This is a genomic window from Klebsiella sp. M041, assembly GCF_059759695.1.
The window spans coordinates 1-54,660 of the sequence record NZ_JCAXWU010000011.1; the positions used below are offsets into that span (position 1 = coordinate 1).

Consider the following 54,660-nt stretch of genomic DNA (forward strand, 5'->3'; position numbering starts at 1 on the left):
CTGAACAAAATGACGAAAGCAGGTATGCCTGAAAGCGTGCGTATTGCCTGAAAACACAACCCGCTACGGGGGAGACTTACCCGAAATCTGATTTATTCAACAAAGCCCATTAACATATGATCTTTTTGAGATTCTAAAAAATAAAGATAGTCTACATAATGAAGTAGAAGGACGTGCTGAATGATATCTTTACGAGATGCACTTGGGGAAGACGATTGGCTTAGTAGCATGATGTTATTATTTAGAAACGAAATGCATAAGCATAATATACTTATTATCGTAGAAGGCATTACTGATATTAAGTTTTTCAATGCCTATCGACTCGATAATCGATTTATCTATGAATCACCTGAAAATGGCAAGCGTGAAGTAATTTTCGCTGTAAACCAACTACGAGAAGCTGGGAATGATGCCGTGTATGGCATCTGTGATGCAGATTTTGATGGCTTATCTGGCATTAGCCATAATGGTGTTTTTTTTACTGATGCTCATGATTTAGAAATGATGTTAGTGAAAGGAGGTGTGGTCGATAAATTTATAATGACACACACGGATCGGAAATTGATCCAAGGTAATTTAGCCGAGGTTTTTTGTCGCGATGTTAAAATAAATATCCTTTGCGCTTGTTATCGACTTGGGCTTCTTAAATGGTTTAATTATCTTAATCACAGTAAACTTAATTTCAAGGGTATGAATTACAGGGAGTTTATTAATATAAATAAAACAGAAGTTATTGTTGATGATATGGAATATATTAGATATGTCCTTTCTAGAAGTAGAGCTGTTGCAGAGCAATTAAATGCAGGTGTGTTACTTGAGGGAATGCGTAAGCTTGAGTTGATGTCGCCTGAGCATTTTTCCATTTGTAATGGACATGACTTCACCTGTATTCTTAAGATGATGTATGAAACTGATATTTCAGTTAATATAAACATGCGGCTGGATGAAATTGATAATTATTTGCGACTTTGTTATGATCAACCAACATTTAAAACAACAAGGTTGCATACATCTCTAAATCAATTATTGGCCTTACACTAATTTTGTATTTTATCTATACTGGAAATATTCCAGTATAGATGCCTGATTTTTTATTTTTTCTCAAATGATTTTGTCGTGTTTAATCAATGTTATTTTTTATGTCTGCTTATGTCTGTAATAAGTCGAAATATCTGACGTTAGCTAAATTAGCACTGAACAGTAAAAAATTAACTAATGCCTTAGAATAGTACAGCGTGATTATGCAGCGACGTTAACACGATATTTAATCTTGCGAGTTACCCGGAGATTGTCACCACAACGGCAATATTCAGGAGCTGCGCATTACTGGCCGGTAAAGGCCTGGTATTTATGGACAAGGTGCCGAACGTCACCGCGCACTATTACGCGTTTTATGCCTGCGTGGGCTTGGACGATTACGACGATTTACCCGGCAATTGGATAACGAATAAATCATGAAAACATTCAATCAATTAAAATTCCTGATCGACTTTTGCCAGACCGATGCGTTTTTCCTTGAGCACCTGAACCGGCTTCAGATCGCCGGCGTGATTTATCTTGATGAAGGCGATATCGATGCTGACCGCAAGACCGTAAGTGATGATTTTGATGATCGCCTTGCCAGTGTGTACGGCATTGAGCCAGCAACAAAAAATGAGGAGGCATAATGGCCACGGGACTGACACTAACCACGGCGGGCGCCGCCGAAATCGAGGCCGCGTATCAGGCGGGGGAGGTTGGGGATATTACCGCTGTACTGATCGGCGATGGTGGCGGCGTGACATTGCCGACCGATCCCGATGACCTGGCGGCGGTGACGGCGCTTTTTGGACAGTTTGGCCGTGAAACCTTTGACTCTGATTCAAGCTATGAGGGGTTTATCAGCGGTCAGATCGTTATCAACTGTCAGGATTATCCGGGTAAAATGCTCAGAGAAGCGGGGCTGGTTAGCGCTAAAGGTACGCTCATTGCTTACGGCGCATACCCGGCGACATACCTCCCGGCGCAATCAGATTCCATCATCAAAGAGATCATTTTGACGCTGGTGTTGACGCTGACGCACAGCTCAAATGTACAGCTCATTATCGATCCGACGCTTGCCACACTCACGCAGGAAACAGGTGATAAACGCTATCTGCGGCGAGCGCAAAATCTTTCTGATTTAAACGATACCAAAGAGGCCCGGGAGAATCTAGGGCTGGGGAACTCAGCCACGCGGGACGTGGGCACCGAGGCGGGAACGGTAGCTGCGGGGGATGACTCGCGCATCGACGGCGCACTTCAGAAAGAAAATAATCTTTCCGATCTGAGCGATACATCCTAAGCCCTGAAGGCGCTGGGACTCAACAGCGACGGAGCTGCCTATAGGGCAATTGTTGACGCCATTTTTTATGTCGGAGTTGTTGTCTCTGGCGAGCAAAGTCCAGCGGAGCGGTTCCCTTGGCAGACATGGGCTGACTTAAGTGAAACCTTTGCTGACAGGGTGGTGCGGATTGGTTCTCAGTATGGCGTGACCGGCGGCAGTAACAAAGTAAAACTTGAGGCGGATAACTTGCCTCCCCACTGGCACCGTTCAGGTGATAGATCTCCCGGTGCGACATGGGATCCAAACACCACTCACGGCACTGATAACCAGAAGAGCGGTCCATTGGCACTTACTGAGGGAACTTACATTGATTCTTCAGGCCTGCTGGGAACCTCAAACAAAGCGGTTGATGTTACTAACGAATATCTATCCGTATGTATGTGGAAACGCACAAAATAAAAAATCAAACTTCTTTTTTGCTAGGAAACATAGAACTTTTTTCTTCAGTAAAAGAATATTAGGTGGTTATAAGGCCTGGTGGTAATATTTTTTCATTATTTTTATGTGTTTTTTAGATGATCTTAAGGTGGGTATTGGAAATCAAATGCTTAGTGATCTTCTCTCTTGGTTGTCAAATTTAGATAACGAAAAAAGCTATGATAATATTTTTTACATTTTGTAATGATAAGGATTCATCGTGGCCGCAAAAGACGAAGGTGCAGCAATCAGTGATAAAGTGATAAATGCTGGGGAAAGAGTATTTAATTTATTATGGAGTTCTAACGGTGAACATGATTTATGGCATTGGATTTTATTGATTTTTATAGTTTTAAGTGTGTTTGGAGTAGGGCTTTTTTTTATTTTGAAGACAATTTGCGCTTTAATTGAGCAACTTGCAAAATTTCTTGAGTCATATAAGTCTAGCGGATTTCCAATTTGGTTAAATAAAGATAATAAAATCCGCGTTAGAAAAAGAAAACAATTTTGCGCAGTGCTGGATGCCGATTTGTCATATTTGGCAAAGGCAGAGAACTGGAATGATCAATACTTTACTGATCTTGAGGCAGAAGTCGAAACTGAAGGTGGGTACTATGCTTCTGCATTAGATAAGTTACGAAGGAAAAAATCTTTTGGATTACGCAAAGAACGTTCTCTCATACGTGCTATTTCATCTAGTACAGAGCGTGCTATGCAACTCGTTGGCGAGCCTGGGTCAGGTAAAAGTGTTGCTTTACGGCATTTGGCTAAGCAATTTGCAATACAGGGAAAGAAGTCCAATGATAAAAAAGCAACGGTGCCACTTTATATCAATCTCCGAGAGATGGAGGTCAGTAATATAGATGAAATAAATGCAGATAGCGTACGTAATTTTGTATTAGAGAACATAAGACGAGGAGATGCAGATACTGCTGCATTTGTAAGAGAGAATTGGGAGGATTATTGCAATAGAGGTGTGTGGTTGTTCTTGTTTGATTCTTTTGATGAAATACCTTCAGTTCTACATTCAGCCACAGGCAGTAATATTATTCAAACATACTCACAAGCTCTTAGACAGTTTCTGGAGGGAATGGGAGAGTGTCGAGGTATTTTAGCGTCGCGAGAATTTAAAGGGCCTGAGGCATTGCCGTGGAAAAAAATACGTATTTTACCTTTAAGTGGTGAAAAACAAGATGAGTTAATTCGTAATTCATTCCTTAATGAAAGTAATCTAAACTTGGTACGGCAACACCTGGCAAGCCCTCATACAACCATAGGTACTACGCCTCTTTTCTTAACGCTTCTATGTCGTTATGTCAGGGACGAACAACGCGCTCCTAGTAATGACCATGATATTCTTTTTCAGCATATTGAAAGATTAGCGAAAAGAGAACCTGAATACTTGGAGCGAAAATATAAATTGAGCCCTGAAAATTTAATGATAGGAGCCGAGCGTTTAGCTAGACTATTTGCAGAAAATGATACTTTAAGTCTTGCTCCTACTTTGGATCAGATAATGAATCAATTGCCTGAGGAAGACATTCCTGGTGGTTCAATTGAGCGTTTAATCTCTGCGTTAGTAGATTGTAAGATTGGAAGAGCAGATGTACCTAATGCAGCGCCAGGAGATAGACGTTTCGCATTTGCCCATCGCCGGTATCAAGAAGCTTTATTTGTTCGCTATTTAACTGTCAATCCTGGGATAGTTTCCGAAAAGGAACTTTTAACCGAAGCTCGTTGGCGGGAATATACAGTTACTCTGTTGCAAACTAGTGAATTAGTAGATATCAGTAAGCTGTTAGACTATGCATGTACAATCCTCAAAGAACGTGCTTTAAAACAAAAGTTTATAACTTGTAAAAACTCATGCAGTCTCACTGGCTTAGCATATTATGAATGGTCTTCCGAAATAGCTATACAGCTAATTAGTTTGTTACAGGATGGTTTAAGTCATAGAATAAATGATGTCCCGAGCAGTCTTTCATCCGCTGTATTTGATTTTTTGAAGCCCCGCTGGGAAAAAGGCGACTCTTTAGATCGTAGAGAGGTGTTACGATTAGGAGGGTTGTTACCAGAAAATATACTTATTGAATACGTTGTTGAATCTTTTAAACATGGAACTAAATCTGAGAGAATGAACGCATTCAGACAGGCTACCTATACATCCCATCTCCCAAAGGAAGCACAATCTGTTGTTTTGAAAATGCTTTTTAATAAAGTTATTTCAGCTAAAAATCGTGCTGAACAGCTAACAGTCGAGGCTATGGCAGCAAGACTACCTCCGAATATTGGTGCCAATATTGTAGTTTCTCGGGCGAAAAAATTTAGACGTAATTTGGCGTTGGTAAAAAAATTTGTTCCCCAGTTTTTAGTGCTTGGCCATTTTATGTTGTTTAATGTTGTTGTTAATCGTTCAAACTCTATTATAAGACGGTTCACTTCTATTCCGTTAGACTTTCATAATACAGATGAAGATGGAGTTAAAGAAGAGATATATTTGATTTCATTGTTTATGAGTTTAACTGTTATGTGCGGTGTGTTTTTTTCATTAATTTCAAAAATAACGTCGAGTCTAGTTGTTCTTGGGTGTGTGACATCCTCTCTTCTCTTTTTATATTCAGCAATTATGCTTGCTCCATTTTTAGTACGCTATCAAGCTCAGGAATTTAATATATTCAAATTTTTATGCTGGGCTTCAAAGTTTTTTATAAATCAGGCTTTTATAAAAAAAGTGTTATTGGCGATTATTGTTTTTATTTCTTTTGTGTTGGTGAGTTCTGCTTTAGGATATTGCATGTCGTGGTTTATAACTAAATTTATACCTGTTAATATTATTAATCTCGGGGATGTGAATTTTATTGTTAATGTTTTTTTAGGTTTTGTTCTTATAACAATATTATTTTATATTGTCGTTTGTATTAAGTTCTTGGTTAGATGGAAAAACATGGGGCTACAAATAAAACATCATATGATGAAATTGGATTGGGTTAAAAATATGGGTTATTCTGATGTTGAAGTGTTATGTTCCGCTGAGGACTATAGACAACTAGTGTTCTGGTTGGAGCGAGATGACCAATTGTTAACAGAAACTCATACCATCCGTTCTTTTTCTAGTTTTGTATTAAGTGTTTTACGCATTAAAATAAAAAAGGATGAGCTTGGCATTGAAAAGATCCCTTCGTGCTTGAAGCATAGTAAAGAAGTTGTAGTAGATGGGAATAAAGAAGGTTTTTATTTTGAAATGTTGCGTCAAATTTTAGAAGACCGCTTAGAATTTTGTAAATAATTCGACATAGTGATCCTATCTATGTATGGGATCACTTAAGTATTTGCTACGTTTGATAGTAAATGTTGCTATTTTTTAGATGCACAATTGGTCACCGCCCTTTAGAATGGTGATCAAGTATAGATAAGTGTAATTCTTCTTTATCTCATAGAGTTGGCATCATTTTACTCACCGATAAATTTTGCAGCCGCTCCCTGATATCCTCATCAACCCGCTGCAACGAGAGTGTGAGCTCAATTTTTTTCGCCTTACCATAGCGATCGAACTCCTGATACGTCTCCTGCAAACCCGTGATTACATACATCCCGTAAATAGAGCCAATCCCATCAATTATCGGCCATGCCAGCCCGGTATATGCCATCGTCGAGACGGCACCCAGCGACAGGTTGCCGCCGGTAATTTCAGGGTTCAGCAACCCACCCAGCGTCAGCTGGTTCTCACCTACGCCAACGTACTGCCATTTTGCGCTCTGGCCCACACGGTCATTTTTAAAGTGCCGCCAGTGACGGGACAGCTGCAATTGCTGATAGGGCAGTGTCCTGAGTTCAAATACAAAAAGTCCGAACATCATCATCATAGCTATAACTCCTGTTAATCATGGTCCCGGAACGAACCCCGGGCAGCGCGTTGCTGTTTGTTAATTGCTGCGCGGACCGCTTCGCCAACAAGACGTGCCAGTTCGCGCGGATTGCTGCTCTGAGTGCCATGCAGATGAACATGAATATCACCGGAAAAACTACCACCTGAAGTCGCAGCCGCCATGTGGGTGCTTTGATTTCGGCGAACTGGTTGCCATGCCTACGTCTGTTTTATCAATGGTTCGCCAGCGGCAATAACCGGGCGAGCGCTGACAGACTGGCGGACAAGCTTCGACTCCTGCCATTCACCACGTACTGCAAGGGCTGGAGGGAGATTTTTAAATACAATGTCACCCGGCCCGATACGTTTGCGCTTTTCCTCATCTAAAAGGCCTTTGGTGTTATCCGCGATTTGGCCCAGCCGCCGCTCTGTTCCAGTGTTGCCCCGAGCACATTGGGCGGCGGGGCGCTGCCTTTACTTGCAGGTTTTTTAGATGACCATTGCCACTCCCTTTTAACCATGCGCCCGGATTTTTCATCCCATTCCCACATAACCGGAATAGCCCTGAGTCTGGCCGCTTCCAGCCAGGCTCTTTCAATGCCATTGGGAATGAGATCGAGCTTCTCCAGTAACCAGCCGACGCCTTCCATTAACTTCTGAAGCGGCCAAAGCAGTACGCTAAGTGCGGTCCCCAGGACCTCGCCAAAGGTCTGCCCGGCGCTGGCGCATTTGTTTAGCGCCTCGTGACTCTCCTCTGTGGGCCTTTATACTTTTTTAAACCAGTTCCAGACGTTTTTGACTCTATCCTGCATCTGACCGTGTCTGGCTTTAAGCCTGAAATTGATATTCAGGATTGGATCATTGCAAGAGCGGAATATGTGATCGGTGATAACGGATTTATCACGAAAATGGAGCTTGAGGCTAAAATAGGCGACTGGATTGAAGAGGGGGCTATCCTTGTCAATGTGGTCGATATGTGGACACTTTTGAAATAAATCCTTTTATTTCAATTTATCAAATCCCAAAAAAAAGCCCCGTCGGGGGCGACGGGGAAAAACTCATTGATTATGGAATGATCTGTTCTCTGGTCAGTTCGAGAACAAGGGTTAATCTACGGGGGAAAAGTGCAGGCAAGATGGAGAAAACGTGGAGATTCAGGCTAAAATCCCCGGGAATTGAAGAAAGGGAGAAAAGATGAAAAAGTTACTGGCTATTTTGCCCCTGGCGCTGGCCGGCTGCGCCCAGCCGCAGCCCACCGCGCCGACGAAAACCATCGGCATGGCCAATCCCGCGTCGGTCTACTGCCAGCAATCCGGCGGCACCCGGGTGCCGGTGCAAACGCCGCAGGGCGTCAGCACCCAGTGCAAGCTGCCCAGCGGCGAAACCCTCGATGAGTGGGCGCTATGGCGCCGGGACCATCCGGCTAAATCGTAACCGGCAGGGCCGCCAGCCAGGCGGCCAGCACCCGGGCATGATTCTGCTCGGTGTTCTTCGCGGCGTACAGCAGCGTCAGCGGCTGGCGCTGCGCCAGCGCCGCCAGCCGCAGGCCCGTTTCGCGATGTGCGTCGAGCTCCTGACGATAGCGCTGGCTGAAGTGGTCGAAATCGATCGCCTCGCCGTGAAAGGCTTTCCGCAGCTCAGCGGACGGCGTTAACTCTTTACACCACTCATCGCAGGCCAGCGCCTCTTTTTTAATCCCCCGCGGCCAGAGACGGTCGACCAGCACCCGATAGCCGTCGCTGCTTTCCTGTGGATCGTACACCCGTTTACATTGAATCATCATCCTGCTCCCTCTGTGCCATCCAGGCGAGCAACTGCGGGATCTGCCCGTCGGAAAATACCGTGATGCCGTGAGCGCGCAGCAGGTCGGCGGCCACGCCGGCGCCCGCTTTGCGCCGCCCGCGAAAGGAACCGTCATAGATAAACTGACTGCCGCAGGTGGGGCTGCCGTCGGTGAGTAATGCCGCCTGACATCCCGCTTCCCGGGCGGCGCTGAGCGCCAGCCAGGCGGCCAGCTGATAATGTCCCGTGACGTCGCGGCCGTCGCTTTCCACGATCCGCGCCCGTCCGGCAAGCACATCGCCGCCGGCGCCGCCGAGGATCTCCGCCGGCAGGCGGGGCGTCGGCAGACCGGCCGCCAGCTCCGGGCAGTGGATCACCAGACGATCCGCCTGCTGCCAGCGGGACAGGGTCGCCGCCAGCTGCGCTTTCTCGCTACCGTTATATCGCACCTGGAATCCCATCAGGCAGGCGCTGACCAAAAGCTTACTTTTCATCCTCTCTCCCTTTTGCGCTTGATCCAGTATACCTCACCCGCCGGCCACGGCGGGGGGGTGAAAATAAGGATTGTGTTCCGCGGAGGGGATCGCTATCCTGACGTGCCTTGTGCTGCTCGTCTCGTCCAGACATAAGGAACCTGCTATGAAAACCCCTTTACGCCTCGCCCTCGTCGGCGATTATCACCCCGATATTGTTGCCCATCAGGCCATTCCCCTGGCGATAGACGATGCTGCCGCCGTGCTGGAGCAGCCGGTGAAATATGACTGGCTCGCCACCCCGTCGATCGCCTCCGGCGACGCGCTGGCGGAGTACGATGCCGTCTGGGTCGTTCCCGGCAGCCCGTATCGTCACCCGGAAGGCGCGTTTGCCGCTATCCGCTATGCCCGTGAAAACAGCATTCCTTTCCTCGGCACCTGCGGCGGCTTTCAGCATGCGGTGATTGAATACGCCCGTAACGTGCTCGGCTGGCAGGACGCCGGTCATGCGGAAACCGACAGCGAAGGGCGGATGGTGATCGCTCCCCTCAACTGCTCGCTGGTGGAGACTACTGCCGTCGTCGAGCTGCGGGCGAATACGCTGATTGCCCGCGCCTATGGTCGGGAGAGCATTGAAGAGGGCTACCACTGCCGCTACGGGGTGGACAGCGCGTTTGCCGCGGAGCTGGAGCAGGGCGATCTGCGCGTCACCGGCTGGGATGAAGAGGGCGAGATCCGCGCCGTCGAGCTGGTGACGCACCCGTTTTTTGTCGCCACCTTGTTTCAACATGAACGTCATGCGCTGGACGGGCGTCCTGCGCCGCTGGTGCAGGCGTTGCTGCGCGCCGCGGCACAATAACCCTACCGGCAGCGGGCGCTGCCGGTCATTTTCAGGGATGAATCTCCCGGTTGCGCCCGGCGAGGGCGCCGCAGACCGCCATCACCAGCGAAATCAGCGCCACCGCCAGCAGCGGAATATGCCAGTCGCCATTGGCATCGTGGATCCTACCCATCAGCGGCGGTCCGCAGGCGGCCAGCAGATAGCCGACGCTCTGCGCCATCCCCGACAGCGCCGCGGCCTGGTGCGCCGAGCTGGCGCGCAGGCCGATAAACGTCAGGCCGAGGATCATCGTGGCCCCGGAGCCAAAGCCGAACAGCAGCGTCCAGCCGATGGCCAGCCCTGGCAGCAGCCACAGCCCGGCGGCGCTGATGGCGCACATCAGGGCGACCAGCACCGCGATCCCACGCTGGTCGCGCAGCCGATGCAGGATCAACGGTATCGCCAAACCGGGCGCGGCGGTCGCCAGCTGCAGCAGGCCATGCAGCGAGCCGGCCTGCGCTTCGCTATAGCCCATACTCTGCAGAATCGACGGCAGCCAGCCGATAATCACGTAATAGACCAGCGAGTTGATGCCGAGGAACAGCGTCACCTGCCAGGCCAGCGCCGACCGCCAGATCCCCCGGTTATGCATGGCGCCTGAGCCGGTCAGCGGCGCCTCCGCTTGACGCCGGGACTGCGGCAGCCAGCTGACGAGCGCCAGCAGCGGGAAGATCATCAGCAGCAGCAGCGCCCCGCGCCAGCCGAATCCGGCCATCGCCACGGGGACCACCAGCGCCGAGCCAAGCGCCGCCGCGCCGCCCATCGTCAGGGAATAGGCGCCGGTCATCCGGGCGACATGCTGCGAGAAATCCCGTTTAATCAGCCCGGGCAGCAGCACGTTACCCAGCGCAATGCCGCAGCCGATCACCGCCGTGCCGATAAACAGCCATGCAGCGGAGGGCAGGGAGCGCAGGGCAATGCCGGCGCAGATCAGCAGCATCGCCAGCAGCAGGCTGCGCTCCATGCCGAATCGGCGGGCAACCCCAGCCGCCAGCGGCGAGACAAGGCCAAAGGCCAGCAGCGGCAGGGTGGTGAGCAGCCCGGTCTGCGCGGTGGTCAGGCCATAGTCGCTACGAATCGCGTCCAGCAGCGGCGCCGCGCCGGTAAAGACCACGCGCAGGGTGGTGGCGATGAGCAGGATACCGGCAATCAGCAGCGCGGGGCGGCGGCCGGTGGAGGAGATCACAGAAGACATATCATTCTCAAGGTAACTAACGAGGGGGGTTACGATAGCGACTTTGCCCCCTGTTTAAATCAAGCTAAAATGACAGATTATCGCTAATATCGGACAACATGATGATCGGACTGGGTCTGGATGGTTATGAACCGGACAGTGGCCACGAATCGGCTATTGCCTTTCGTATTCGGGTGGTGGAGGCGGAGCAGTATATTCCGGCGCATTCCCACCGTAAGGGGCAGCTGATCCTCGCCCTGCACGGCGCCTTGACCTGCGAGGTGGAGAACGCGATGTGGATGGTGCCGCCGCAGTATGCGGTGTGGGTCCCGGGGCAGCTTTCCCACAGTAACCGCGCCACCCCCGGCGCCCAGGTGTGCTTCCTGTTCATCGAGCCGGGCGCCGCGCCGATGCCGGACCGCTGCTGTACGTTAAAGATTTCCCCACTGGTGCGTGAGCTGATCCTCACCCTGGCGGAACGCGGCGGCGAGTCGCTGGCCGCCCCCGCCACGGCCCGGCTGGTGCAGGTGCTGTTTGATGAGCTGCCCCGGCAGCCGCAGGAGCACCTGCAGCTGCCGGTATCGAACCACCCGAAAATTCGCCAGATGGTGACGATGATGGCCGAGGATCCGGCGCGCTGGCAGACCCTGAGCCAGTGGGCGGCGGAGTTCGCGATGAGCGAGCGCAATCTGGCGCGGCTGGTGGTGCGTGAAACGGGGCTGAGCTTTCGCCGCTGGCGCCATCAGCTGCAGCTGATCCTTGCGCTGCAGCAGCTGATCCGCGGGCAGACGGTGCAGCAGACGGCCCAGGCGCTGGGCTACGATTCCACCACCGCCTTCATCACCATGTTTAAGAAAGGGCTCGGACAGACGCCGGGCCGCTATCACGGCAGCCTGGCTACGACTTCCCAATAAACAACGAGATGATCCCGGCGGCAATCAGCGGCCCGACCGGGACGCCGCGAAACAGGGCGACGCCGAGCACCGTACCGACCAGCAGTCCGGCCACCAGATGCGGCTGGGAGCCCATCAGCGAGACGCCGCGCCCGCCGAGCCACGAAACAAACACCCCGACCGCAATCGCCAGCAGTGATTTCCAGTTCATAAAGGAGTGGATCAGGGTCGACGGCGGCAGCGTGCCGCTGGCGATGGGCGCCATCACGCCGATAGTCAGAATGATGATCCCGACGGTCAGTCCCTGTTTCTCAATCCAGGGAAAGAAGGCGTTCAGCGGCGTGACGCGCACGATAATCAGCACGAGGATAGAGATCGCTACGGTGGTGTTATGACTGATAAAGCCGAGCGCCGCCAGACCCAGCAGGATCAACAGGGTGGTATCAAACATGTACAGAGGTCCTTGCCAAAAAAAGAAAGCCAAAAAATATCCCGCTTACTCTACGCATCGTGGCGTGAATAAACAGGATTTTTGCGCCATGCGGCGGAAATCAGGGCCGATGCCCGGTTAGCTAAGACGGCGAAAGGTCGCGATCTCCGGTCGGGCGATATGTAAATAGTCTTCGGTATCGAGAATGATCGACCGGTCCAGGCGCCCGGCGTTAAAGGCGATTTGTGGAAAGCGCTCAAACAGCAGCGGGTCGGCCACCAGGCGCAGCGCCGGATGGAAGCTGAAGGGGGGAATGGCGCCGAACACGCAGGCGGTGAGCGCCTCCACTTCCGCCGGGCTGGCCAGCGAGGCTTTGCTGCCGCCGATATGCCGGGCCAGGCTGGCGAGGTCGGCCTGCTGATCGGCGGCGAGGATCGCCAGCACATGCTGGTTGACGCCGTTTCCTTTTACTTTACAGACTAACGCTTTCGCGCCCTGGCCAAGCGCGGTGCCGCGGATCGCCGAGACGGCTTCGCACTGGCCGACCGCGTCGTGCGCCATCACCCGGTAGCGCGCCTGGTGTTCGTCGAGCAGCGCGCACAGTCGCTGGTGGATATTACCTTCTACTGCTTCAAGCATAGCGTCCTCCTGACAGCATAAAGCAGCCAGCTTAGCGCTGTTGCGCCAGCCTGCCAACGGTGGGCCGGGAAATTCACCATTCGCTCATTATTGCTTCACAGTGCTGTGTTGCAATCCCGCAGGGCTGGATGAGTTTTGTAAATAAAAAAAAGAATGATTTTCATTTTCAATCGAACTTTTTTTATTTCGCTCAGTCTTTATCGGACGACACAGAATATTAATGATTGCCGTAATGAGGTTAGGATGATGCACGATGCAACCATGCAGGGTTCCCCACGCAAGAAGTTTAATAAAATAAGGGAACTCAACAGACGGCGAAATTACTTCACTAAGAAAGTACGTAATGCTCTGCGGGTGGGAGTGGCGAAAGCGCTCTGGGATCGCCGACGCCGTCAGCCGGTGGATTTGTCGTCCGCGAAAACTGTCTTACTGATGCGCAACGAGGGGGCGGTCGGCGATGTGGTGGTGGATTCCGCGCTGGTGAAATGCCTGCATCAGTCAGGCTATATCGTTGATTTCCTGCTGACGACCTCTAATAGCCAGGTGATGCGTTATAACCCGCGGATCCGCCATATTTATGAAGCTGACCCGGTCACGTCCGCCGATTTTTTGCGAAAATTTAATCATAACGTTCCCCGCGACGTTATTAATGAACTGGCTAATAATAAGTACGATATTATTATTGACCCTTCGCTGTTCGATATTCCCGTGCATCGTCTACGGCTTTTCCGACAAATAAAAGCGAAATCGGTGCTCGGGTTTAATAAATGGCCGTCGATTAAGCACTACTCCCACTCTTTTGATTTTGACTGCCAGCGCTGGCACGTGACGAAAACGTTCGAGTTGATCGCCGATTATCTCAAACTGGACACCTGCGGGCTGGATGCTTACGACCTGGCGATCCCCGGGCCGATTATGCAGGAGGTGGCGCAGTATCTGGCGTCGCTGAGCGGAAAAGCGGTAGTGATTAATATTTTTGCCGGCCATGCCGACCGCAGTCTCTCGCAGACGCAGCTGGCCGAACTCCTCGACAAGCTGCTGGCTCGCCATCCGGGGATCGCGGTGATTCTGCTCGATCACCGGCGCGAGATCCGCATCCCGCTGCCGCCGGAGGTGGTGGTTAATCCATTTAACACGTTGCACCATGCGATGGCGCTGATTGCCCAGGCGGAGCTGATTATCTCCCCGGACACCTCGGTGGTGCACATGGCGGCGGCGTGGAACAAACCGCTGATCGCGGTCTACAAGGACGTTCTGCTCAACAACCGTCTGTGGGCGCCGGGCTATGACAACGCCAGGCAGGTTATCGTTAAATGCGGGAAGGTGCATCAGCATCGCGAGCTGGTGGATCGGATAATGGCGGCGCTGCCGGAGACGCTGTGAGGCGATGAGGGGAGGCTCACCTGCTGGCCGTATGCAAGAGCCAGCAGGTGAGCGAAGGTTGCATTGCCAGTCTGCAACCGCCGCTATTGTACTGTTGCCCGTGGCTCTGCCACATCCGGGAAAGCTCTTAAAGAGGGGGGGCCGCGAGGGACGGGCGGGATTACTCTTCAGTGAGCCACATGTCCGCCTCTTCAAACATCTCCTGCACCGTGCGGCTGATCAGCTCTTTTTCATGCTTGCTGGCGTCGGTGTTGATCGCCGGGAGCGTCATCATCGGCTTCACCCGCACTTCCGCCTCCGGAAAAATGCGCTGCATGCGTTTGGTCAGCTCGTTAAGAATGGTCTCTCTGGCGCCCGGCAGCCCGGCAAAATTGCGCTTGTCATAAATCAGTTCCACAAACATCTTCTGTCCTCTGTATGCTGATCGCGGGCGATAGTTTTACTGTATTAATGTACAGTGTCAAGCGATTGCCGCGGCGCTGCGTATCCGCCACCTCGCGCGGCGGGCGGGCTGCGCGCAAAAGCAGCAAACGGTCCGCCACCGACGACGGTGACCTTTAGTGACATCAAGGAGTTATTTCAGTGCTGGCGATTGATAGCTGGAGCCGATATTGACCGGCAAAACCGGCAAAACTACTGTATATATATTCAGTATTATATGGTGGGTTGAAAAATGAACTTTTACACGCCGGTTGAGCTACGTCAGATTGTCTCCTTTCCCTTTTTTGCCGACCTGGTGCAGTGCGGCTTTCCCAGCCCGGCTCAGGACTATGTCGAGAAGCGAATCGACCTCAACGAGCTGCTGGTGCAGCATCCCAGCGCGACCTATTTTGTCAAAGCCGCTGGCGACAGCATGATCGACGCCGGCATTGACGAAGGCGATCTGCTGGTGGTGGACAGCGCGCGCAAAGCGGAGCATGGCGATATCGTGATTGCCGCCGTCGGCGGCGAGTTTACCGTAAAAAAGCTGCAGCTTTTGCCGCGGGTGCAGCTTAACCCGATGAACCCGGCCTATTCGCCCATCGTGGTCGGCCGCGAGGAGACGCTCGATATTTTCGGCGTGGTGACCTACATCATCAAGGCGGCGGGCTGATCATGTTCGCGCACTGTGATGTGAACGCCTTCTATGCGAGCTGCCAGACCGCCTTCCGGCCAGACCTGAAGGGGCGGCCGGTGGTGGTGCTGTCGAACAACGATGGCTGCGTGATCGCCCGCTCGGCGGAGGCGAAGCCGTTTGTGAAAATGGGCGAACCCTACTTTAAGCAGAAGGCGGCGTTTCTTCGCCACGGCGTCGTGGCGTTCAGCAGCAACTATGAGCTGTACGCCGACATGTCCAGCCGGGTGATGTCCACCCTGGAAGAGCTCGCCCCGCGCTGCGAAATTTACAGTATCGATGAAGCCTTTTGCGATGTCAGCGGCGTGCGCCACTGCAGAGATCTGACTGACTTTGGCCGGGAAATCCGCGCCACGGTGCAGCAGCGCACCCATCTGACGCTGGGCGTCGGGATCGCCCCGACCAAAACCCTGGCGAAGCTGGCCAACCACGCGGCGAAGCAGTGGCAGCGGCAGACGGGCGGGGTAGTGGATTTATCTTGCCCGCAGCGGCAGCGAAAGCTGATGGCGCTGCTGCCGGTGAGTGAGGTCTGGGGCATCGGGCGGCGGATCGGCAAAAAGCTCGAGGCGATGGGGATCGGCACGGTACTCCAGCTGGCGGAGAGCGATATCCGCTTTATCCGCAAGCACTTCACGGTGGTGCTCGAGCGAACGGTACGGGAGCTGCGCGGCGAGCCTTGCCTGGCGCTGGAGGAGTTTGCCCCCGCGAAGCAGGAAATTATCTGCAGCCGCTCGTTCGGGGATCGCATTACGGCCTATGAGGATATGCGCCAGGCGATCTGCAGCTATGCCGCGCGGGCAGCAGAAAAGCTGCGCGGTGAGCATCAGTACTGCCGGTTCGTCTCCGCCTTTGTCAAAACCAGCCCCTTCGCGCTGAATGAACCCTATTACGGCAACAGCGCCTCGCTGAAGCTGCTGACGCCGACGCAGGATTCCCGGGATATTATCGCCGCGGCGACAAGCTGCCTGGACGGCATCTGGAAAGCGGGGCACCGCTATCAGAAGGCCGGGGTGATGCTCGGCGATTTCTACAGCCAGGGCGTCGCCCAGCTGAACCTGTTCGACGAGCTTGCCCCGCGGCAGAACAGCGCCAGGCTGATGCAGGTGCTCGACCAGCTGAATGCGAAAAACGGCAGGGGGGCGCTCTATTTTGCCGGCCAGGGGATCCAGCAGCAGTGGCAGATGAAGCGAGAGATGCTATCGCCGCGCTACACCACGCGATACGGCGACCTGCTCCGCGTCAGATAACGCGCGCTATCCCTGCACCGCGTCCGGAAAAACCGCCGCCAGCCAGTCAATAAAGACGCGGAGCCGGGGCGGCACGTGCCGGTGCCGGGCATAGACGACGTGAAAAGGATAGGGGGCCGGGCGCCAGGCGCTGAGGATCTCCACCAGTTTGCCGCTCGCCAGCGCGGGTCTTAGCGAATAGGTAAAGGTCTGCACAATGCCTAAGCCCGCCTCGACGGCGGCAATATGCGCGTTGCTCTCATTGATGCCGAGATGGGGCTCTGTCTTGAGCTCGGTACTGACGCCGTGACGCGTAAAGCGAAACGGAAACGCTCTGCCGCTGGCCGGCGACAGGTAGCTGATGAGCCGGTGGCCATGGTTCAGTTCATCCGGCGAGGCGGGCGTACCGTAGCGCTGAAGATAGCCCGGGGTGGCGCAGGTGACCAGCGTCGCCTCGCCGATTTTACGGGCGATCAGCGTCGAGTCTTCCATCGGCCCGCCGCGGATGGCGCAGTCAATATTGCCGCTGATGAGGTCCGCGGGTTTATCGGCCACCTGCAAATCAATATGGATATCCGGCCAGGAGGTCATAAAGTCCGCCAGCATCGGGATCAGCACATCGCGCGCGGTCGACCCGCCGATGGCGATCCGCAGATGGCCCTTCGGCTTATTGTGGGCGGTATTGAAGGAGGCGTCGATCTCTTCCAGGTCTTCCAGCAGGCAGCGAGCTTTTTCATAGTACTCCCGTCCTTCCGGCGTTACGGTAATACGCCGGGTGGTGCGCTGCAGGAGGGAAACCCCCAGGTGCGCTTCCAGTTGCTTGATGGTTTTGCTGAGCGTGGCGTTGGGCATATCCAGCGAGTCCGCGGCGCGGGTAAAGCTGCCGGCTTCGACAACGCGGGTGAAGGCTTTGAGGGCTGAAAACCGGTCCATTATGGGCGTGATCCTGGTTATTGGACGTCATTATCCACGGAGGGGAAAAGTGTTTTTCAGATTAGGCCATTTTTCCGCCTCTGTGAGGCGATTACAGTGCTTTCCATACCCGGCGGGGCGCTTTCGCGAGCCTGGCCTGTTTATACTCTAACCAAGGAAATGCACCATGAGCAAAAAACTTGCGGATAAAGTGGCGTTAGTGACCGGCGGCAGCACCGGGATTGGCCTGGCGTCGGCGAAAGCGCTGGCGGAGCAGGGCGCGAAGGTGTATATCACCGGCCGCCGACAGGAGGAGCTGGATGCGGCGGTAAGATTCATCGGGCCCGCCGCCCGCGGGATCCGCGCCGACGCCGCCGTGTTAAGCGATCTTGACGCGGTATTTGCGACCATTGCCGACGAGTCCGGCCGCCTGGATGTGCTGTTCGCCAATGCTGGCGGCGGGGATATGCTGCCGCTCAGCGCCATCACCGAAGCGCACGTCGAGCGGATTTTCGCCACCAACGTGCGCGGGGTGGTGTTCACCGTGCAGAAAGCGCTGCCGCTGCTCACCGACGGCGCCTCGGTGATTTTGACCGGCTCTACGGCGGCGGTCAAAGGGACGGCTAACTTCAGCATCTATAGCGCCAGTAAAGCTGCGGTACGCAGCCTGGCGCGCTCCTGGGCGCTGGAGGTGAACGATCGCGGGATCCGCATCAATGTCGTCAGCCCGGGGCCGGTACGTACCCCGGGTCTGGGCGGGCTGGTGGCGGAGGCGGACCGTCAGGGCTTGTTCGATGCTCTGGCCGCCAGCGTGCCGCTCGGGCGGCTGGGCGAGCCGGAGGAGATTGGTCGGACGGTGGTGTTTTTAGCGTCGGATGAGTCGAGCTTTATTAACGCCGCAGAGATCTATGTCGACGGTGGAATGGCGCAAATCTAAGCACAGTCTGTCGCCAGGCGAGCCGCCCTGGCGGAGACCGGGGCGGCTCGTGGTTTTGCCGATCGCTTACTCATCGTCCGGGTGGGCAGCTTATTGCGCGCCCAGCTGTTTCATCAACGTCAGGTTATCTTCAATATGCCAGTTGGCGGTAATTTTACCGCCGCTGATCTGATAGATATCGGTGGCGATAAAATCGATATTTTGTCCCTTCCCCTGCCGGGTGCCGAAGGTCCCGGTAAAGTGGCCATGAAAATGTAAGTGTGAGACCACCCGGTCACCGGCCACGATCATTTGTTCGACATCACAGCGTAAATCCGGCACCGCCTGGCGAAACGCTCTGGAGGCGAGGATCGCTCCTTCCGGCCCCTGTTGGCGCCCTTCCGGGGGCGTTTTATCGATAAAGTTCTCCGCCAGTGCCGCCCGGGCCAGCGCGTCATCGCCGGTATTCCAGAACGTGGCGTATTGCCTGGCGACATATTCATTGGCGGCGCGTGTGGCAGCGGGAAGGCTGCCGTCAGCGATGAGTTGTGCCGGCTTCAGCAGATCCTGTTGGGCTGCGTACGCGGAGCCGGACATTCCGGCAAGCAGCAGCGCGGTGGCGCAGCGACGGCGCGTGAGGCCGCGCCTGGCCAGCGTGCGGGCAACAGCGACACCACGCCCGGCAGGTAACATTTTGTCGATCAATTTCACTCTTTATGCTCCGTATAGAAGGGATAGTCGGTATAGCCCGCCGCCGTTCCGCCAAACAGCGTGCCGGGATCGCTGACGGTCGCCAGCGGCCAGCGGTGCTGAAGCCGCTGCGGCAGGTCGGGATTGGCAATAAACGGCCGGCCGAAAGCCACCAGGTCGGCGAGATCGGCGCCAAGAATACGCTCCGCCTTCTGCTGATCGTAATTGCCGGCCACGATCAGCGTACCGCTGAAGGTTGCGCGCAGCGTGTCGCGGAAGTGCCGGGGAACGGCTGGCGCATCGTCCCAGTCCGCCTCCGCCAGATGGATAAAGGCGATACCCTGCTGTTCGCACCAGGCCGCCAGGGCAAGGATAGCGTCGATCACCTGCGGATCGTTCATCCCGCGCTGGGTAATGAAGGGGGAAAGGCGGATGCCCGTCCGCTCGCGGCCGATAGCGTCGCCGATGGCGGTCAGCACCTCCTGGGCAAAACGGATCCGGTTGTTCAGGCTACCGCCGTACTCATCGGTGCGCTGGTTGGCGGTACGCCGCAGGAACTGGTCGATCAGATAGCCATTTCCGCCGTGCACCTCCACGCCGTCAAACCCCGCCGCGATCGCATTGCGCGCCGCCTGGCGGTAATCGGCGACAATACGCTGGATATCCGACCGGGAGAGCGCCCGCGGCGGTGGGCAGTCCACCATCTGGCCCCGGCCCTGCTCATCCACCACCCAGACCTGGGCGTCCGGCGCCAGCGCCGAGGGGGCCACGGGTTGACCATCCGCATGAAAACGGGCGTGCGACATGCGTCCCACGTGCCAGAGCTGAGAAAAAATAACGCCGCCGGCCTGGTGTACGGCCCGGGTCGTCAGCTGCCAGCCGGCAATCTGGTCTGCGGAATGCAGGCCGGGCGTCCAGGAGTACCCCTGTCCCTCGGGAGAGATTTGCGTCGCTTCCGTGACGATCAACCCCGCGCTGGCGCGCTGGCGGTAATACTCCGCCATCAGCGCGGAGGGGATATTTCCCGGCTGCAGGGCGCGCGCCCGGGTCATGGGGGCCATGACGATGCGGTTTTTCAGCGGCAGCGTACCGATGCGATGACGATCAAAAAGTGAGAGCGTATTCATAATGATGTCCCTTGCGAGTGGAATGGAAATCACTTTACAGTCGGGATCTGATTTTGATAATTGGACGAAAAACAGATTCACTTTTCGGGAAATGCGAAAAATGGGCAAACTGGAAGATATGGCGCTGCTGGTGGCCGTCGCCGAGGCTGGGGGACTCTCCGCCGCCGGCAGACGGTTGTCGCTCTCGCCGGCCACCATGACGGCCCGCCTGAAGGCGATGGAAGAGCGTTATCAGACCCGCCTGTTCCATCGTTCCACGCGGGCTATCACCCTGACCAACGCGGGGGAAGATTTTTATCATGCCGCGCGGCGCGTGCTGGAGGAGGCGCGCCACGCCGAGTCGTTGCTGACGCAAAAAGAGGGGGTCCTGAGCGGCGATATTCGCCTTTCCGCCCCCTCCGACTTTGGCCGACAATACCTTAGCCCGGCCATCGTCGACTTTACCCGCCGTCACCCGGAAGTGACCTTTTCCGTCTACTTAGGCGAGCGCGTTGAGGATCTGGTCGCCAACCGGCTGGATATGAGCATTCGCGTCGGTAACCTGCCGGACAGCAGCCTGGCCATCCGCCACATTCGTCCTAACCACCGAGTGCTGGTGGCCTCGACGGCTTACCTTGCCGCCCGTGGAACGCCTGCTTCGCCCGAGGCGCTGCATCATCATCGCTGCCTGGCGCTGGAGCGGCACGGCGTGGTGATGAACGAGTGGCGCTTTGAGGACGCGGGAAAAGAGCAGGTCATCCGGGTGACGCCGGCGATGGTCTGCGACGATGGGGCACTGCTGCGGCAGTGGGCGCTCAGCGGGGCGGGGATCGCCGGTAAATCATGGTGGGATGTGAAGAGGGATGTCGAGGAGGGGCGGCTTCAGGTGCTGTTTGCCGACCGCTTCACCGGTTTCAGCCGGTTAGACCGCAAGGAGGTTGGGCTGCAGTTTGTCTTTCCCCAGCGAAAGCTGCAGCCCCCTCAGGTATCGGCGTTTATGGCGTTTTTTATCGACTGGCTGGAGAGGTGACGGGCACGGCGGTTAGTCATGCTCAGAACCGCAAAGGATGGCCCCCGGGTGTTATGCCAGCCTATAGAGTCTTGATCTCAAATATGATTAGATAGCTTTCACTTAAAACCAGTCAGTGGCTGCCATGAATCTCAGGGAAAAAATTATTAATGAATTCGGCGGGTTGTCGCCCGAGCTGCAACGCGCCGCCGAGTTCTCACTGCAAAATGCCAGTCAGCTGGTGGTGTTATCCATGCGCGCCTTCGCGGCGGAAGCCGGGGTAAAACCGGCGACGCTGCTGCGTCTGGCGCAGCGGCTGGGCTACCGCGGCTGGAGCGAGCTAAAAAGCGATTTCATTGACGACCTGGGGCTGCGCAATGATACATACGTATCAAAAGCGGAAAAAATGATGGCCCGCGGCACGCAAACGCAGCTGTATAAAGAGGTATTTCAGGCGCATCAGGCGAACCTGACCTTTACGCAAAACGAAAATGCCCAGCAGATGGAGCAGGCGGTGACCTTGCTCGATAGCGCGGAGAATGTCTATATCTGCGGATTCCGCGCCAGCTTTCCGATCGCGTGGTCGCTGTTCTATGTCTATCGACTGTTTAACCGCCAGGTGTCATTGATCGATGGCCTGGCCAGCAATATCGAAGTCTTTACCCGCGAACTGACCAACCGGGACTGCGTCTTACTCACCAGTTTTGCGCCCTATTCGCGCGAATCACTGGATGTTTTACGGGCAGCCCGGCAGGCAGGGGCGAAGATCCTCGCCATTACCGACTCGCCGGTTTCTCCCTTAGCGCAGGCGGCAGACTGCACGCTGCTGTTCTCCATCGACAGTCCGTCATTTTTTCCTTCCGTGGTCTCCGGCATGGGGCTGGCGGAGTGTCTGCTGGCGATGCTGGTGGTGCGCCACGGCCGGGAGGCGGTGAGTAAAATTGAAAGTGCCGAACGCTATCTCATTGAGTCTGGCGCCTACGTGATCCCCGGTAAGTCCTGATAAATGATTCAAATGTATCAGTTATAAGTATAATGGATGCATTTATATCTTTAATTCGTTGACGTGATCCAAATGGATCCTGCAAGATACGCTCAATTAATGTAGCGGATTCAGGAGCAGAACCCAGTATGAGTCATGTCATTCACCGCAGCCTGCGTAGCACGCCGATGGTGGCCTCACGTGCGCAAGGGGCCTATATCTTTGATGCCCAGGGAAAACCGTATCTTGATGCCTGTGGCGGGGCGGCGGTTTCCTGCCTCGGACACGCGCATCCTGATGTGCTGGCGGCGATGCACCGCCAGATCGATCGGCTGGCCTATGCGCATACCAGCTTTTTCACCAGCGATGCCGTCGAGCAGCTTGCCGAACATCTCACCCGCACGGCGCCCGGCGAGCTTAACTACGCCTACTTTGTCTCGGGCGGTTCTGAGGCGGTAGAGACGGCGCTGAAGATGGCGCGGCAGTACTTTGTGGAGATCGGCCAGCCATCACGCACCCGCTTTATCGCCCGTAAACAGAGCTATCATGGCAATACGCTGGGCGCGCTGGCGGTGGGCGGTAACGAATGGCGCCGTCGCCAGTTTGCCCCCTTATTAATGGATGTTATCCGCGTCTCCGCCTGCAATGAGTACCGCGATCGCCGGGCTGACGAGACCCAGCAACAGTATACCGAACGTCTGCTCAATGAGCTGGAGCAAGCCATCCTTGAGGCCGGCCCGGAAACGATCATCGGTTTCTGTGCGGAAACTGTGGTGGGAGCGACGACGGGAGCCACGCCGCCGACGCCGGGCTATCTGCAAGGGGTCCGCCGCCTGTGCGACAAATACGGCATCCTGTACATCGCGGATGAGGTGATGTGCGGTATGGGGCGGACCGGGACGCTGCATGCGTTTGAACAGGACGACGTAGTGCCCGATTTAGTGACCATCGCCAAGGGGCTCGGCGGAGGCTATCAGCCGATTGGGGCGGTGCTGGCGAGTGAGACCATCGTCTCCGCGCTGAAGGCGGGCAGCGGGTTGTTCCAGCACGGTCACACTTACATTTGTCATGCCACCGCCGCATCGGCAGCCCTGGCGGTGCAGCAGGTGATCGCGCGCGATAATTTACTGGACGCCGTCAAACAGCAGGGCGCCTATCTGCACAAGGCGCTGCGCGAGGTGCTGGGGGAGTTACCGCATGTCGGTGATACGCGCGGACGCGGCCTGTTTGCGGGGGTCGAACTGGTGCGCGATAAAGACGACAAAACGCCATTCGATCCTGCCCTGAAGCTCCACGCTGCGATCAAAGCAAACTGTATGGCGCGTGGACTGATGGTCTATCCCATGGGCGGCACGATCGATGGCCAGTCTGGCGACCACATCCTGATTGCACCGCCGTTTATCATCACCCCGGCGCAGCTCGATTTTGTGGTCGATACCCTGGACTGTGTGATCCGCGAAGAGACGGGGAGATTATGATCAATCGTTTACCGCCCCTGGCGGAACAGGAATGGGACGATCGGCAGCGTCAGTTAGCGGAAGAGATCATCAACGGACCGCGCGGCGCCTTACTGCCGCCTTTTGAGCCGCTGCTGCGTAGTCCCGAGCTGATGGCCCATGCCCAGCGTATGGGGGAGTACCTGCGCTATCGCAGCGCGCTGGGCCAGCGTCTTTCTGAACTGGCGATTTTGCTGACCGCGCGGCACTGGTCGCAGCCGGTAGAGTGGGCGATCCATGCGCCGATAGCCCGCGAGAAAGGGATCTCTGCCGCGGCGGTGCAGGCGATTAAGGAAAGGCGCCGGCCCGCGGATCTGCGGCCCGATGAGCAGGCGATCTATGACTTCTGTCAGCAGCTGCATCAACAGCAAAAGGTCAGCGATGAGACCTGGCAACAAGCCATTAAGTTATGGGGCGAGAAGGGCGTGGTGGATCTGATTGGAATAAACGGTTATTACAGTTTTCTCTCCATGGTGATGAACAGCGCGCAAACGCCAGTACCGGATACCTCTGACTCTCTGTTTTCTGAATAAGTTATCGATTTTATTCGGGCGCATAAAACTGCGCCCGGCATATTAGCTCTTATTATTAATTCTTCCGGCGAGATATTTCGCAGGATGACGTTCGTTGTAGGCTATTTCACTGACGCTGAGGGTAATTATGAGTGGATTATTTAAGAAATTAAAGCTGACGCTGGCATTAGTTATTTGTTCAGCCAGTTTTGTGACAGCAGCAGAAGATAAAATAACGGTGGGTGTCGATACTGCCTTTGTTCCATTTGAATTTAAACAAGGCGATAAATATGTCGGCTTTGATATCGATCTGTGGGACGCGATTGCGAAGAAAATGCATATCAGCTACGAATTAAGGCCGATGGATTTCGGCGGCCTGATCCCCGGTCTGCAGTCGCGTAATCTGGATGTGGCGATGGCGGGAATAACGATTACCGATGCGCGCAAGCAGGTCGTAGACTTCAGCGAAGGATATTATAATGCCGACCTGCTCATGGCCGTGAAAAGTACCGACAACTCCATTGTTAAATTCAGCGATTTGACCGGGAAAAAAGTCGGCCTTAAGCAGGGGACGGCGGCAGCCAGCTTTATGAAAAGCAAATATAAAGCGAATTATATCGAGTTCCCGAATATCGATAACGCTTACCTTGACCTGCAGGCCGGTAATCTCGATGCCGTGGTTCATGATTCACCGAATGTCCTTTACTACGTGAAGACGGCGGGTAACGGCAAGGTCAAATCCACCGGTGAGACGGACAGTATTCTGCCACAGCAGTATGGCTTTGCGATGCAGAAAAACAGCAGCCTGACGCCAAAAGTCAACCAGGCCCTGCAGGCCCTGCGCGCCGATGGCACCTACGACAAGATTTACGTAAAGTGGTTTGCTAAACAGCCGAAATAACCCTGCCAGGTCGGAGCGATCCGACCTCATATTTTCTTTACGGGTAGAAGCATGAATTTTGACAGTCGCTATATTTGGGATGCATTGCCGCTGCTGATGCAAGGTTTGCAGCTGACGCTGATTATTTCGTTATCAGGTTTATTAGGTGGATTAATCATTGGCTTGCTGGCCGGGACCTGCCGCGCATTAGGCGGAACAATATCCAAAACGGTATCGCTGGTGTTTGTGGAAGTCATCCGCGGGACGCCAATTATGGTGCAGGTGATGTTTATCTACTTCGCCCTGCCGATGGTGTTGCCAGTGCGTATTGACCCGGTTCCCGCCGCCATTATCACCATTGTGATTAACTCCGGGGCTTATATAGCGGAGATCACCCGGGGCGCGATTCTGTCGATTAATAAAGGATTTAAAGAAGCCAGCCTGGCGATGGGATTATCACCGCGCAGCACCCTGTGGCATGTCATTATGCCGCTGGCTTTTCGGCGGATGATCCCGGCATTAGGCAATCAGTGGATTATCAGTATAAAAGATACCTCGCTGTTTATTGTCATTGGCGTGGCAGAATTAACCCGTCAGGGACAAGAGATTATTGCCGGCAATTTTCGGGCGCTGGAGGTGTGGACGGCGGTGGCGATGATTTATCTGTTTTTAACATTGTGCCTGAGCTTCCTGCTGAAACAACTTGAGAAAAGGATCCATATTTTATGAGCATGGTTGAATTTAGCGCGGTAGCGAAAAACTTCGGCGCCACTCAGGTGCTGCACGATATCAATTTAAAGATTGAAGCGGGCGAGGTGGTGGTGATCATTGGCCCGTCCGGCTCGGGAAAATCGACCCTGCTGCGCTGTATTAACAAGCTGGAGGCGATCTCTTCGGGAACGCTGCTGGTGGCGGGCATGCACATTACGGATCCGCATGCGAATGAGTGTGATATTCGCCGCGAAGCCGGTATGGTGTTTCAACAGTTTCATTTGTTTCCGCATCTGACCGCCCTGGAGAATGTCATGTTTGGTCCGCTTCGCGTGCGCAAGCAGAGCAAGGCCGCGGCGCGGGAGCAGGCGCTGGCGTTGCTGGACCGTGTGGGGCTGCGTGAACGCGCCAACCACTATCCGGCAGAGCTCTCGGGCGGTCAGCAGCAGCGCGTGGCGATAGCGCGCGCCCTGGCGGTGAAACCCAAAATGATGTTATTTGATGAGCCAACATCCGCCCTCGATCCTGAACTGCGGCATGAGGTGTTAAAGGTCATGCGATCCCTGGCCGAAGAGGGCATGACGATGGTGATTGTGACCCATGAGATTGGCTTTGCCAGAGAGGTGGCTTCCCGGTTGATCTTTATTGATGGCGGCACTATCGCCGAAGATGGTTCACCTGAGGCGCTGCTCACGGCCAGCAGCAATCCGCGACTGCAAGAGTTTTTGCAACACGTATCCTGAACATAAGTGAATGATGACAATATGAAAACAATCGCAATCCGTGGTTCCGCCTATGCGGTCGGTCAGCAGCTTGGCGCGTTTGGTCGTGAGGCCTGGCATACTAAAATCAGGCAAACGGCGCTGTGGCAAACCGTAACCGCCCTGAAAACGGCGGAACAGACCCAGCGCATGCGTGCAGCCGTGCAGGCGCAGTTCCCGCTGATTTGGCAGGAGCTGGAGGGCATGGCGGAGGGGCTGCAGGCGCCGGTGGATGAGGTGTTCGCCTGGAACTGTCGCGGCGATCTGGTACGTTCGACGTCAGATGGCTGCACCACCCTGGCGGGGAGAAGCCCGGAGGGGGCGTTGATCATTGCGCACAATGAAGACGGCTTCCCGCAGCTGCGTGAAGAGTGCGCCATCGTCAGCGTAACCCCGGAGGTGGGCCTCGCCTTCACCAGCTTTGCCTATCCCGGCTCCCTGTGCGGGCACACCTTCGCGGTGAATGAGAAGGGGATAGTCAATACGGTCAACAATATTCGCGCCGTGCATCGTCCGGACGGCATGCCGCGCCAGATTGTGGCCCGCGCATCGCTGAACGCCGCCACCTTAGAGGAAGCCGTCACTTTGCTGAGCGCCACGCCGCGCGCGGGCGCATTTCACCACACCCTGGGCCAGATGGGTGATAGCCGTCTGTTTAGCGTGGAAGCCACCGGCTCCGGCAGCTCGGTGCTCGAGTTGTCCACCACCGGCGGGCATGCCAACCATCTGATCCATCCCCAGCTTGCGGCCATTGAACAGATCGTGACCGGGAGCTCCGCTTCGCGCCAGCGGCGCCTGGACGCGTGGCTGGCGACGAACCCGCCGCTGGATGGCGTGACAGCGAAAGCGATGCTCTCCGACCAGCAGGATCCGCTGTTACCGATTTACCGGCTGTCTCCCGACGATCCGGATGAGGAAAATACGCTGGCGACGGCCATTTTTACCTTGAGCGCGACCCGCGTCGTGTGGCAGATCTTCACTCTGGACCGTGAAAACGCGGTTTTACAGGGCAGCGTTTAGCGGGCCGAGGGCGCTTTCAGCAGGGCGATCAGCAGCGTACTGCCCACCATGATCCCCGCCGCCAGCCACACCATTCCCGACAGGCCAGCTGAGGCGATCAGCTGGCCGCCGACAAGCGCCCCGGTGCCGATGGCGGCATTAAAAATGGCCACGTAAATGGCTGACGCCGGCTGGGCGACCGCGCCCGCGCTGCGCAGCAGCCAGGTCTGTAAGCCGACGAACACAATCGCGATGCCGGCGCCCCACAGGGCTAACAGTAGCCCGCTAAAACAGAACGGCAGTGGCGCAAGACGGGCGGCGCCAAGGATCGCCAGCGCGCCCCCGCTCAGCAGCAGCGCAGCGAAAATCAGCCCCTTCAGATGACGATCGATAAGCTTACCGGCGATAACGTTACCCAGCAGCCCGGAAACCCCTGACAGCAGCAGCAGGCCGGAGAGGGCGGTCGCCGGGACTCCCTGCAGATTTATCAGCAGCGGTTCAATGTAGGTGAAGGCGGCAAAGTGTGCGGTAATGATGCAGGCCGTGGCGCCATACAGGCCACCGAGCAGCGGATTGCGGAAAATATCGCGATAAACACGCAGCCTGACGGAGGCAGGGGCGGCCAGCGGGGGCAGCGTTGAGCACAGCGCCGCAGCGGCGGCCAGTGACAGCAAGGCCATCGCCATAAACGCGTGTCGCCAGCCCGCCAGGGTGGCGATAAAGCTCGCCAGGGGTACCCCCACTACGCTTGCCGCCGACACGCCGCCAAAAATGATCGCCGTGGCCAGCCCCAGCCGGTGCGGCGGCACCAGCTGCGCGGCGACGATGCCAATTAAGGCCCAGAAGGCGCCATGCGCCAGGGCGCCAATCATGCGGGCGCTCATCAGGGCGAACATCGAATAAGACCGGGTTGCGGCGAGGCAGGAAAGCGCCAGGATCAGCATCAGCCCGACCAGCAGCGCCTTGCGGGAAATACGCGCCGGCATCGCGCCGGAAAGCAGAGCCGCCAGGGCGCCCACCCAGCCATAGGCGGTGACGGCGAGGCCCATGCCGGATTCCGTCTGGTGAAAATCCGCCGCCAGGGCGCTGAGCATGCCTACCGGCGCCAGTTCGCTGGTGACGATCGAAAAGGCGCAGATCCCGAGCGCAACGACGGCTATCCAGACGCGCGCCGGCGCCGGGTGGAGGGGTAAAGCAATCTCTTTCATATCAGGCGTATCCTTAGGAAAGGTGCGTTCCGCGCGGTGCGCGGACGTTCAGGTGAGGAGCGAGCAGGCGACCGGATGGCCTGGTTGTCTCCGCGAGTGGCGTGCAGTATCATCCCTGCGAAACTGATAAAAAAGAGCGGAAAACGGAGAGTCGTTTTCCATAAATGGAAAATAGATGACCGCAGAATTTAACTGGGATGATGCGCGCATATTCCTCGCCATCGCCCGGGCGGGAACGCTGAGCGGCGCCGCCGACAAGATGAACATGGGGATTGCCACGGTCTCCCGCCGGCTGGATCGGCTGGAGCAGGCGTTGAACGTTCCGCTCTTCAGCCGCCATCAGAGCGGCTATCGCCTGACCGATGATGGCGAAGCCCTGCTCGCGCGGGCTGAGGCGCTGGAATACGCAGGCCTGGCGTTCGGCGAAGCGGCGCAACTGCAGGGGCATGTCGGCGGGGTTGTCCGCCTGGCCACCGCGGACAACCTGGCCACGCATTTTATTCTGCCCTCCCTGAAAGGGCTCCTGGACCAATATCCCGAGCTGCGGGTGGAGGTGCTGAGCGGCGTGCAGCCGGTGAACCTGCACCGTCGGGATGCCGATCTGGCGATCCGCATGGTCAAGCCTGAGGCCGGGCATCTGACGTTAAAGCGTCTGGGGACGGTGGGGTTTGGCGTCTATGGCGCCGCCGGCTATCTGGCCGGGGCGGACGGCCTGTCGCTGAGCGAGGCGGACTTTGTGGGGTGGCCGGAAACTCACCAGCACCTGCCGGCCGCCCAATGGATCACGCGAACCCTGCGCGGCCGGCCGTGTAAAGTCGAAGCCAATACGCTCGTGGCCCAGGTTTCCGCGGTATCCGCGGGCCTCGGACTGGGCGTCCTGCCGCACTTTATGGCGAGGGCCAGCGGCCTGCAGTGCCTGCAGCCGGAGATCGGCGCGGATCAGACCCTCTGGCTGGTGATGCATTCCGACCTGGCCGGGTCAAGACGCGTGCGGGTTCTCGCCGACCATCTCATCGCTCTCTTTGCGGATCATCAAGAGCGGCTGGCGATGCCCTGAAGGGACGCGGCTTGGGCGTGTATCGATAAGACCCCCCGGGGCTGACGAGCCACGATTTTTTCCGCGCCCGCTAACAGTCATACTCACCGCGCAATATTCGGCCCAATGCTGCGCCGCAGCCGAAAATACTGCAGAGTGAGGGGATATCCTCGTCCGGCAAAATAATTTTGCGTTGTTGCCAGCGCCGCCTTGTTGCGCTCCCCCAAAAATGCCTGTCGATGTTAGGGTGAGAGGTTGATTACCACAGGAGAACGCAAATGATTGTCAGGACCTGGCACGGCTGTGTGCCATTGCAACATGCCGAGGGGTTTGCAAAGCACCTTGAGCTGACCGGCGTGGAACACGCCCGGGGTATCCCCGGCAACAGGGGCGCGCTGGTGCGCCGGGAAAACCAGGGCGAATGGGCGCATTTCTTTCTCGCCACCTACTGGCAGGATCTCGCGGCGGTCAAAGCCTTCGCAGGCGAAGACTATCACGTCGCGGTCACCTATCCGGACGACGAAGTATTCGAACTGCTCTCCGACCCCTACGTGTTTCAGCATGAGGTTGAGGCCGTGTCGCCGCTGTAGGCTGCGTGTCGGGCAGGCGGAAGTTAGGCCAACCACAGACGGTTGCTGGCCGCGTGAGATCGACCTCTACCTTGCATGGGCAGCCAGCCACCGTTGGGTGAGCGTGGAATGACAGGAACACTTAGCCTTTGAGTGCGGCAACAATGGCTGCTTCCATTTTCTCCGGCGTCGTGAACGGCGCAAAACGCGTGAGGGGAGTGCCGTCGCGACCGATGAGGAACTTGGTGAAATTCCACTTGATCCGTCCGCCGAGCACGCCGGGCAACGCTTGTTTCAAATAACGAAACAGCGGATGCGCGGCGGGGCCGTTGACGTCCACTTTCTCAAACATCGGGAAGCTCACGCCGTAGTTAACGTGACAGGTCTGCTCGATTTCATCCGCACCGCCGGGTTCCTGCTTGCCAAACTGGTTGCAGGGGAACCCAAGCACAACCAGCCCCTGAGCCGCGTACTTTTTGTAGAGCGCTTCAAGGCCAGCATATTGCGGCGTGAAGCCACAATAGCTGGCCGTATTCACCACCAGAACCACCTTGCCAGCATAGTCAACCATGGAGAGGGGCTGTCCGCGCAGGCGGTTAGCCGTCAATTGATAAAAAGGGGTCATAGCAGGCTCCTGAGAGTAGAAACAGTTCAACGCTGACGATCGCGCGAATGTTTGAAGCAGATTAGGCAGTTATGATACACAGGGTTAGGGATTTGTACCTGTAGTGTTAAAAAAAACGCCAGATGTCATAGAAAAAATCGCGAACAGGAACGGCTGAAAATGGTCAAATATATCTTATCGCTGGTCGTAGTGGCGATGCTCGCAGGCTGTACCAGCGCGCCAAACTTGCCGCCTCGGGATACCATTGTGGCGATGAAACCCACAGAGTCCGGTATTGTCGCCAGCTCAGCGAAATACAGTTACCGCTTTGTCCGTGACGGTGTGCCTGAGGAATATCAGCGTTATAAGACCTTTTATGAGCGCTTTCACGAACAGGCTTCCGGCGTGCGGGTTAACTTTGTCGTGGAACAACATGAGGTAACGGCGGAATATCTGGTGGTGATGGATCAGCGCAAACTGGATGCCGGGCAGCATAGCGAGCTGGTAAATCAGTATCATGCGGTGCAGATTGATAACGATCGCCTCGGGGTGTTGTTTAAAGCGACAGGGTTTTGGACGGCATCGGACGCGTCAGATCTGGCCGCCGCCTACCAGTTAGCGCACCCCGTTGTGGTATCAATCAATGATAAGACCAAAACGATTAGCTCGCTTGGCGCCGTCGCCATGGCCCCGTTGTTTCCGTTTTACATGATGTATGGCTGTGCCATCGGGCCTTGTGTCTGAGGAAAATAGCCAGCAAGTCACCCGACTCACTGGCTGAGTATTTCACTACGCTTCACTTTTAGACGATTGTTTGTGAAACAGTTCGCGGAATACCGGGTAGATATCCTCCTGGTCGCGGATATGCTGCATGGCGAAATTATCAAAGGTCGCCTGCAGGTGTTCATACTCGCGCCACAGGGTCTGATGCGCCCGGCGGGTAATTTCGATATAGCTGTAATAACGCACCACCGGCAGAATTTTCTTCGCCAGCAGTTCGTGGCACAGCGGGGAGTCGTCGGCCCAGTTGTCACCATCCGACGCCTGGGCGGCGTAGATGTTCCACTGCGCCGGGTCATAACGCGCCTGCACCACTTCATCCATCAGCTTCAGGGCGCTGGAGACGATGGTGCCGCCGGTCTCCTGAGAGTAGAAGAACTCGTGTTCATCCACCTCTTTCGCCTGAGTATGGTGGCGGATGTAGACCACATCGACGTTTTTATAGGTCCGGCTGAGGAACAAATACAGCAGGATATAAAAGCGCTTGGCCATGTCTTTGGTGGCCTGGTCCATCGAGCCTGAGACGTCCATCAGGCAGAACATTACCGCCTGGCTGGAGGGCTCCGGCCGTTTTTCGTAATTTTTGTAGCGTAAGTCAAAGGTGTCGATAAACGGCACCCGTTCAATTTTAGCCCGCAGCTCGGCAATCTCTTTGCGCAGGCGCTCCTCCTCCAGCAGCTGCACCGGTTCGCTGCGGCTGATGGTCTCCAGATCCTCCTCCAGGGCGCGCAGTTCACGGCGCTTGCCGGCGGTCATCGCCGTCCGGCGGGCCAGCGAGTTCTGCAGCGATCGCACCACGCTGATGTTGGCCGGCACCCCGTTAGAGGTAAAGCCCGCGCGATGGGTTTTAAACTCGTTCAGCTGCCGGTGCTGATTTTTCTTCAGGTTCGGCAGGGCGAGATCTTCAAACAGCAGATCCAGGTACTCATCTTTCGAAATCTGGAAGACAAACTCATCCTTCCCTTCGCCATCGGCGCTGGCTTGCCCCTGACCGCCGCCCCCGCCGCCGCCGCCCCCTTGCGGGCGTTCGATGCGGTCGTTTTGCACGAAATGGTCGTTGCCCGGGTGGACGCGGTTGCGCAGCCCGCCGCGACCCTGATGAAACATCGGCTCGTTGATATCGTCCGTCGGGATCGAGACGGATTCTCCGCTCTCAATATCGGTCACCGAGCGCTTGTTGATGGCCTCGGAGATCGACTGTTTAATTTGCGCCTTATAACGGCGCAAAAAGCGCTGACGATTGACGGCGCTTTTGTTTTTCCCGTTCAGGCGTCGGTCTATGAACCAGGTCATATGCCCTCCTGTACTGCATTAGCCAACTTTACTTATCATCATTCAGCTGCAGTTGGCCCGGCGGCGCACCGCCGGGCTGGACGCATCAGGACGATTTACGAACCCGCAGGTACCACTCGCACAGCAGGCGAACCTGTTTGCGGGTGTAGCCTTTCTCCATCATGCGGTCGACAAAGTCGTCGTGTTTTTTCTGCTCATCGGTTGAGGTTTTGGCGTTAAACGAAATGACCGGCAACAGCTCTTCGGTATTGGAGAACATTTTCTTCTCAATAACCGTGCGCAGTTTCTCATAGCTGGTCCAGTTCGGATTACGTCCGCTGTTGTTGGCTCTGGCGCGCAGCACAAAGTTGACGATTTCATTACGGAAGTCTTTCGGGTTGCTGATCCCGGCCGGCTTCTCAATTTTCTCCAGCTCGGCATTCAACGATTCACGGTCAAACAGCTGCCCGGTGTCCGGATCGCGATATTCCTGATCCTGGATCCAGAAGTCAGCGTAGGTGACATAGCGATCGAAAATGTTCTGCCCGTACTCGGAGTAGGATTCCAGATAAGCGGTCTGGATCTCTTTGCCGATAAACTCGGCGTATTTCGGGATCAGATAGCCTTTGAGGAACTCCAGATAGCGCTCGGCCTGCTCCTGCGGGAACTGTTCGCGCTCAATCTGCTGCTCCAGAACATAGAACAGATGCACCGGGTTGGCCGCCACTTCAACATGGTCGAAGTTAAACACCCTTGAGAGGATCTTAAAGGCAAAGCGGGTGGAGAGCCCGTTCATCCCTTCATCCACACCGGCATAGTCGCGATACTCCTGATAGGATTTCGCTTTCGGGTCGGTATCTTTCAGGCTCTCGCCGTCATAGACCCGCATTTTCGAGTAAATGCTCGAGTTTTCCGGCTCTTTCAGGCGCGACAGAATCGAGAAGCGCGCCAGCGTTTCCAGCGTGCCCGGGGCGCATGGCGCATGCGTCAGTTCGCTGCTGTTGAGCAGTTTTTCATAGATACGGATCTCTTCGGAGATCCGCAGGCAATAAGGCACTTTGACGATATAGACGCGGTCGAGGAAGGCCTCATTGTTTTTGTTATTACGGAAGGTCACCCATTCCGATTCGTTGGAGTGGGCAAGGATGATCCCGTTAAACGGCAGGGCGGAGATCCCTTCGGTCCCGTTATAGTTACCCTCCTGGGTCGCGGTCAGCAGCGGATGCAGCACCTTGATCGGCGCTTTAAACATCTCGACGAACTCCATGATCCCCTGGTTGGCGCGGCACAGCGCACCGGAGTAGCCGTAGGCGTCCGGGTCGTTCTGCGCATAGTGTTCCAGCTTACGGATATCCACTTTACCCACCAGCGCCGAAATATCCTGGTTGTTCTCATCGCCCGGTTCGGTTTTGGCGATGGCGACCTGCTCGAGAATCGATGGCCAGACTTTGACCACGCGGAATTTCGTGATATCGCCGCCAAACTCATGCAGGCGTTTGGCCGCCCACGGCGACATAATGGTGCCGAGATAGCGGGTAGGGACGCCATACTCTTTCTGAAGGATCTGCGCATCCTCCTGCGGATTGAACAGGCACAGCGGGTGATCGTTAACCGGGCTGCGCTCGCCGTTGGCGCTCAGCACATAGATAGGCACGCGCTGCATCAGGGCTTTCAGCCGTTCAGCCAGCGATGATTTACCACCGCCCACCGGTCCCAGCAGATAGAGGATCTGTTTCTTCTCTTCCAGCCCCTGGGCGGCATGCTTGAGGTAGGAGACGATCTGCTCAATGGCGTCTTCCATACCGTAAAACTCTTCAAACGCCGGATAGCGTGCGATGACCCGGTTTGAAAAGAGACGGGATAGCCGCGGCTCGAGAGCCGTATCAACCATGACGGGTTCACCAATGGCCATCAACAGACGTTCTGCCGCATTGGCATAGGCACTGCGATCTTGCCGGCAGATGGTAAGAAACTCCTGCAGTGTGAACTCTTCGTCCTTGGCAGCTTCATAGCGCTGGCGATAGTGATCGAATATATTCATGGCATGCCGTCCTTTCGTTTTTTAGCACAGGTTGAGAGCCGTTCATATGAATAGTGGGGGCCCCCGGAAGACATAAGCTGAACATCGCTCTCCTGGTATCCAGCAACCCTTATGCCAGGTTGCGGGTGGGGTAGCGTGAATGTGCCCTGCAATTACACCTTCTAAATTTAAGCGTAGATGCATTTAGAAATCTTGCATGCCGCAGAAAATCAATTTCAATGACATATCAATAACTCATCCTGAAAAAGACGCTTTTTGATTCGCCGGGACGTGAAGCTGTCATCGGGCTGTCACCAGATGGTAAGAGAAGGGTGGGAAAGTGAACGATTTGTGTCATATCGGGTAAAGAATTTGAGGCATGAGACCTACGACGGTAAACTGCACGGGCTGATTATTTGACAACGGGAATATGGATTGTGACTAAAATCAAACTTCTGGCACTCGGCGTGCTGATTGCGACCTCCGCCAGCGCGGCGCATGCCGATGGGAAGTTCACGCTTGGGGCTGGCGTCGGCATCGTTGAGCATCCGTACAAGCAGTATGATGCGGATGTTTATCCGGTGCCGGTCATTAGTTATGAGAGCGATAACTTCTGGTTCCACGGTCTGGGCGGGGGTTACTACCTGTGGAATGACACCAACGATAAGCTGTCGATAACGGCCTACTGGTCGCCGATGTACTTCAAGCCGGGCGACAGCGATAGCGAACAAATGCGTCGCCTGGATAAGCGTAAATCGACCGTGATGGCCGGTCTTTCTTATGTCCACAACACGCCCTATGGCTTCCTGCGCACGACGATTGCCGGCGATACGCTGGATAACAGCAACGGCATCAACTGGGATCTCGCCTGGCTGTACCGCTACACCAACGGGAACCTGACGCTGACGCCGGGCATTGGCGTCGAGTGGAACAGCGACAATCAGAACGAATACTACTATGGCGTCTCGCAGCATGAGTCCCGTCGCAGCGGGATGCGCAGCTACGATCCGGACAGCAGCTGGAACCCGTATCTGGAGCTGGCGGCCAACTATCGCTTCCTCGGCGACTGGAGCGTATACGGTATTGCGCGCTACACGCGTCTGTCGGATGAAATCACCGATAGCCCGATGGTGGACAAATCCTGGAGCGGTCTGATCTCAACCGGGATCACCTACACCTTCTGATTGTGCATTATTACAGTGCGCTTTATGCATCAAAACAGGGCTTCGTGCCCTGTTTTGCTTTATGGTGGTGCAGGGCGCGAAGAAGGAGACGATGGTGAAAAAAACAGTATGCTTTGGCGAGCAGGCGGCAGTTCCGGCCATCGGGCTGGGAACCTGGTATATGGGCGAGAACGCGGCGCTGCGTCAGCAGGAGGTGGCTGCACTGCGCGCGGGCATCGACCATGGCCTGACGGTAATCGATACCGCGGAGATGTATGCCGACGGCGGGGCGGAGGAGGTAGTGGGCCAGGCGATCCGCGGCCTGCGCGACCGGGTGACGCTGGTCTCTAAAGTCTATCCCTGGCACGCCGGCGGAGCGGCGATCCGCCGCGCCTGTGAAAACAGTCTGCGCCGGCTGCAGACCGACTATCTGGATATGTATCTCCTGCACTGGCGGGGCGATATCCCCCTGCAGGAGACGGTCGAGGCGATGGAAAGGCTGGTGGCCGAGGGCAAAATCCGCCGTTGGGGCGTCTCCAATCTGGACACCGACGATATGCAGGCGCTGTGGCGCACGGCGGGCGGCGAACGCTGCGCCACCAACCAGGTGCTCTATCATCTCGCGTCGCGGGGCATTGAATACGATCTTCTGCCCTGGTGTCAGCAGCACACCCTGCCGGTGATGGCCTATTGCCCGCTGGCGCAGGCGGGGCGCTTACGCGATGGACTTTTTCAGCATACCGATATCATCAATATGGCTAACGCGCGGGGCGTGACGGTGGCGCAGCTGCTGCTGGCCTGGGTGATTCGTCATCCGGGAATGCTGGCGATCCCGAAAGCGGCGACTATCGAGCATGTGGTGCAGAATGCCGCCGCGCTTGATATCGTTCTCAGCCCGCAAGAGCTTGCGCAGCTGGATCGCCTCTATCCGCCGCCGCCGCGGAAAACCCGGTTGGATATGGTTTAACCCACAGCGCATCCAGGTGGAGAAGAGAAAAAGCCCCGTGATAAACGGGGCTTTTTGCGGTTAGCGTTTTTTCACGCTGATGGTTTGCGCCAGGCGAGACGGGGTCTCTTCACTGGCTTTCTGCGGCTGGGTCACGCAGCAGGTTTCGACGCAAACGAAGGTTTTATAGCCATCGTCCGGCATGTCGCCCATGCTGACGGACAGCGCCGGGCCCGGGTTCCAGGCCACCACGTTGTGCTGATGATGATGCACCACGTCGATCGTGCGGCTGAGCGCGTCGTCGTGGATCACGCTGCAGCCTTCGGCGTCGAGATAGACGCGGTCGGTACGATCCGGGAAGGTCTGCACGCCGTTGTTCAGAACGCCTTCTTCGGCGTTCTTCACTTTATCGATATAGCGCTCGCCAAGACCGCTCACTTTCACCGCCGCGATATCGCCAACGTTGAAGTAGCTGTGCAGGGCAGAGGTGGTCTCGAATTCGCCGTGGGCTTCCAGCTCGATTTCGCAGGTCTTACCCAGCTTGAAGCGGGCATAGAGGGTGAACTCATGCGGCCACAGCTTCATGGTTTCAGCGCTGTTCTGCAGCGCAAAGGTCAACATCACGCCGCTGTCGTCTTCATCATGCCCTTCCAGGGTCCACGGCAGGTTGCGGGCAAAGCCGTGCGACGGCAGGCCCTGCTGCGCCGATGGGCCAAACCACGGCCAGCAAATCGGCACGCCGCCGCGCAGGGCGACGCCCTGTTTAAATGGGGTGTTGTTGCTCAGCCACAGGACTTCTACTTCACCGGCGGGTTTCCAGGAGAGCAGGTGCGCCCCTTGCAGCGCCACAGAGGCTTTCACCTGCGGATGGTCGATGACAATCAGCTCCAGGTCGTCCAGCTGGCGACGGGAGATAACGGGTGAAATGGTTTCATTCACCGGGAGAGCAAAAATTTTATTTATCATTGTGCAATCCTATCTCTGCAGACAAAAAAAAGAGCGACCGAAGTCGCTCTTACAGATTACTTTTTCATCTCAACTTATTTGGAGATGTGGGCAATCAGGTCCAGAACTTTGTTGGAGTAGCCAGTTTCGTTGTCGTACCAGGAAACCAGTTTAACGAAGTTGTCGTTCAGTGCGATACCTGCTTTAGCATCGAACACGGAAGTGCAAACTTCGCCGTTGAAGTCGGTAGAAACAACGTCGTCTTCGGTGTAACCCAGAACGCCTTTCATTGCGCCTTCAGAAGCGGCTTTGATAGCTTTCTTGATTTCTTCGTAGGACGCTGCTTTTTCCAGACGAACGGTCAGGTCAACAACGGATACGTTCGGAGTCGGAACGCGGAACGCCATACCGGTCAGTTTGCCGTTCAGTTCTGGCAGTACTTTACCTACAGCTTTAGCAGCGCCGGTAGAGGACGGGATGATGTTCTGAGCTGCGCCGCGGCCGCCGCGCCAGTCTTTGTGAGACGGGCCATCAACGGTTTTCTGAGTAGCGGTGGTTGCGTGGACGGTGGTCATCAGGCCTTCAACGATACCGAAGTTGTCGTTGATGACTTTAGCCAGCGGTGCCAGGCAGTTGGTGGTGCAGGATGCGTTGGAAACGATGTCCTGGCCAGCGTAAGTGTCGAAGTTAGCGCCGCGAACGAACATCGGGGTGTTGTCTTTGGACGGGCCAGTCAGAACGACTTTTTTCGCGCCAGCGGTGATGTGTTTACGAGCGGTTTCGTCGGTCAGGAAGATACCGGTTGCTTCAGCAACAACGTCAACACCAACTTCGTCCCACTTCAGGTTAGCCGGGTCACGTTCAGCGGTAACACGGATTTTTTTACCGTTAACGACCAGATGACCGTCTTTCACTTCAACGGTGCCGTCGAAACGACCGTGAGTGGAGTCATACTTCAGCATGTAAGCCATGTACTCTGCGTCTAACAGGTCGTTGATTGCAACGATCTCGATGTCAGAACGTTTCTGAGCAGCACGGAAAACAATGCGACCGATACGGCCAAAACCGTTGATACCTACTTTGATAGTCATATATTCCACCAGCTATTTGTTAGTGAATAAAAGGTTGCCTGTAAAATTACAAAAACCTTACGCAGCGTCAAGCGGAATCGTGTCAATCATTGCGACAAATCAATCCTGAGCACACCTTGCGCGATTGATTTGCCTCACTCTCCCTTTGAGCCCAATTCCATATGGGGGCTGCGCGCGGAATTTTAAAGGGCATTTAAGATAAAAACGTGATTTAAGTCACAATTATCTGGCTGCCTGTGGGCACCGGATAAGTTTAGAACAAAAGTGTACGCTTCATTGTTAATGTTTTGTTAGAATTGGGGCGAAAGTTGTCCATTGCAAAGCGAGATGTAAGCCCATGGCGAATAAACCCTCCCCGGAAGAGCTGAAAAACGGCTTGAGCGAAATGCAGTTTTACGTGACCCAACATCATGGCACCGAACCGCCTTTCACCGGACGGCTGCTGCACAACAAGAAAAATGGCGTGTATCACTGCCTGGTGTGCGATGCGCCGCTGTTCAACTCCCAGACCAAATACGACTCCGGCTGCGGCTGGCCGAGCTTCTACGAGCCGGTAAGCGAAGAGGCCATTCGCTATCTGGACGACAGCTCCCACGGCATGCAGCGCATTGAGATCCGCTGCGGAAATTGTGATGCCCATCTCGGTCACGTGTTTCCGGATGGCCCGCAGCCGACCGGCGAGCGCTATTGTGTCAATTCGGCGTCGCTCAGCTTCACCGATGAGCAGAACGGCGAGCAGATTAAGGGGTGAAGAAACGATTCAGCAAATTATTCCAAGTGGAGGTGAGCGGAAGATGGATATTGAGCAAATTATCGACAGCATGACCCCGGAAGTGTATCAGCGTCTGGCGACGGCGGTAGAGCTGGGAAAATGGCCGGATGGCGTGGCGCTGACGCCGGAGCAGAAGGAAAATAGCCTGCAGCTGGTGATGCTGTGGCAGGCCCGGTATAACACCGACGCCCAGCATATGACCATCGACACCCGTGGGCAGATGGTGATGAAGAGCAAACAGCAGCTGAAGGAAGATTTCGGCATCGTGCCGAAGCCGATCGCTACCGTGAAGTTGCAATAAACCGCCGCCCGGCGGGGAGACGTTCCGGCGTCGGGTGATCCGGCGCCGGACAAGGGTAGCGTCAACGACCGCGCCCGGCGGTCAGTCGCTTCGCTTACTTTTTATTCATCATCGCTTTCAGGTCGGCAAACGGGTTGTAGGTGGCCTCGCCGACGCTCTTTTGCGCATCTTCGCCCGCTACCACCGTGGAGCCATACTGATCGGCTTCGGTGTACTTGGAATGTTCGTGATCGTGACAGTAAAGGCACAACATCTCCCAGTTGCTGCCATCTTCCGGGTTATTGGAGTGGTCGTGATCGATATGGTGCACCGTCAGCTCGCGCAGATTGGAGTAGACAAACTCCCGTGAGCAGCGTCCGCATACCCAGGGAAAGAGCTTGAGCGCCTTTTCGCGGTAACCCACTTCCAGACGTGCGTAATTTTTGGGGATATAGGCCATGGCCCCCTGCCTCCTGTCAAACGGTTAAGCTGCGCCAGCCCCTGGCGCAGCGGATAACAGGCATCATAACCTATCCCGGGCGGCGCGATATACCTGCATTCCCGGCGATGCTGCCTGCGTCACGCCGCCCGGCGGCGGCGATGCGGCGGAACAGCCGCGATTAGTGTTTGATCCCCAGCGATTCCGCCAGCTGGCGGGCCAGCTGGTTCTGATCATCGGCGCCATACTCCCAGAACATCGCTCCGGCGAGGCCTTTCGCCTTGATGTAGTCCGCTTTAATGGCTACCGAGCGCGGGTTCTCGTAGGAGAGGGCGAACAGCGGCTTGCCCTCCGCGGACTGCACCGACAGCCACGGGACTTTCGCCTCATCGTCCCAGTGCTCGGTAAAGCGTTTCTGCGGATCGTTGAGCAATTTGCCCACGATATCATTGTATTTCACGTAGGTGTCTTTGCTCAGGTCATAGCCCAGCGAGGCAAACAGCGCGATCTGCTGGGGACCAAAATAGGGCTGGGTGACCGGGTTCTTTTGCGCATCCGCTTTACTCCAGTCAATCCCCGGCTCGACCGCCCGTTTCGGCACCCGGCCATAAAAACCAATTCCGAGGTTCATCTGGCTGGGTTTAAGCCCGGCGGCCAGGTAATTGTTGACCACAAAATCGGCGCTGTATTTATCCGCCGCGGCGACCGTCGGCCAGTGGCTGGAGTCATACAGGTTCGAGTTGAAGTACTGCGTGCCGTAGGCCATGTCGTAGGTCATCAGGTTGATGTAGTCGAGCGATGACGCAATCGCTTTAACGTCCACCCAACTTTTCGGGCTTTCGGCGTTGGCGCCCACGGCGATAGTGACAAGTTTCCTGGTACCAAACGCTGCGCGCAGCTCTTTTAACAGCGCGGTAAAGTTATCGCGATCGGCCGGTTGACTGGCAACCAGCCCCCAGGCGCCGTTGACCGGAAACTCCCAGTCGAGGTCAATCCCATCCAGACCATATTTTTCAACAATTTCCTGCGCAGACTGAATAAACACCTTCCGGGTTTCTTTGCTTGCCGCCGCGCCGGAGAAACCGCGCGCCCCCCAGCCGCCGACCGACAGCAGGACTTTGAGGTCCGGGTTCTGTTTACGCAGGGCCGGGAGCTTTTGCAGATCCGCCTGCACCTTCGGCGACAGCCAGATCTCGTGCAGATGAGCAGGATCCTTCAGGGCTGCGTTGGTCTCGTCTTTTTCATCGTTATAGATAAGGCCAAACGAGTAGTTGAGATGGGTGATCTGCCGGACGTCCAGCTTGTCGATATCCCCGCCCGGCCCGGCAGTGACATCGCCGCCGCCGTTGAAATAGCCGACGGACATCAGCGGTTGGGCAGAGAGCGCGGAAGCGCAAAGCAGGGGCAAGGCTGCCAGCAAGGGCAAACGTTTCATAGTGGTTCCTCTTTGACTTAAAAAAATAACCGCGCCACGGAAATGGCGTGGCGAAAAAACAGCCTTGCCAGACTACCAGCAATAACCTGTTGAAACTGCGAGAGAGTTCAATTTATGGACGATAGCGAAGCGGCACAAGAAGCCCCGGCGCGGGCGCGCCGGGGAAGGGATCAGGCGTGGGTTTCCCGCCAGTCGTCGAGGGTATAGAGCGTGGCGCCTGCGGCGGCCATCTCCATAAACGCCTGGCTGCTGTCCTGCGGCTGAAGATTCACCCCGCGGCAGCCGTCGGTGATGACGTTGACCGCGTAGCCCAGCGCCAGGGCATCCAGCACGGTGAACTTAACGCAGTAATCGGTGGCGAGGCCGAGCACGGTCAGCTCCACGATCCCCTGACCACGAAGCCAGCCGTCCAGTTCAGTTTTCTGCCGGTGACCGTTGTCAAAAAAAGCGCTGTAGCTGTCAATGACCCGGTTTTGCCCTTTGTGGAACACGGCGGCGATGGCCTGCTGCTTGAGCAGGGGATGCAGCGCCGCGCCTTCGCTGTGCTGAACGCAGTGATCCGGCCAGAAAGTTTGCGCCAGGCCATCCAGGTCGCCCACGGTGTAGGGCTCCACCTGGTGCTGGCTGGCGAAGCTGCCGTGATCCGCCGGGTGCCAGTCCTGGCTGGCGACGATGGGCTCGCCGCGCGCCAGGCTCCAGTCGATAAGCGCATTGGCCACCTCGACGGTACTATCGCCTTCAGGAACCGCCAGCGCGCCGCCGGCGCAGAAGTCGTTCTGCAAATCAACCAGTAACAGCGCTCGATGCGCCATACGTCCTCCTTAAGCTTCGTCAGGGGTCAGTTCGCCACGCAGATTCTGCTGCATCGCCGCGCGAATGGCGTCAACGTCCAGCTGCTGGCTCAGCAGATAGTGTAGCTTGGTCAGCGTCGCTTCCACCGTCATATCGAAACCACTGATGACTCCCGCCTGGGCGAGGGCATTGCCGGTGGCATAGCCGCCCATGTTCACTTTCCCGGACATACACTGCGTCAAGTTGACCACCACAATGCCGCGCTGGCTGGCTTCCGCCAGCACCTGAATAAACTCGCCATTCTGCGGCGCATTGCCGACGCCGTAGGAGCGGAGGATCAGCGCTTTCACCGGCTGGCGCAGGAAATTACGCACCACGTCGGCGGAGATGCCGGGGTAAATCGTCACCACGCCAATCGGCTGCGGGGTGATGGGATGCACGATAAGCTCTCCGCAGCCCTGCGGCGCCGGCGGGGTACCGAGACGGCGGATATGGATCCCGGCCTCCAGCAGCGGCGCGAGGTTTGGCGAGGCGAAGGCGTCAAAGCCGTCGGCATGGGCTTTAGTGGTACGGTTGCCGCGGAACAGCCGATTGTTGAAGAACAGCGCCACTTCGTTAATCGGATAGTTGGCGGCGACGTACAGGGCATTGAGCAGGTTGATCTGGCCGTCGGAGCGCAGCTCGGCCAGCGGGATTTGTGACCCTGTCACAATCACCGGTTTGCCGAGGTTTTCCAGCATGAATGACAGCGCAGAGGCGGTAAACGCCATGGTGTCGGTACCGTGGAGGATCACAAAGCCATCATACTCCTCGTAATGGCTGCGGATATCGTCGGCGATGTGCTGCCAGTCCTCAGGGGTCATATCGGATGAATCCATCAGCGGATGGTATTCATGGATCGTGAAGTCCGGCATCTCCGGGCGATGGAACTCAGGCATCAGCGCCAGCTGACGCTGGAGATGGCCGGAAACGGGTACATAGCCGTGTTCAGAGCGCTGCATACCGATGGTCCCACCGGTGTAGGCAACGTAAATCGATTTTTTTTGCATAGCATCGCTTAGGTTGGTCGTAGACAGGCGCAGTATAAAGAGACGGAGGAAAAAATACAGTGTTGGCCGCTCGCTTTGTGGCGGCGCTGGCAGGTGCGGAAAAAAGGCTGCCCCGGGAGACGGGGCAGCCGCTGCGTATTAACGGATGTTGGCGCAGGTCAGGCAGAAGGCATAGCGGTTCTGAGGGTCGTTAAACGCCGCCAGCTTGTCGCTTTCGGCTTTCACCGTCTCGGCTGCCGCGGCCACCGGCGCAGGCAGCCAGGCCTGAATGGCGGCCGGCAGCGAGGCGCGTACCGAACCGGTCAGGCTGTCCAGCACCATCGAGAAGAAGGTGGGCTCTTCCTGATAGTAGTTGAGGTGCCAGGTTTTCAGCTTCGCCAGCTCGGCGGCCTTGGCCACCGCGTCGTCGAAGTCGCCGAGGCTGTCGACAAGACCGTTGGCTTTGGCATCTTCCCCGGTCCAGACGTGGCCCTGGGCAATCTGGTCGATTTTCTCCGGCGTGCTCTTACGCGCGTTAGCCACCAGGGTGATAAAGCGTTGATAGCCGTTCTCAATGCTCAACTGCATCAGCTGCTGCACTTCCGGCGGCAGCGCTTTGGTGCTGGAGATATCCGCCAGCGGCGACGTGGCGACGCCGTCGGTATGGACGCCAATCGACCCGAGGGTGTTTTCCACGGTGTTGATCACCCCAAAGATGCCGATGGAGCCGGTGAGGGTGCTTGGGTTCGCGACAATGTAGTCCGCCGGCGTGGAGATCCAGTAGCCGCCGGAGGCCGCCATGCCGCCCATTGAAACGACCACCGGTTTACCCGCGGCTTTGGCTGCCGCCAGCTCTTCACGAATGATTTCCGAGGCGGTCACGCTGCCGCCCGGGCTGTTGACGCGCAGGACGATGGCCTTAATTTTCGGGTCGAGGCGCGCATCGCGAATTTGCGCAGCGGTGGTGTCGCCGCCAACGTTGCCCGGGGTCTCCTCGCCGTCCATGATGGCGCCGTTGGCGAAGATCACCGCGATGGCGGAACCCTGGTCAGACGGTGTCTTCACGTTGTAGTCGTAATAGCTGATCGCCCGGTAATTGTTATCCGCTTTGCTCCAGCCAAACTGTTTGGTCAGCGCCTTTTCCACTTCCGTGGAGGTCGCCAGCTCATCCACCAGTTTATTGTCCAGCGCATATTTCGCCGTATCGCCGCCCACCTTACGCAGGCCATCGATAATGCCCTGGGCGCCCGGGAAGAGCTGCTGGGCGGTGATCTGCCGGTTGGCGGCGATGGTGTTGAGGTAGTTCTGCCACAGTTCGCCAATCCAGCGGCTGTCCGCTTCGCGGGCGGCAGGGGACATGTCATCGCGAATGAAAGGCTCGACGGCGGATTTATAGGTGCCGACGCGGAAGACATGGGTGGAGACTTTCAGCTTATCCAGCAGCGACTTGTAGTACAGCCCGTTGGTGGCGAAGCCGTGCAGGTCCACCTCGCCCTGCGGAGAGAGCCAGATTTTGTTGGCAAAGCTCGCCAGGTAGTACTGGCCCTGGCTGTAGCTGCTGCCGACGGCATACACCGGTTTGCCGCTGTCGCGGAATTCGCGCAGCGCTTTACCGATGTACTGCATGGAGGGCTGATCGCCGCCGACGAAGTTTTTCAGATCCAGCACAATACCGGTGATATTACGGTCATCCTTCGCCTGACGGATGGTCTGCACGATATCGAACAGAGAATTCTCCTGCAGACGGTCCGAGCTGGCGCCAAACAGTTGGCGGCCAATTACGCCGAGCTTGCTGCTGGCGGACGGTTTATCCACCACCACGCCGGTAATATCCAGCAGCAGCGCGCCGCGCGCGGCATGTTCGCTGGTGGTGCTGCTGAACTGGCTCCAGATGCCGATACACACCAGCACCAGCACCAGGAAGATCGCATTGAGGGCCAGTTTGCGAATAAAGTTGAGTATCCGCCACGTCCATTTAAAAAAGCTGGCAATCAGTCGCCAAAGGGTTCGCATGTATTCTCCCTAACGTTATCTAAAAATGGGCAGGCCGCAGGGGCCGCCGCGTCTGGCTATCCTAAAGAGTGAGCCGTCGGTTGTCAGCAGGAATCACCGACCGCGCTGTAACAAAATCCTTGTGCATGTTAATTTTATGAAAAATGACATCACAGGAGTTATACAGATGGATGCTCTCGACCTACTGCTTAATCGCCGCAGCGCTTCCCGCCTGGCGGAACCGGCCCCGGCCGGCGAACAGCTGGAAAACATTCTGCGCGCCGGGCTGCGCGCCCCGGATCATGGCACCCTGCAGCCGTGGCGCTTTTTCATTATCGCCGATGGCGGCCGCGAACGCTTTAGTCAGCTGCTGGAAAAGGGGGCCCGGGAGGCCGGCCAGGATGAGAAGGGCATAGAGAAAGCCCGCAATGCGCCGTTTCGCGCGCCGCTGATCATTACCGTAGTGGCGCGCTGTGAAGACCACCCGAAGGTGCCGCGCTGGGAGCAGGAGATGTCCGCTGGCTGCGCGGTGATGGCGATGCAGATGGCGGCCCTGGCCCAGGGATTCAACGGCATCTGGCGCAGCGGAGCATTGACCGAGAGCCCGGTGGTGCGGGCCGGCTTCGAGTGCCGCGAGCAGGATAAAATCGTCGGCTTCCTCTATCTGGGCACGCCGCAGCTGAAAGCCTCAACCACCATTGCCCTGCCGGATACCGCGCCGTTTGTGACGCGATTCTGAGTCAGCGCGTGTTACGCCGGGTGGCGGCTGCGCCTTACCCGGCCTACATTCGTACGACCTGTCGTTAATTTATTCACCATAGTTGCTGAAACTGCCGGTGCTGGCGGCCTCAAAATCGCTGAGACGTTCCCGGAAGGCCGGGGCAGCCCGCATGGATGCGGGCTGAGGGCCGTGTTTTGCACGGACGCTGCCTCGGCCCGACCCGAAGCCTGCAGGGATAAGTCGAAGGGACCACGCAGTGGCGATTTTGCTGGCCGGAGCCCGGGGGTACAGGGGGCGGCGGCGACTGGCCGCCCCCTGTGCGCTCCCTGCGCCATGCCAGACATAACGCAGAAGACATATCGGGAGCGCCATCTGCCCGGACATAACACAGGAGTGGTAGCCCTGCTAAGCGCAGCGCGAGCAGGGAAATTTACGATTGCGCCGTTATTTCGCCGGGCGGCGGCGTGCGCCGGACCCGGCCTTCAGCCCCAAAGGTAGCCCGGACAAGGCGCGCCAGGCGCCGCCTCCCGGAGTTCAACGGCGATGACGTTACTTCTGCGTTTTGGCGAATTCGTCTTTGGCTTTCTGCAACTGCTGCTGGAAGGCCGGGTTGGTGTGCAGCGTGGCGACCACCGCGGAGCCGACGATGCGCGCCGCATCGACATCGCTCTGCCAGTGATAGCCGCAGATCACCCTGCTCTCGCCGAGCTCATAGCCGCGCTTCAAAATTTCGTTCTGCCGCTGCGGGTTGATCTCCGCCAGCACCAGGGCGGTGGCCCAGCCGATGGAGGTATGCCCGGATGGGTAAGAGCCGTTTTTCGCCAGCTTGTCCTGCTCGGTGGTGTTGCAGGTGGAGACACCGTAGAAGGCAAACGGGCGAATGCGCATATACTTCTCTTTCGCGCCGCGGGTCGCCAGATCGCCGGCGTCTTCAATCATATTGGTCAACAGCTTATGGAGCTGCGGCGCGTCCTTTTCGGTGATCGGCGAGCCAAAGGCGCTGGAGAAGGCGTTAGCCACGCCGCCCGCGCTGAGGTTGGCATCCTCTGCCGCCAGCTTCCCGCGCTCGGTGTTGCGCAGCAGGCGCCCTTGCTCATACATCGCCTGATCGTTTAAGAACGCGATACTGCCCACCGCCGGCGGCGGCGGCAACAGCGCCAGGCTGTCGATGGCCTGGGCATTGGTCAGATAGTAGAGATCGGGCTTGGTGGTGACATCGTTACCGGGGGGAACCAGCGCGAAGGCGTTAACGGAGAAGAAACTGGCCAGGCAAAGGGCAAGAACACGCTTTTTCATTAGAATTTCCTTACGTCATAATCATTCCAGAGAAGACAGTCCTGGGTTGTCACATTTCTGTCATCTTTAAGTAAAAGTGAAAATGGTCGGGAAAAAATTGCCGCGTCTCGCAAAAACGACTTTTTGTCTGCTTAATGAGCAACCATACGCGATTTCAGACTGTCGTACTTACCACCCTGACGTTTGGGCGCTAACATAGCGGGATTGCAATGACAGGAGATGTCCATGAGCGAGCAAGCCATTCGTTTAACGCAATACAGCCACGGAGCCGGTTGTGGTTGTAAAATTTCCCCGAAAGTGCTGGAAACCATCCTGCATAGCGAGCAGGCGAAGTTTGTCGACCCGAACCTGCTTGTCGGCAACGAAACCAGCGATGATGCCGCCGTTTACGATCTTGGTAATGGCACGTCAATCGTCAGCACCACCGACTTCTTTATGCCGATTGTCGATAATCCGTTCGACTTTGGCCGCATTGCCGCCACTAACGCCATCAGCGATATTTTCGCCATGGGCGGGAAACCGATTATGGCGATTGCCATTCTCGGCTGGCCGATCAACACCCTGGCGCCGGAAATCGCCCGCGACGTGGTGGAGGGCGGGCGCTTTGCCTGCCAGCAGGCCGGGATCGCGCTGGCGGGCGGCCACTCCATTGACGCTCCGGAGCCAATCTTTGGTCTGGCGGTCACCGGCGTGGTGCCCACCGAGCGCATCAAGAAAAACAGCACCGCGCAGGCGGGCTGCAAACTGTATCTCACCAAACCGCTGGGGATCGGCGTGCTGACCACCGCGGAGAAAAAATCGCTGCTCAAGCCAGAGCATCAGGGGCTGGCGACGGAAACCATGTGCCAGATGAACCTCGCCGGCGCCGCGTTTGCCGCTATCGACGGGGTGAAGGCGATGACCGACGTCACCGGCTTTGGCCTGCTCGGCCACCTCAGCGAGGTGTGCCGCGGGGCCGGCGTGCAGGCGCAACTGCGCTATGCCGATATCCCGAAACTGCCGGGGGTGGAGGAGTATATCGCCGCCGGCGCGGTGCCGGGCGGCACCGGGCGCAACTTTGCCAGCTACGGCCATTTGATGGGCGAGATGCCGACGGAGTGGCGCGATCTGCTGTGCGACCCACAGACCTCAGGCGGTCTGCTGCTGGCGGTGACCCCGGAGGCGGAGGCGGAAGTCCAGGCCGCCGCGGCGGAGTTCGGTATTAAGCTGGCCGCCATCGGCGAGCTGGTGACCGCCCGTGGCGGGCGACCGATGATCGAGATCCGTTGATTCGATGCGGTTGTTTATTGCAGAAAAACCGAGTCTCGGTCGGGCTATCGCCGATGTGTTGCCTAAACCGCACCGCAAAGGCGATGGCTATATTGAGTGCGGCAACGGGCAGGTGGTGACCTGGTGTATCGGTCACCTGCTGGAGCAGGCGCAGCCGGACGTCTATGACAGTCGCTATGCCCGCTGGAATCTCACCGACCTGCCGATTGTGCCGGAGAAATGGCAGCTGCAGCCCAAACCTTCGGTCACCAAACAGCTGAATGTGATCAAGCGCCTGCTCGGCGACGCCGAGGAGGTTATCCACGCTGGCGACCCCGACCGTGAGGGCCAACTGCTGGTGGACGAGGTCCTCGACTACCTGCAGCTGGCGCCGGAGAAGCGCCAGCAGGTGCAGCGCTGTCTGATAAACGATCTCAACCCGCAGGCGGTGGAGCGGGCGATCAACCGCCTGCGCGCCAACAGCGAGTTTGTGCCGCTTTGCGTGTCGGCGCTGGCGCGGGCGCGCGCCGACTGGCTGTACGGCATCAATATGACCCGGGCCTATACTCTGCTGGGGCGCAACGCCGGCTATCAGGGGGTGCTCTCCGTGGGGCGGGTGCAGACCCCGGTGCTCGGCCTGGTGGTGCGCCGCGATGAAGAGATTGAAAACTTCGTCGCCAAAGATTTCTTCGACGTCAAAGCGCATATCGTCACGCCGCAGGAGGAGCGCTTTGTCGCGACCTGGGTGCCGAGCGAAGCCTGCGAACCTTACCAGGATGAAGAAGGGCGCCTGCTGCATCGTCCGCTGGCCGAGCACGTGGTTAAGCGTATCGAAGGCCAGCCGGCGCTGGTGACCGGCTATAACGATAAGCGCGATTCCGAACCCGCGCCGCTGCCGTTTTCGCTGTCGGCGCTGCAGATTGAGGCGGCCAAACGTTTCGGCTTCAGCGCGCAAAATGTGCTGGATATCTGCCAGAAGCTGTATGAAACCCACAAGCTCATCACCTATCCGCGTTCGGACAGCCGCTACCTGCCGGAAGAGCATTTCGCCGGCCGCCATGCGGTGCTGAATGCGATTGCCGTCCATGCGGCGGATCTGCTGCCGCAGCCGGTGGTGGATCCGGAGATCCGCAACCGCTGCTGGGATGATAAAAAGGTCGACGCGCACCATGCGATTATCCCGACCGCCCGCAGCAGCCAGGTCAAACTCACCGATAACGAAGCGAAGGTCTACACCCTGATCGCCCGGCAGTATCTGATGCAGTTCTGCCCTGACGCGGTATTCCGTAAATGCCAGATTGACCTTGAGATCGCCAACGGCAAATTTGTCGCTAAAGCGCGTTTTCTGGCCGAGGCGGGCTGGCGGACGCTGCTTGGCAGCAAAGAGCGCGATGAAGAGAACGACGGCACGCCGCTGCCGGTGGTGGCCAAAGGCGATGAACTGCTGTGCGAGAGGGGCGAGGTGGTGGAGCGCCAGACGCAGCCGCCGCGCCACTTTACCGACGCCACGCTGCTGTCGGCGATGACCGGGATTGCCCGCTTCGTGCAGGATAAAGATCTGAAGAAGATCCTCCGCGCCACCGACGGCCTCGGCACCGAAGCAACCCGCGCCGGGATTATCGAACTGCTGTTTAAGCGCGGTTTCCTGAGCAAAAAGGGGCGCTATATTCACTCCTCGGAGGCCGGAAGGGCGCTGATTCATTCCCTGCCGGAGATGGCCGGGCGACCGGACATGACCGCCCACTGGGAGTCGGTATTGACGCAAATCAGCGAGAAACAGTGCCGCTATCAGGATTTTATGCAGCCTCTGGTGGGGACGCTGTATCAGCTGATCGAGCAGGCGCGCAGCACCCCGGTGCGCCAGTTCCGCGGTCTGGTGGCGCCTGGCGGGGCGAAAAAATCCTTCAGTAAGGGCAAAGGCAAAGCGAAAGGCAAAAAAGCGGCAGACGATGCCGCGCCGCCGCCGCAATAACCCGCCCGGCGGCCGCGAGGATGCGCTTCCCCGCGGCCGCCGTTTCTCCCCCCGCCAGGTCAATGGTCTACACTAAACAGCCGGGAAGGGGTTGACGACCCCCTCAGAACAGGGATGCCCATTCCCCTTCCCGATGCCGTTGCTCATTTCTCTCCCAGGCGATAAGGAGGACCCGTGAAATATATCGCTATCAGCCAACCGGGTGGCCCGGAAGTATTGCAGATCCGCGAAGGTGAGATCCCCACCGTCGGGGTGCATGAGGTGCTCATCGAGGTGAAAGCGGCGGGCGTCAACCGGCCGGATATTCTGCAGCGCCAGGGGCTGTACCCTATGCCTGAGGGCGTCATCCCCGTGCCCGGCCTCGAGGTGGCGGGCGTGGTCGTGAAGGTCGGCGCGCAGGTCACAACCTTTACCCCCGGGGATCGCGTCTGCGCGCTGACCAACGGCGGCGGGTATGCCGAATACTGCGCCGTCCCGGCAGGCCAGACGCTGCCGATCCCGGCGGGCCTCAGCTTTAGCGAAGCGGCCGCCATTCCGGAAACCTTCTTCACCGTGTGGGCGAACGTTTTCCAGCTCGGTAAGCTGCAGTCCGGCGAGAGCATTCTGATCCACGGCGGCGCCAGCGGGATTGGCACCACCGCGGTCCTGCTGTGTCACGCGCTGGGGATGAGCGTCTATGCCACCGTCGGCCAGGACGAAAAAATTGCCGCGCTGCGACCCTACGCCACGGCGATCAACTACAAAACCGAAGATTTCGCAGAGAAAATTCACCAACTGACCAACGATGAAGGGGTGGATGTCATTCTGGATATCGTGGGCGGCCCTTACTTTAACCGCAACCTGGGGCTACTGAAAAAGGATGGACGGCTGGTGATCATCGGTTTTATGGGCGGGCGAATCGCTCATGAGGTGGATATTCAGACCCTGATGCTCAAGCGGGCCACCGTCACCGGCTCCACCATGCGCGGCCGGACGGCGGCGGAGAAACAGGAGATTGCCGAGGCGCTGCGGCGCCACGTCTGGCCGCTGCTTGAGGCAGGGAAATGCAAGCCGATGATCTATGCCAGCTACCCGATGGCGGAGATTGCCGAGGCGCATGCCTGTCTGGACAGTGGTCAACATCTGGGGAAAGTGGTGATCACGATGACGTCGTGAGACGCCTCCCGGCGGGCAGCCGCCGGGAGGGCGTCAGGGGAGGTTAAATCACGCCCTGGGCCAGCATGGCATCCGCCACCTTCACGAAACCGGCGATATTGGCGCCGCGCACGTAGTTGGTCTGCTTCGCTTCACCGCCGTACTGCACGCAGGCGTGGTGGATATCCAGCATAATGTGATGCAGGCGAGCATCCACTTTTTCCGCTTTCCAGCCCATGCGCGCGGCGTTCTGCGCCATCTCCAGACCGGACGTCGCCACGCCGCCGGCGTTGGCCGCTTTGCCCGGGGCAAACAGCACGCCAGCTTCAAGGAACAGATCGGTCGCGGCGATGGTGGTCGGCATGTTGGCGCCTTCCGCCACGGCCTTCACGCCGTTGGCAATCAGCTGGCGGGCGGCATCGACGTCCAGTTCGTTCTGAGTGGCGCAAGGCAGGGCGATATCCACCGGCACTGACCATGGCTGCTGGCCTTCGAGATAGGTGAGGCCAAACTCGCGGGCGTAGTCGGCCACCCGGCCGTGGGCACGCTCTTTGATGTCGATCAGGCGGGCCAGTTTTTCTTTGGTAAAGCCCGCCTCGTCAACGACGGTGCCGTTGGAGTCGGAGGCGGTGACCACCCGCGCGCCAAGCTCCATCGCTTTCTCAATGGCGTATTGCGCGACGTTGCCGGAGCCGGAGACCGCCACGCGAGCGCCTTCGAAGCCCAGGCCGTGACGTTTGAGCATCGCTTCGGTGAAGTAGATCAGGCCGTAACCGGTAGCTTCCGGACGGATCAGGCTGCCGCCGAAGGAGAGGCCTTTACCGGTGAAGACGCAGGCGCTGTTGTTAGAGAGTTTGCGCATCATGCCGGCCATAAAGCCGACCTCGCGGCCGCCGACGCCGATATCGCCCGCCGGTACGTCGGTATCCGGGCCAAGATGGCGATAGAGCTCGGTCATCAGCGCCTGGCAGAAGCGCATCACTTCACCATCGCTCTTGCCTTTAGGATCGAAATCGCTGCCGCCTTTCCCGCCGCCCATCGGTAGGGTGGTCAGGGCGTTTTTGAAGGTCTGCTCGAAGCCAAGGAATTTGAGAATCGACAGATTCACCGACGGATGGAAGCGCATCCCGCCCTTATACGGGCCGATGGCCGAGTTGAACTGCACGCGCCACGCGCGGTTGACCTGGACCTGATTGCGGTCGTCCACCCACACCACGCGGAACTGGATCACGCGCTCCGGTTCCACCAGACGTTCCAGCAAAGCAAGCTGACGATAGCGCGGATTTTCCTCAAGGAAAGGCCACAGGGTGGTCATGACCTCCCGGACGGCTTGAGCAAATTCGGTTTGATGAGGATCGCGCTGTTGAACGCGGGTGAGAAAGCCTTCCAGAGTGCACGTCTGATCCATAGATATAAGTTCCCCTTATGGTTGTGGTTGCGTGTATTTATTATGATTCGGTCCTTGAAAAAACCGATTTTCCGACTATAACACCGCTAATCCTTAGGCAAGCAAGGAAAAATTAAGCCGTCAGCAAAATTTATAATTGCCCGCCCGTCATAACTAAAAACGATGACGAGGCGGCGAGCGGATCAGCGGGGAGAAAGGGACGGGCGCTGGGCGATAAAGGCGTGCAGGAGGGGGATATCGGCCGGGGCGAGATCGAGGGTTAAGGCGTCGGCAGGAAGGCACCAGCGCAGCTGGCTGTGATAGTGGGCCAGCGGCGCGCCCTGAAAGTTCGGTACCCACCAGGCGTGCAGATGGATCTGGCGACCGGAGACTTCCCGCTGATGGCTGGCGATATAGCATGCCGGGTGGGCGAGGATGCCCATCTCCTCCCGCAGCTCCCGGGCCAGCGCCTGCGGCTGGCTTTCACCAGGCTCCACTTTGCCGCCGGCGAATTCCCACATTCCCGGCTGGTCGGCGTGGGGCGGGCGCTGCGCCAGCAGAATTTTGCCATCCTGTTCAATAATGGCGGCGACAACTTCAATCATTTTCAGCATAAGCATCAACGTTAATAAGACCAAACTGGCCTATTATCACCGCCATAGACCTTCACTGACAACCGCCAACTCTGCTGGAGCCCCCCGTGCTTGATAGCCACCTGCATCCTCGCCTCAAACCTCTGCTTAACGCTGCCGCCGGCGCGCTTGACCGCCCGGGTATTTCGCCAGACGGGCTGACGCTGCTCGGTTTTGCCATCGGCGCGCTGGCTCTGCCATTTCTGGCATTAGGGTGGTATGGCGCGGCGCTGGCGGCCATTCTTCTCAACCGCCTGCTGGACGGCCTGGACGGCGCCCTGGC

General features: G+C 57.0%; 56 protein-coding genes and 2 pseudogenes (1 of these 58 only partly in view). 32 read left to right on the top strand and 26 right to left on the bottom strand.

From position 1 onward, the window contains the following. Window positions 1-180 precede the first annotated feature (180 nt). The 4 genes and pseudogenes from AC6CWS_RS15550 (at window position 181) to AC6CWS_RS15565 (ending at window position 6,068) form a co-directional block, all read left to right on the top strand. Window positions 181-1,041, top strand: a complete 861-nt coding sequence (locus AC6CWS_RS15550) for a DUF4435 domain-containing protein (protein WP_065883896.1) — start codon at window positions 181-183, stop codon at window positions 1,039-1,041. 413 nt (window positions 1,042-1,454) lie between these two features. Continuing rightward, window positions 1,455-1,667, top strand: a complete 213-nt coding sequence (locus AC6CWS_RS15555) for a hypothetical protein (protein WP_065806308.1) — start codon at window positions 1,455-1,457, stop codon at window positions 1,665-1,667. Next, window positions 1,667-2,764, top strand: a pseudogene (locus AC6CWS_RS15560) (phage tail-collar fiber domain-containing protein). The gene AC6CWS_RS15555 and the pseudogene AC6CWS_RS15560 overlap by 1 nt, the downstream one beginning before the upstream one ends. 238 nt (window positions 2,765-3,002) lie before the next feature. After that, window positions 3,003-6,068: an NACHT domain-containing protein gene (locus AC6CWS_RS15565; protein WP_498256415.1), complete on the top strand. Its 3,066-nt coding sequence runs from the start codon at window positions 3,003-3,005 to the stop codon at window positions 6,066-6,068. 145 nt (window positions 6,069-6,213) lie between these two features. On the opposite strand, the gene AC6CWS_RS15570 is transcribed toward AC6CWS_RS15565, so the two are convergent. Next, on the bottom strand, window positions 6,214-6,645 hold the full coding sequence (locus tag AC6CWS_RS15570) for a phage tail protein (RefSeq protein ID WP_498256416.1): 432 nt from the start codon (window positions 6,643-6,645) through the stop codon (window positions 6,214-6,216). Between the two features lie 385 nt (window positions 6,646-7,030). Next, entirely contained in the window at window positions 7,031-7,297 is a 267-nt protein-coding gene (locus tag AC6CWS_RS15575) for a hypothetical protein (protein ID WP_064158355.1), read from the bottom strand. Between the two features lie 156 nt (window positions 7,298-7,453). Between AC6CWS_RS15575 and AC6CWS_RS15580 the strand changes: the two are divergent. Together AC6CWS_RS15580 and AC6CWS_RS15585 are read left to right on the top strand one after the other, a co-directional pair. Continuing rightward, window positions 7,454-7,642, top strand: a pseudogene (locus AC6CWS_RS15580) (hypothetical protein); the annotation flags it as partial. Window positions 7,643-7,841: 199 nt separating this feature from the next. Continuing rightward, window positions 7,842-8,081: a putative hemolysin gene (locus AC6CWS_RS15585; protein ID WP_023289245.1), complete on the top strand. Its 240-nt coding sequence runs from the start codon at window positions 7,842-7,844 to the stop codon at window positions 8,079-8,081. On the opposite strand, the gene AC6CWS_RS15590 is transcribed toward AC6CWS_RS15585, so the two are convergent. Together AC6CWS_RS15590 and AC6CWS_RS15595 are read right to left on the bottom strand one after the other, a co-directional pair. Beyond that, the gene (locus AC6CWS_RS15590) at window positions 8,071-8,427 is read right to left on the bottom strand and encodes a DUF488 domain-containing protein (protein WP_023289246.1); all 357 of its coding nucleotides are present in this window, start codon (window positions 8,425-8,427) and stop codon (window positions 8,071-8,073) included. The two genes, AC6CWS_RS15585 and AC6CWS_RS15590, sit on opposite strands and share 11 nt — an antisense overlap. Further along, window positions 8,414-8,923 (bottom strand): 2-thiouracil desulfurase family protein, encoded by a 510-nt coding sequence (locus AC6CWS_RS15595; RefSeq protein WP_023289247.1) that lies wholly within the window; start codon window positions 8,921-8,923, stop codon window positions 8,414-8,416. Before AC6CWS_RS15595 ends, AC6CWS_RS15590 begins: the two co-directional genes overlap by 14 nt. Before the next feature lie 145 nt (window positions 8,924-9,068). Here AC6CWS_RS15595 and AC6CWS_RS15600 point away from each other — a divergent pair, with 145 nt between their 5' ends. Continuing rightward, on the top strand, window positions 9,069-9,761 hold the full coding sequence (locus AC6CWS_RS15600; RefSeq protein WP_065882966.1) for a CTP synthase C-terminal region-related (seleno)protein: 693 nt from the start codon (window positions 9,069-9,071) through the stop codon (window positions 9,759-9,761). 31 nt (window positions 9,762-9,792) lie between these two features. On the opposite strand, the gene AC6CWS_RS15605 is transcribed toward AC6CWS_RS15600, so the two are convergent. Beyond that, the gene (locus AC6CWS_RS15605; RefSeq protein WP_074442658.1) at window positions 9,793-10,968 is read right to left on the bottom strand and encodes a CynX/NimT family MFS transporter; all 1,176 of its coding nucleotides are present in this window, start codon (window positions 10,966-10,968) and stop codon (window positions 9,793-9,795) included. 107 nt (window positions 10,969-11,075) lie between these two features. Between AC6CWS_RS15605 and AC6CWS_RS15610 the strand changes: the two genes are divergently transcribed. Then, window positions 11,076-11,870, top strand: coding sequence for an AraC family transcriptional regulator (locus tag AC6CWS_RS15610; RefSeq protein WP_072096654.1), 795 nt, complete (start codon window positions 11,076-11,078; stop codon window positions 11,868-11,870). Here the strand turns inward: AC6CWS_RS15610 and AC6CWS_RS15615 are convergent. Beyond that, window positions 11,854-12,300: a DUF441 domain-containing protein gene (locus tag AC6CWS_RS15615; protein ID WP_004203746.1), complete on the bottom strand. Its 447-nt coding sequence runs from the start codon at window positions 12,298-12,300 to the stop codon at window positions 11,854-11,856. The genes AC6CWS_RS15610 and AC6CWS_RS15615 overlap by 17 nt on opposite strands. Before the next feature lie 117 nt (window positions 12,301-12,417). Beyond that, complete coding sequence (locus tag AC6CWS_RS15620; RefSeq protein ID WP_023289251.1) at window positions 12,418-12,918, bottom strand: YbaK/prolyl-tRNA synthetase associated domain-containing protein; 501 nt, start codon at window positions 12,916-12,918, stop codon at window positions 12,418-12,420. Between the two features lie 246 nt (window positions 12,919-13,164). On the opposite strand from AC6CWS_RS15620, the gene AC6CWS_RS15625 reads away from it, so the two are divergent. After that, on the top strand, window positions 13,165-14,301 hold the full coding sequence (locus AC6CWS_RS15625; RefSeq protein WP_072096653.1) for a glycosyltransferase family 9 protein: 1,137 nt from the start codon (window positions 13,165-13,167) through the stop codon (window positions 14,299-14,301). A gap of 160 nt (window positions 14,302-14,461) precedes the next feature. On the opposite strand, the gene AC6CWS_RS15630 is transcribed toward AC6CWS_RS15625, so the two are convergent. Next, a complete protein-coding gene (locus AC6CWS_RS15630; RefSeq protein ID WP_004203750.1) occupies window positions 14,462-14,704 on the bottom strand; it encodes a DinI family protein in 243 nt (80 codons plus the stop codon). 270 nt (window positions 14,705-14,974) lie between these two features. On the opposite strand from AC6CWS_RS15630, the gene AC6CWS_RS15635 reads away from it, so the two are divergent. Both AC6CWS_RS15635 and AC6CWS_RS15640 read left to right on the top strand, forming a co-directional pair. Then, entirely contained in the window at window positions 14,975-15,394 is a 420-nt protein-coding gene (locus tag AC6CWS_RS15635; RefSeq protein WP_032452491.1) for a translesion error-prone DNA polymerase V autoproteolytic subunit, read from the top strand. A 2-nt stretch (window positions 15,395-15,396) separates the two neighbouring features. Then, window positions 15,397-16,662: a Y-family DNA polymerase gene (locus AC6CWS_RS15640; protein WP_065882968.1), complete on the top strand. Its 1,266-nt coding sequence runs from the start codon at window positions 15,397-15,399 to the stop codon at window positions 16,660-16,662. Between the two features lie 6 nt (window positions 16,663-16,668). Here AC6CWS_RS15640 and AC6CWS_RS15645 read toward each other — a convergent pair whose 3' ends face one another. Further along, complete coding sequence (locus AC6CWS_RS15645; RefSeq protein ID WP_065882969.1) at window positions 16,669-17,574, bottom strand: LysR family transcriptional regulator; 906 nt, start codon at window positions 17,572-17,574, stop codon at window positions 16,669-16,671. Between the two features lie 166 nt (window positions 17,575-17,740). Between AC6CWS_RS15645 and AC6CWS_RS15650 the strand changes: the two genes are divergently transcribed. Beyond that, the gene (locus AC6CWS_RS15650; RefSeq protein ID WP_012542112.1) at window positions 17,741-18,490 is read left to right on the top strand and encodes an SDR family oxidoreductase; all 750 of its coding nucleotides are present in this window, start codon (window positions 17,741-17,743) and stop codon (window positions 18,488-18,490) included. A gap of 90 nt (window positions 18,491-18,580) precedes the next feature. Here the strand turns inward: AC6CWS_RS15650 and AC6CWS_RS15655 are convergent, their stop codons facing one another. Both AC6CWS_RS15655 and AC6CWS_RS15660 read right to left on the bottom strand, forming a co-directional pair. Continuing rightward, window positions 18,581-19,180 carry an ester cyclase gene (locus AC6CWS_RS15655; protein ID WP_175393102.1) on the bottom strand — a complete coding sequence of 200 codons (600 nt, stop codon included), beginning with the start codon at window positions 19,178-19,180 and terminating at the stop codon, window positions 18,581-18,583. Beyond that, the gene (locus tag AC6CWS_RS15660; RefSeq protein ID WP_065882970.1) at window positions 19,177-20,286 is read right to left on the bottom strand and encodes an alkene reductase; all 1,110 of its coding nucleotides are present in this window, start codon (window positions 20,284-20,286) and stop codon (window positions 19,177-19,179) included. The genes AC6CWS_RS15655 and AC6CWS_RS15660 overlap by 4 nt, the downstream gene beginning before the upstream one ends. 100 nt (window positions 20,287-20,386) lie before the next feature. Here AC6CWS_RS15660 and AC6CWS_RS15665 point away from each other — a divergent pair, with 100 nt between their 5' ends. The 8 genes from AC6CWS_RS15665 (at window position 20,387) to AC6CWS_RS15700 (ending at window position 27,636) form a co-directional block, all read left to right on the top strand. Continuing rightward, complete coding sequence (locus tag AC6CWS_RS15665; RefSeq protein ID WP_065882971.1) at window positions 20,387-21,295, top strand: LysR family transcriptional regulator; 909 nt, start codon at window positions 20,387-20,389, stop codon at window positions 21,293-21,295. Window positions 21,296-21,419: 124 nt separating this feature from the next. Next, complete coding sequence (locus AC6CWS_RS15670; protein WP_032454898.1) at window positions 21,420-22,277, top strand: MurR/RpiR family transcriptional regulator; 858 nt, start codon at window positions 21,420-21,422, stop codon at window positions 22,275-22,277. A gap of 128 nt (window positions 22,278-22,405) precedes the next feature. Continuing rightward, the gene (locus tag AC6CWS_RS15675) at window positions 22,406-23,734 is read left to right on the top strand and encodes an aspartate aminotransferase family protein (RefSeq protein WP_065882972.1); all 1,329 of its coding nucleotides are present in this window, start codon (window positions 22,406-22,408) and stop codon (window positions 23,732-23,734) included. Next, on the top strand, window positions 23,731-24,285 hold the full coding sequence (locus AC6CWS_RS15680) for a carboxymuconolactone decarboxylase family protein (RefSeq protein WP_175393103.1): 555 nt from the start codon (window positions 23,731-23,733) through the stop codon (window positions 24,283-24,285). Before AC6CWS_RS15675 ends, AC6CWS_RS15680 begins: the two co-directional genes overlap by 4 nt. A 127-nt stretch (window positions 24,286-24,412) precedes the next feature. Beyond that, a complete protein-coding gene (glnH, locus tag AC6CWS_RS15685) occupies window positions 24,413-25,165 on the top strand; it encodes a glutamine ABC transporter substrate-binding protein GlnH (protein ID WP_023289263.1) in 753 nt (250 codons plus the stop codon). 51 nt (window positions 25,166-25,216) lie between these two features. Continuing rightward, on the top strand, window positions 25,217-25,873 hold the full coding sequence (gene glnP / locus AC6CWS_RS15690; protein WP_023289264.1) for a glutamine ABC transporter permease GlnP: 657 nt from the start codon (window positions 25,217-25,219) through the stop codon (window positions 25,871-25,873). 2 nt (window positions 25,874-25,875) lie between these two features. Beyond that, complete coding sequence (glnQ, locus tag AC6CWS_RS15695; RefSeq protein WP_032429131.1) at window positions 25,876-26,598, top strand: glutamine ABC transporter ATP-binding protein GlnQ; 723 nt, start codon at window positions 25,876-25,878, stop codon at window positions 26,596-26,598. Between the two features lie 21 nt (window positions 26,599-26,619). Then, a complete protein-coding gene (locus tag AC6CWS_RS15700) occupies window positions 26,620-27,636 on the top strand; it encodes a C45 family autoproteolytic acyltransferase/hydrolase (RefSeq protein WP_065882973.1) in 1,017 nt (338 codons plus the stop codon). Here AC6CWS_RS15700 and AC6CWS_RS15705 read toward each other — a convergent pair. Further along, window positions 27,633-28,823 carry an MFS transporter gene (locus tag AC6CWS_RS15705; RefSeq protein WP_048297305.1) on the bottom strand — a complete coding sequence of 397 codons (1,191 nt, stop codon included), beginning with the start codon at window positions 28,821-28,823 and terminating at the stop codon, window positions 27,633-27,635. The genes AC6CWS_RS15700 and AC6CWS_RS15705 overlap by 4 nt on opposite strands. Before the next feature lie 175 nt (window positions 28,824-28,998). On the opposite strand from AC6CWS_RS15705, the gene AC6CWS_RS15710 reads away from it, so the two are divergent. Continuing rightward, a complete protein-coding gene (locus AC6CWS_RS15710) occupies window positions 28,999-29,880 on the top strand; it encodes a LysR family transcriptional regulator (protein WP_065882974.1) in 882 nt (293 codons plus the stop codon). Between the two features lie 70 nt (window positions 29,881-29,950). On the opposite strand, the gene AC6CWS_RS15715 is transcribed toward AC6CWS_RS15710, so the two are convergent. Beyond that, complete coding sequence (locus AC6CWS_RS15715) at window positions 29,951-30,046, bottom strand: hypothetical protein (RefSeq protein ID WP_223822589.1); 96 nt, start codon at window positions 30,044-30,046, stop codon at window positions 29,951-29,953. A 91-nt stretch (window positions 30,047-30,137) separates the two neighbouring features. On the opposite strand from AC6CWS_RS15715, the gene AC6CWS_RS15720 reads away from it, so the two are divergent. After that, a complete protein-coding gene (locus AC6CWS_RS15720) occupies window positions 30,138-30,449 on the top strand; it encodes a hypothetical protein (protein ID WP_032452501.1) in 312 nt (103 codons plus the stop codon). A gap of 121 nt (window positions 30,450-30,570) precedes the next feature. On the opposite strand, the gene AC6CWS_RS15725 is transcribed toward AC6CWS_RS15720, so the two are convergent. Further along, entirely contained in the window at window positions 30,571-31,053 is a 483-nt protein-coding gene (locus AC6CWS_RS15725; RefSeq protein WP_065882976.1) for a glutathione peroxidase, read from the bottom strand. A 159-nt stretch (window positions 31,054-31,212) separates the two neighbouring features. Between AC6CWS_RS15725 and AC6CWS_RS15730 the strand changes: the two genes are divergently transcribed. Beyond that, window positions 31,213-31,776: a hypothetical protein gene (locus AC6CWS_RS15730; protein WP_065882977.1), complete on the top strand. Its 564-nt coding sequence runs from the start codon at window positions 31,213-31,215 to the stop codon at window positions 31,774-31,776. A 45-nt stretch (window positions 31,777-31,821) separates the two neighbouring features. Here AC6CWS_RS15730 and AC6CWS_RS15735 read toward each other — a convergent pair whose 3' ends face one another. Continuing rightward, window positions 31,822-33,105, bottom strand: a complete 1,284-nt coding sequence (locus AC6CWS_RS15735; RefSeq protein WP_012968476.1) for a YeaH/YhbH family protein — start codon at window positions 33,103-33,105, stop codon at window positions 31,822-31,824. Window positions 33,106-33,190: 85 nt separating this feature from the next. After that, on the bottom strand, window positions 33,191-35,125 hold the full coding sequence (yeaG, locus tag AC6CWS_RS15740) for a protein kinase YeaG (RefSeq protein WP_004203779.1): 1,935 nt from the start codon (window positions 35,123-35,125) through the stop codon (window positions 33,191-33,193). A gap of 416 nt (window positions 35,126-35,541) precedes the next feature. Between yeaG and AC6CWS_RS15745 the strand changes: the two genes are divergently transcribed. After that, entirely contained in the window at window positions 35,542-36,288 is a 747-nt protein-coding gene (locus AC6CWS_RS15745) for a MipA/OmpV family protein (RefSeq protein WP_023289272.1), read from the top strand. Between the two features lie 91 nt (window positions 36,289-36,379). After that, window positions 36,380-37,234, top strand: a complete 855-nt coding sequence (locus AC6CWS_RS15750; protein WP_065882979.1) for an aldo/keto reductase — start codon at window positions 36,380-36,382, stop codon at window positions 37,232-37,234. Between the two features lie 60 nt (window positions 37,235-37,294). On the opposite strand, the gene AC6CWS_RS15755 is transcribed toward AC6CWS_RS15750, so the two are convergent. Beyond that, a complete protein-coding gene (locus tag AC6CWS_RS15755; RefSeq protein WP_065882980.1) occupies window positions 37,295-38,179 on the bottom strand; it encodes a D-hexose-6-phosphate mutarotase in 885 nt (294 codons plus the stop codon). Window positions 38,180-38,253: 74 nt separating this feature from the next. Then, on the bottom strand, window positions 38,254-39,249 hold the full coding sequence (gapA, locus tag AC6CWS_RS15760; protein ID WP_004203784.1) for a glyceraldehyde-3-phosphate dehydrogenase: 996 nt from the start codon (window positions 39,247-39,249) through the stop codon (window positions 38,254-38,256). A 337-nt stretch (window positions 39,250-39,586) separates the two neighbouring features. On the opposite strand from gapA, the gene msrB reads away from it, so the two are divergent. Beyond that, entirely contained in the window at window positions 39,587-40,000 is a 414-nt protein-coding gene (msrB, locus tag AC6CWS_RS15765; protein WP_004203786.1) for a peptide-methionine (R)-S-oxide reductase MsrB, read from the top strand. 43 nt (window positions 40,001-40,043) lie between these two features. Continuing rightward, window positions 40,044-40,322 carry a YeaC family protein gene (locus tag AC6CWS_RS15770; protein ID WP_004203787.1) on the top strand — a complete coding sequence of 93 codons (279 nt, stop codon included), beginning with the start codon at window positions 40,044-40,046 and terminating at the stop codon, window positions 40,320-40,322. A 94-nt stretch (window positions 40,323-40,416) separates the two neighbouring features. On the opposite strand, the gene yajD is transcribed toward AC6CWS_RS15770, so the two are convergent. From yajD to sppA, 5 genes are all read right to left on the bottom strand, one after another. Continuing rightward, the gene (gene yajD, locus AC6CWS_RS15775) at window positions 40,417-40,761 is read right to left on the bottom strand and encodes an HNH nuclease YajD (RefSeq protein WP_002901254.1); all 345 of its coding nucleotides are present in this window, start codon (window positions 40,759-40,761) and stop codon (window positions 40,417-40,419) included. A gap of 160 nt (window positions 40,762-40,921) precedes the next feature. Then, complete coding sequence (gene chiD / locus AC6CWS_RS15780) at window positions 40,922-42,175, bottom strand: chitinase ChiD (protein WP_032452507.1); 1,254 nt, start codon at window positions 42,173-42,175, stop codon at window positions 40,922-40,924. 170 nt (window positions 42,176-42,345) lie between these two features. Continuing rightward, window positions 42,346-42,987, bottom strand: a complete 642-nt coding sequence (gene pncA, locus AC6CWS_RS15785; protein ID WP_004203790.1) for a bifunctional nicotinamidase/pyrazinamidase — start codon at window positions 42,985-42,987, stop codon at window positions 42,346-42,348. Window positions 42,988-42,996: 9 nt separating this feature from the next. Continuing rightward, window positions 42,997-44,016, bottom strand: coding sequence for an asparaginase (gene ansA, locus AC6CWS_RS15790; RefSeq protein ID WP_032452508.1), 1,020 nt, complete (start codon window positions 44,014-44,016; stop codon window positions 42,997-42,999). A gap of 138 nt (window positions 44,017-44,154) precedes the next feature. After that, a complete protein-coding gene (gene sppA / locus AC6CWS_RS15795) occupies window positions 44,155-46,008 on the bottom strand; it encodes a signal peptide peptidase SppA (protein ID WP_004203792.1) in 1,854 nt (617 codons plus the stop codon). Window positions 46,009-46,174: 166 nt separating this feature from the next. Between sppA and AC6CWS_RS15800 the strand changes: the two genes are divergently transcribed. After that, window positions 46,175-46,726 (top strand): NAD(P)H nitroreductase, encoded by a 552-nt coding sequence (locus AC6CWS_RS15800; RefSeq protein ID WP_065882981.1) that lies wholly within the window; start codon window positions 46,175-46,177, stop codon window positions 46,724-46,726. A gap of 531 nt (window positions 46,727-47,257) precedes the next feature. Here the strand turns inward: AC6CWS_RS15800 and phoC are convergent. Beyond that, window positions 47,258-48,004, bottom strand: a complete 747-nt coding sequence (gene phoC / locus AC6CWS_RS15805; RefSeq protein WP_004203793.1) for an acid phosphatase PhoC — start codon at window positions 48,002-48,004, stop codon at window positions 47,258-47,260. A gap of 225 nt (window positions 48,005-48,229) precedes the next feature. Between phoC and selD the strand changes: the two genes are divergently transcribed. The 3 genes from selD (at window position 48,230) to AC6CWS_RS15820 (ending at window position 52,379) form a co-directional block, all read left to right on the top strand. Next, on the top strand, window positions 48,230-49,273 hold the full coding sequence (selD, locus tag AC6CWS_RS15810; RefSeq protein WP_048297312.1) for a selenide, water dikinase SelD: 1,044 nt from the start codon (window positions 48,230-48,232) through the stop codon (window positions 49,271-49,273). Window positions 49,274-49,277: 4 nt separating this feature from the next. Then, on the top strand, window positions 49,278-51,224 hold the full coding sequence (locus AC6CWS_RS15815; RefSeq protein ID WP_023289280.1) for a DNA topoisomerase III: 1,947 nt from the start codon (window positions 49,278-49,280) through the stop codon (window positions 51,222-51,224). Window positions 51,225-51,398: 174 nt separating this feature from the next. After that, on the top strand, window positions 51,399-52,379 hold the full coding sequence (locus tag AC6CWS_RS15820) for an NAD(P)H-quinone oxidoreductase (RefSeq protein WP_498256417.1): 981 nt from the start codon (window positions 51,399-51,401) through the stop codon (window positions 52,377-52,379). A gap of 43 nt (window positions 52,380-52,422) precedes the next feature. On the opposite strand, the gene gdhA is transcribed toward AC6CWS_RS15820, so the two are convergent. Further along, complete coding sequence (gdhA, locus tag AC6CWS_RS15825) at window positions 52,423-53,766, bottom strand: NADP-specific glutamate dehydrogenase (protein ID WP_004176526.1); 1,344 nt, start codon at window positions 53,764-53,766, stop codon at window positions 52,423-52,425. Between the two features lie 182 nt (window positions 53,767-53,948). Further along, window positions 53,949-54,359 (bottom strand): pyrimidine (deoxy)nucleoside triphosphate diphosphatase, encoded by a 411-nt coding sequence (locus AC6CWS_RS15830; protein ID WP_065883037.1) that lies wholly within the window; start codon window positions 54,357-54,359, stop codon window positions 53,949-53,951. 86 nt (window positions 54,360-54,445) lie between these two features. Here AC6CWS_RS15830 and AC6CWS_RS15835 point away from each other — a divergent pair, with 86 nt between their 5' ends. Continuing rightward, a protein-coding gene (locus tag AC6CWS_RS15835; RefSeq protein WP_065882983.1) for a CDP-alcohol phosphatidyltransferase family protein crosses the window boundary here: on the top strand, window positions 54,446-54,660 show its 5' end (the start). It continues 400 nt past the right edge of the window; 215 of the gene's 615 nt are visible here — the first part of the coding sequence; the start codon lies at window positions 54,446-54,448; the stop codon falls past the right edge of the window.

Excerpts from the sequence above, each read along its gene's own strand:
- AC6CWS_RS15550 (WP_065883896.1), top strand. The coding sequence starts at position 181 with ATGATATCTTTACGAGATGCACTTGGGGAAGACGATTGGCTTAGTAGC.
- AC6CWS_RS15555 (WP_065806308.1), top strand. The coding sequence starts at position 1,455 with ATGAAAACATTCAATCAATTAAAATTCCTGATCGACTTTTGCCAGACC.
- AC6CWS_RS15570 (WP_498256416.1), bottom strand. The coding sequence starts at position 6,645 with ATGATGATGATGTTCGGACTTTTTGTATTTGAACTCAGGACACTGCCC.
- AC6CWS_RS15575 (WP_064158355.1), bottom strand. The coding sequence starts at position 7,297 with ATGGAAGGCGTCGGCTGGTTACTGGAGAAGCTCGATCTCATTCCCAAT.
- AC6CWS_RS15585 (WP_023289245.1), top strand. The coding sequence starts at position 7,842 with ATGAAAAAGTTACTGGCTATTTTGCCCCTGGCGCTGGCCGGCTGCGCC.
- AC6CWS_RS15590 (WP_023289246.1), bottom strand. The coding sequence starts at position 8,427 with ATGATTCAATGTAAACGGGTGTACGATCCACAGGAAAGCAGCGACGGC.
- AC6CWS_RS15595 (WP_023289247.1), bottom strand. The coding sequence starts at position 8,923 with ATGAAAAGTAAGCTTTTGGTCAGCGCCTGCCTGATGGGATTCCAGGTG.
- AC6CWS_RS15600 (WP_065882966.1), top strand. The coding sequence starts at position 9,069 with ATGAAAACCCCTTTACGCCTCGCCCTCGTCGGCGATTATCACCCCGAT.
- AC6CWS_RS15610 (WP_072096654.1), top strand. The coding sequence starts at position 11,076 with ATGATGATCGGACTGGGTCTGGATGGTTATGAACCGGACAGTGGCCAC.
- AC6CWS_RS15615 (WP_004203746.1), bottom strand. The coding sequence starts at position 12,300 with ATGTTTGATACCACCCTGTTGATCCTGCTGGGTCTGGCGGCGCTCGGC.
- AC6CWS_RS15620 (WP_023289251.1), bottom strand. The coding sequence starts at position 12,918 with ATGCTTGAAGCAGTAGAAGGTAATATCCACCAGCGACTGTGCGCGCTG.
- AC6CWS_RS15625 (WP_072096653.1), top strand. The coding sequence starts at position 13,165 with ATGCACGATGCAACCATGCAGGGTTCCCCACGCAAGAAGTTTAATAAA.
- AC6CWS_RS15630 (WP_004203750.1), bottom strand. The coding sequence starts at position 14,704 with ATGTTTGTGGAACTGATTTATGACAAGCGCAATTTTGCCGGGCTGCCG.
- AC6CWS_RS15635 (WP_032452491.1), top strand. The coding sequence starts at position 14,975 with ATGAACTTTTACACGCCGGTTGAGCTACGTCAGATTGTCTCCTTTCCC.
- AC6CWS_RS15640 (WP_065882968.1), top strand. The coding sequence starts at position 15,397 with ATGTTCGCGCACTGTGATGTGAACGCCTTCTATGCGAGCTGCCAGACC.
- AC6CWS_RS15645 (WP_065882969.1), bottom strand. The coding sequence starts at position 17,574 with ATGGACCGGTTTTCAGCCCTCAAAGCCTTCACCCGCGTTGTCGAAGCC.
- AC6CWS_RS15650 (WP_012542112.1), top strand. The coding sequence starts at position 17,741 with ATGAGCAAAAAACTTGCGGATAAAGTGGCGTTAGTGACCGGCGGCAGC.
- AC6CWS_RS15660 (WP_065882970.1), bottom strand. The coding sequence starts at position 20,286 with ATGAATACGCTCTCACTTTTTGATCGTCATCGCATCGGTACGCTGCCG.
- AC6CWS_RS15665 (WP_065882971.1), top strand. The coding sequence starts at position 20,387 with ATGGGCAAACTGGAAGATATGGCGCTGCTGGTGGCCGTCGCCGAGGCT.
- AC6CWS_RS15670 (WP_032454898.1), top strand. The coding sequence starts at position 21,420 with ATGAATCTCAGGGAAAAAATTATTAATGAATTCGGCGGGTTGTCGCCC.
- AC6CWS_RS15675 (WP_065882972.1), top strand. The coding sequence starts at position 22,406 with ATGAGTCATGTCATTCACCGCAGCCTGCGTAGCACGCCGATGGTGGCC.
- AC6CWS_RS15680 (WP_175393103.1), top strand. The coding sequence starts at position 23,731 with ATGATCAATCGTTTACCGCCCCTGGCGGAACAGGAATGGGACGATCGG.
- glnH (WP_023289263.1), top strand. The coding sequence starts at position 24,413 with ATGAGTGGATTATTTAAGAAATTAAAGCTGACGCTGGCATTAGTTATT.
- glnP (WP_023289264.1), top strand. The coding sequence starts at position 25,217 with ATGAATTTTGACAGTCGCTATATTTGGGATGCATTGCCGCTGCTGATG.
- glnQ (WP_032429131.1), top strand. The coding sequence starts at position 25,876 with ATGGTTGAATTTAGCGCGGTAGCGAAAAACTTCGGCGCCACTCAGGTG.
- AC6CWS_RS15700 (WP_065882973.1), top strand. The coding sequence starts at position 26,620 with ATGAAAACAATCGCAATCCGTGGTTCCGCCTATGCGGTCGGTCAGCAG.
- AC6CWS_RS15705 (WP_048297305.1), bottom strand. The coding sequence starts at position 28,823 with ATGAAAGAGATTGCTTTACCCCTCCACCCGGCGCCGGCGCGCGTCTGG.
- AC6CWS_RS15710 (WP_065882974.1), top strand. The coding sequence starts at position 28,999 with ATGACCGCAGAATTTAACTGGGATGATGCGCGCATATTCCTCGCCATC.
- AC6CWS_RS15720 (WP_032452501.1), top strand. The coding sequence starts at position 30,138 with ATGATTGTCAGGACCTGGCACGGCTGTGTGCCATTGCAACATGCCGAG.
- AC6CWS_RS15725 (WP_065882976.1), bottom strand. The coding sequence starts at position 31,053 with ATGACCCCTTTTTATCAATTGACGGCTAACCGCCTGCGCGGACAGCCC.
- AC6CWS_RS15730 (WP_065882977.1), top strand. The coding sequence starts at position 31,213 with ATGGTCAAATATATCTTATCGCTGGTCGTAGTGGCGATGCTCGCAGGC.
- AC6CWS_RS15735 (WP_012968476.1), bottom strand. The coding sequence starts at position 33,105 with ATGACCTGGTTCATAGACCGACGCCTGAACGGGAAAAACAAAAGCGCC.
- yeaG (WP_004203779.1), bottom strand. The coding sequence starts at position 35,125 with ATGAATATATTCGATCACTATCGCCAGCGCTATGAAGCTGCCAAGGAC.
- AC6CWS_RS15750 (WP_065882979.1), top strand. The coding sequence starts at position 36,380 with ATGGTGAAAAAAACAGTATGCTTTGGCGAGCAGGCGGCAGTTCCGGCC.
- AC6CWS_RS15755 (WP_065882980.1), bottom strand. The coding sequence starts at position 38,179 with ATGATAAATAAAATTTTTGCTCTCCCGGTGAATGAAACCATTTCACCC.
- gapA (WP_004203784.1), bottom strand. The coding sequence starts at position 39,249 with ATGACTATCAAAGTAGGTATCAACGGTTTTGGCCGTATCGGTCGCATT.
- msrB (WP_004203786.1), top strand. The coding sequence starts at position 39,587 with ATGGCGAATAAACCCTCCCCGGAAGAGCTGAAAAACGGCTTGAGCGAA.
- AC6CWS_RS15770 (WP_004203787.1), top strand. The coding sequence starts at position 40,044 with ATGGATATTGAGCAAATTATCGACAGCATGACCCCGGAAGTGTATCAG.
- yajD (WP_002901254.1), bottom strand. The coding sequence starts at position 40,761 with ATGGCCTATATCCCCAAAAATTACGCACGTCTGGAAGTGGGTTACCGC.
- chiD (WP_032452507.1), bottom strand. The coding sequence starts at position 42,175 with ATGAAACGTTTGCCCTTGCTGGCAGCCTTGCCCCTGCTTTGCGCTTCC.
- pncA (WP_004203790.1), bottom strand. The coding sequence starts at position 42,987 with ATGGCGCATCGAGCGCTGTTACTGGTTGATTTGCAGAACGACTTCTGC.
- ansA (WP_032452508.1), bottom strand. The coding sequence starts at position 44,016 with ATGCAAAAAAAATCGATTTACGTTGCCTACACCGGTGGGACCATCGGT.
- sppA (WP_004203792.1), bottom strand. The coding sequence starts at position 46,008 with ATGCGAACCCTTTGGCGACTGATTGCCAGCTTTTTTAAATGGACGTGG.
- AC6CWS_RS15800 (WP_065882981.1), top strand. The coding sequence starts at position 46,175 with ATGGATGCTCTCGACCTACTGCTTAATCGCCGCAGCGCTTCCCGCCTG.
- phoC (WP_004203793.1), bottom strand. The coding sequence starts at position 48,004 with ATGAAAAAGCGTGTTCTTGCCCTTTGCCTGGCCAGTTTCTTCTCCGTT.
- selD (WP_048297312.1), top strand. The coding sequence starts at position 48,230 with ATGAGCGAGCAAGCCATTCGTTTAACGCAATACAGCCACGGAGCCGGT.
- AC6CWS_RS15815 (WP_023289280.1), top strand. The coding sequence starts at position 49,278 with ATGCGGTTGTTTATTGCAGAAAAACCGAGTCTCGGTCGGGCTATCGCC.
- gdhA (WP_004176526.1), bottom strand. The coding sequence starts at position 53,766 with ATGGATCAGACGTGCACTCTGGAAGGCTTTCTCACCCGCGTTCAACAG.
- AC6CWS_RS15830 (WP_065883037.1), bottom strand. The coding sequence starts at position 54,359 with ATGCTGAAAATGATTGAAGTTGTCGCCGCCATTATTGAACAGGATGGC.